Source organism: Arsenicibacter rosenii (assembly GCF_001870735.1).
GTDB lineage: Bacteria > Bacteroidota > Bacteroidia > Cytophagales > Spirosomataceae > Arsenicibacter > Arsenicibacter rosenii.
Genome location: NZ_MORL01000009.1, coordinates 173015 through 230685 on the forward strand (window position 1 = coordinate 173015; position 57671 = coordinate 230685).

At 52.3% G+C, this 57671-nt stretch carries 50 protein-coding genes, 1 pseudogene and 1 riboswitch (2 of these 52 running past the window's edge); of the genes and pseudogenes, 32 read left to right on the forward strand and 19 right to left on the reverse strand.

The window, feature by feature from the left end:
• Together BLX24_RS17650 and BLX24_RS17655 are read left to right on the forward strand one after the other, a co-directional pair.
• Positions 1–969: the 3' end of a 3-hydroxyacyl-CoA dehydrogenase NAD-binding domain-containing protein gene (locus BLX24_RS17650; RefSeq protein ID WP_071504501.1), read on the forward strand. It extends 1170 nt beyond the left edge of the window; the window shows 969 of its 2139 coding nt (coding positions 1171–2139); the start codon falls outside the window, past its left edge; the stop codon is at positions 967–969.
• A gap of 103 nt (positions 970–1072) precedes the next feature.
• Positions 1073–1318: a hypothetical protein gene (locus BLX24_RS17655; RefSeq protein ID WP_071504502.1), complete on the forward strand. Its 246-nt coding sequence runs from the start codon at positions 1073–1075 to the stop codon at positions 1316–1318.
• A gap of 104 nt (positions 1319–1422) precedes the next feature.
• Here BLX24_RS17655 and BLX24_RS17660 read toward each other — a convergent pair whose 3' ends face one another.
• Positions 1423–2022 carry an outer membrane beta-barrel protein gene (locus BLX24_RS17660; RefSeq protein WP_071504503.1) on the reverse strand — a complete coding sequence of 200 codons (600 nt, stop codon included), beginning with the start codon at positions 2020–2022 and terminating at the stop codon, positions 1423–1425.
• A gap of 210 nt (positions 2023–2232) precedes the next feature.
• Between BLX24_RS17660 and pseF the strand changes: the two genes are divergently transcribed.
• The 10 genes from pseF to pfkA all read left to right on the forward strand — a co-directional run bounded on the left by pseF (position 2233) and on the right by pfkA (position 12784).
• Entirely contained in the window at positions 2233–2937 is a 705-nt protein-coding gene (pseF, locus tag BLX24_RS17665; RefSeq protein ID WP_071504504.1) for a pseudaminic acid cytidylyltransferase, read from the forward strand.
• Complete coding sequence (gene pseG / locus BLX24_RS17670; protein WP_071504505.1) at positions 2934–3923, forward strand: UDP-2,4-diacetamido-2,4,6-trideoxy-beta-L-altropyranose hydrolase; 990 nt, start codon at positions 2934–2936, stop codon at positions 3921–3923. The genes pseF and pseG overlap by 4 nt, the downstream gene beginning before the upstream one ends.
• A gap of 6 nt (positions 3924–3929) precedes the next feature.
• Positions 3930–4472, forward strand: a complete 543-nt coding sequence (pseH, locus tag BLX24_RS17675; RefSeq protein WP_071504506.1) for a UDP-4-amino-4,6-dideoxy-N-acetyl-beta-L-altrosamine N-acetyltransferase — start codon at positions 3930–3932, stop codon at positions 4470–4472.
• Positions 4473–4603: 131 nt separating this feature from the next.
• Positions 4604–5659 (forward strand): pseudaminic acid synthase, encoded by a 1056-nt coding sequence (gene pseI, locus BLX24_RS17680; RefSeq protein WP_071504507.1) that lies wholly within the window; start codon positions 4604–4606, stop codon positions 5657–5659.
• Positions 5660–5734: 75 nt separating this feature from the next.
• On the forward strand, positions 5735–7234 hold the full coding sequence (locus BLX24_RS17685) for a lipopolysaccharide biosynthesis protein (RefSeq protein WP_071504508.1): 1500 nt from the start codon (positions 5735–5737) through the stop codon (positions 7232–7234).
• A gap of 36 nt (positions 7235–7270) precedes the next feature.
• Positions 7271–8089 (forward strand): FkbM family methyltransferase, encoded by an 819-nt coding sequence (locus BLX24_RS17690; RefSeq protein WP_071504509.1) that lies wholly within the window; start codon positions 7271–7273, stop codon positions 8087–8089.
• Positions 8086–9042, forward strand: coding sequence for a class I SAM-dependent methyltransferase (locus BLX24_RS17695; RefSeq protein ID WP_071504510.1), 957 nt, complete (start codon positions 8086–8088; stop codon positions 9040–9042). The genes BLX24_RS17690 and BLX24_RS17695 overlap by 4 nt, the downstream gene beginning before the upstream one ends.
• A 14-nt stretch (positions 9043–9056) precedes the next feature.
• Positions 9057–10325 (forward strand): glycosyltransferase, encoded by a 1269-nt coding sequence (locus tag BLX24_RS17700; RefSeq protein WP_071504511.1) that lies wholly within the window; start codon positions 9057–9059, stop codon positions 10323–10325.
• 132 nt (positions 10326–10457) lie between these two features.
• Positions 10458–11615 (forward strand): glycosyltransferase family protein, encoded by a 1158-nt coding sequence (locus tag BLX24_RS17705; protein ID WP_071504512.1) that lies wholly within the window; start codon positions 10458–10460, stop codon positions 11613–11615.
• Between the two features lie 194 nt (positions 11616–11809).
• Positions 11810–12784, forward strand: a complete 975-nt coding sequence (gene pfkA, locus BLX24_RS17710) for a 6-phosphofructokinase (RefSeq protein WP_071504513.1) — start codon at positions 11810–11812, stop codon at positions 12782–12784.
• Between the two features lie 49 nt (positions 12785–12833).
• Here the strand turns inward: pfkA and BLX24_RS17715 are convergent, their stop codons facing one another.
• The gene (locus tag BLX24_RS17715; RefSeq protein WP_071504514.1) at positions 12834–13613 is read right to left on the reverse strand and encodes a YdcF family protein; all 780 of its coding nucleotides are present in this window, start codon (positions 13611–13613) and stop codon (positions 12834–12836) included.
• Positions 13614–13799: 186 nt separating this feature from the next.
• Here BLX24_RS17715 and BLX24_RS17720 point away from each other — a divergent pair, with 186 nt between their 5' ends.
• Positions 13800–15272, forward strand: coding sequence for a thioredoxin-like domain-containing protein (locus tag BLX24_RS17720; protein WP_071504515.1), 1473 nt, complete (start codon positions 13800–13802; stop codon positions 15270–15272).
• Between the two features lie 108 nt (positions 15273–15380).
• Here BLX24_RS17720 and BLX24_RS17725 read toward each other — a convergent pair whose 3' ends face one another.
• Complete coding sequence (locus tag BLX24_RS17725; protein ID WP_071504516.1) at positions 15381–16292, reverse strand: DUF58 domain-containing protein; 912 nt, start codon at positions 16290–16292, stop codon at positions 15381–15383.
• Between the two features lie 243 nt (positions 16293–16535).
• Between BLX24_RS17725 and BLX24_RS17730 the strand changes: the two genes are divergently transcribed.
• The 4 genes from BLX24_RS17730 to BLX24_RS17745 all read left to right on the forward strand — a co-directional run bounded on the left by BLX24_RS17730 (position 16536) and on the right by BLX24_RS17745 (position 23250).
• Positions 16536–17126 carry a gluconate 2-dehydrogenase subunit 3 family protein gene (locus tag BLX24_RS17730; RefSeq protein WP_229201840.1) on the forward strand — a complete coding sequence of 197 codons (591 nt, stop codon included), beginning with the start codon at positions 16536–16538 and terminating at the stop codon, positions 17124–17126.
• A gap of 75 nt (positions 17127–17201) precedes the next feature.
• Positions 17202–18920, forward strand: coding sequence for a GMC oxidoreductase (locus BLX24_RS17735; RefSeq protein WP_071504518.1), 1719 nt, complete (start codon positions 17202–17204; stop codon positions 18918–18920).
• Between the two features lie 88 nt (positions 18921–19008).
• Positions 19009–21198: a tetratricopeptide repeat protein gene (locus BLX24_RS17740; protein WP_071504519.1), complete on the forward strand. Its 2190-nt coding sequence runs from the start codon at positions 19009–19011 to the stop codon at positions 21196–21198.
• 33 nt (positions 21199–21231) lie between these two features.
• The gene (locus tag BLX24_RS17745) at positions 21232–23250 is read left to right on the forward strand and encodes a response regulator (RefSeq protein WP_071504520.1); all 2019 of its coding nucleotides are present in this window, start codon (positions 21232–21234) and stop codon (positions 23248–23250) included.
• A gap of 290 nt (positions 23251–23540) precedes the next feature.
• Here BLX24_RS17745 and BLX24_RS17750 read toward each other — a convergent pair whose 3' ends face one another.
• Positions 23541–24515 (reverse strand): NADPH:quinone oxidoreductase family protein, encoded by a 975-nt coding sequence (locus BLX24_RS17750; RefSeq protein ID WP_071504521.1) that lies wholly within the window; start codon positions 24513–24515, stop codon positions 23541–23543.
• Between the two features lie 139 nt (positions 24516–24654).
• Here BLX24_RS17750 and BLX24_RS17755 point away from each other — a divergent pair, with 139 nt between their 5' ends.
• From BLX24_RS17755 to BLX24_RS17770, 4 genes are all read left to right on the forward strand, one after another.
• Positions 24655–26466: an acyl-CoA dehydrogenase FadE gene (locus tag BLX24_RS17755; RefSeq protein WP_071504522.1), complete on the forward strand. Its 1812-nt coding sequence runs from the start codon at positions 24655–24657 to the stop codon at positions 26464–26466.
• Positions 26467–26617: 151 nt separating this feature from the next.
• Entirely contained in the window at positions 26618–27106 is a 489-nt protein-coding gene (locus BLX24_RS17760) for a GyrI-like domain-containing protein (protein WP_071504523.1), read from the forward strand.
• A 122-nt stretch (positions 27107–27228) separates the two neighbouring features.
• On the forward strand, positions 27229–28386 hold the full coding sequence (locus BLX24_RS17765; RefSeq protein WP_071504524.1) for a Gfo/Idh/MocA family protein: 1158 nt from the start codon (positions 27229–27231) through the stop codon (positions 28384–28386).
• A 120-nt stretch (positions 28387–28506) separates the two neighbouring features.
• Positions 28507–29724, forward strand: coding sequence for a pyridoxal phosphate-dependent aminotransferase (locus BLX24_RS17770; protein WP_071504525.1), 1218 nt, complete (start codon positions 28507–28509; stop codon positions 29722–29724).
• Positions 29725–29812: 88 nt separating this feature from the next.
• Here BLX24_RS17770 and BLX24_RS17775 read toward each other — a convergent pair whose 3' ends face one another.
• Positions 29813–30781 (reverse strand): sugar phosphate isomerase/epimerase family protein, encoded by a 969-nt coding sequence (locus tag BLX24_RS17775; RefSeq protein ID WP_071504526.1) that lies wholly within the window; start codon positions 30779–30781, stop codon positions 29813–29815.
• 177 nt (positions 30782–30958) lie between these two features.
• Here BLX24_RS17775 and nfi point away from each other — a divergent pair, with 177 nt between their 5' ends.
• Positions 30959–31651, forward strand: a complete 693-nt coding sequence (gene nfi / locus BLX24_RS17780) for a deoxyribonuclease V (protein ID WP_071504527.1) — start codon at positions 30959–30961, stop codon at positions 31649–31651.
• Here the strand turns inward: nfi and BLX24_RS17785 are convergent.
• Positions 31632–32705, reverse strand: a pseudogene (locus BLX24_RS17785) (Gfo/Idh/MocA family protein); the annotation flags it as partial. The gene nfi and the pseudogene BLX24_RS17785 sit on opposite strands and share 20 nt — an antisense overlap.
• A gap of 168 nt (positions 32706–32873) precedes the next feature.
• Here BLX24_RS17785 and nadC point away from each other — a divergent pair.
• The 3 genes from nadC to nadB all read left to right on the forward strand — a co-directional run bounded on the left by nadC (position 32874) and on the right by nadB (position 36479).
• The gene (gene nadC / locus BLX24_RS17790) at positions 32874–33707 is read left to right on the forward strand and encodes a carboxylating nicotinate-nucleotide diphosphorylase (RefSeq protein WP_071504529.1); all 834 of its coding nucleotides are present in this window, start codon (positions 32874–32876) and stop codon (positions 33705–33707) included.
• Between the two features lie 132 nt (positions 33708–33839).
• Positions 33840–34841: a quinolinate synthase NadA gene (gene nadA, locus BLX24_RS17795; protein WP_071504530.1), complete on the forward strand. Its 1002-nt coding sequence runs from the start codon at positions 33840–33842 to the stop codon at positions 34839–34841.
• 45 nt (positions 34842–34886) lie between these two features.
• Positions 34887–36479, forward strand: a complete 1593-nt coding sequence (nadB, locus tag BLX24_RS17800; RefSeq protein ID WP_071504531.1) for an L-aspartate oxidase — start codon at positions 34887–34889, stop codon at positions 36477–36479.
• Positions 36480–36553: 74 nt separating this feature from the next.
• Here the strand turns inward: nadB and BLX24_RS17805 are convergent, their stop codons facing one another.
• From BLX24_RS17805 to BLX24_RS17815, 3 genes are all read right to left on the reverse strand, one after another.
• Complete coding sequence (locus tag BLX24_RS17805) at positions 36554–37570, reverse strand: RNA ligase (ATP) (protein WP_071504532.1); 1017 nt, start codon at positions 37568–37570, stop codon at positions 36554–36556.
• Between the two features lie 108 nt (positions 37571–37678).
• On the reverse strand, positions 37679–38521 hold the full coding sequence (locus BLX24_RS17810; protein WP_071504533.1) for a CPBP family intramembrane glutamic endopeptidase: 843 nt from the start codon (positions 38519–38521) through the stop codon (positions 37679–37681).
• Between the two features lie 215 nt (positions 38522–38736).
• Complete coding sequence (locus tag BLX24_RS17815; RefSeq protein WP_071504534.1) at positions 38737–38937, reverse strand: hypothetical protein; 201 nt, start codon at positions 38935–38937, stop codon at positions 38737–38739.
• 139 nt (positions 38938–39076) lie between these two features.
• Here BLX24_RS17815 and BLX24_RS17820 point away from each other — a divergent pair, with 139 nt between their 5' ends.
• The gene (locus BLX24_RS17820; RefSeq protein ID WP_071504535.1) at positions 39077–40480 is read left to right on the forward strand and encodes a high affinity choline transporter 1; all 1404 of its coding nucleotides are present in this window, start codon (positions 39077–39079) and stop codon (positions 40478–40480) included.
• On the opposite strand, the gene BLX24_RS17825 is transcribed toward BLX24_RS17820, so the two are convergent.
• The 3 genes from BLX24_RS17825 to BLX24_RS17835 all read right to left on the reverse strand — a co-directional run bounded on the left by BLX24_RS17825 (position 40477) and on the right by BLX24_RS17835 (position 43539).
• Complete coding sequence (locus tag BLX24_RS17825) at positions 40477–40929, reverse strand: NUDIX domain-containing protein (protein WP_071504536.1); 453 nt, start codon at positions 40927–40929, stop codon at positions 40477–40479. The two genes, BLX24_RS17820 and BLX24_RS17825, sit on opposite strands and share 4 nt — an antisense overlap.
• A 200-nt stretch (positions 40930–41129) precedes the next feature.
• Positions 41130–42326, reverse strand: coding sequence for an L-2-hydroxyglutarate dehydrogenase (lhgD, locus tag BLX24_RS17830; RefSeq protein ID WP_071504537.1), 1197 nt, complete (start codon positions 42324–42326; stop codon positions 41130–41132).
• Between the two features lie 4 nt (positions 42327–42330).
• Positions 42331–43539 (reverse strand): anhydro-N-acetylmuramic acid kinase, encoded by a 1209-nt coding sequence (locus tag BLX24_RS17835; RefSeq protein WP_071504538.1) that lies wholly within the window; start codon positions 43537–43539, stop codon positions 42331–42333.
• Positions 43540–43598: 59 nt separating this feature from the next.
• Between BLX24_RS17835 and BLX24_RS17840 the strand changes: the two genes are divergently transcribed.
• The gene (locus BLX24_RS17840; protein ID WP_071504539.1) at positions 43599–44480 is read left to right on the forward strand and encodes a fructosamine kinase family protein; all 882 of its coding nucleotides are present in this window, start codon (positions 43599–43601) and stop codon (positions 44478–44480) included.
• Positions 44481–44527: 47 nt separating this feature from the next.
• Positions 44528–45286, forward strand: a complete 759-nt coding sequence (locus BLX24_RS17845) for an SDR family NAD(P)-dependent oxidoreductase (protein ID WP_071504540.1) — start codon at positions 44528–44530, stop codon at positions 45284–45286.
• A 48-nt stretch (positions 45287–45334) separates the two neighbouring features.
• On the opposite strand, the gene BLX24_RS17850 is transcribed toward BLX24_RS17845, so the two are convergent.
• Positions 45335–46699: a M20/M25/M40 family metallo-hydrolase gene (locus tag BLX24_RS17850; RefSeq protein WP_071504541.1), complete on the reverse strand. Its 1365-nt coding sequence runs from the start codon at positions 46697–46699 to the stop codon at positions 45335–45337.
• Positions 46700–46872: 173 nt separating this feature from the next.
• Between BLX24_RS17850 and BLX24_RS17855 the strand changes: the two genes are divergently transcribed.
• The gene (locus tag BLX24_RS17855) at positions 46873–47727 is read left to right on the forward strand and encodes an SdiA-regulated domain-containing protein (protein ID WP_071504542.1); all 855 of its coding nucleotides are present in this window, start codon (positions 46873–46875) and stop codon (positions 47725–47727) included.
• A 36-nt stretch (positions 47728–47763) separates the two neighbouring features.
• Here BLX24_RS17855 and BLX24_RS17860 read toward each other — a convergent pair whose 3' ends face one another.
• The 5 genes from BLX24_RS17860 to BLX24_RS17880 form a co-directional block, all read right to left on the reverse strand.
• Positions 47764–48045: a hypothetical protein gene (locus tag BLX24_RS17860; RefSeq protein ID WP_071504543.1), complete on the reverse strand. Its 282-nt coding sequence runs from the start codon at positions 48043–48045 to the stop codon at positions 47764–47766.
• 33 nt (positions 48046–48078) lie between these two features.
• Positions 48079–48609 (reverse strand): hypothetical protein, encoded by a 531-nt coding sequence (locus tag BLX24_RS17865; protein WP_071504544.1) that lies wholly within the window; start codon positions 48607–48609, stop codon positions 48079–48081.
• Positions 48610–48705: 96 nt separating this feature from the next.
• Positions 48706–49047, reverse strand: coding sequence for a tRNA-binding protein (locus BLX24_RS17870; RefSeq protein WP_071504545.1), 342 nt, complete (start codon positions 49045–49047; stop codon positions 48706–48708).
• A 129-nt stretch (positions 49048–49176) separates the two neighbouring features.
• Positions 49177–50262, reverse strand: coding sequence for a DUF5074 domain-containing protein (locus BLX24_RS17875; RefSeq protein WP_071504546.1), 1086 nt, complete (start codon positions 50260–50262; stop codon positions 49177–49179).
• Positions 50249–52180 (reverse strand): TonB-dependent receptor plug domain-containing protein, encoded by a 1932-nt coding sequence (locus BLX24_RS17880; RefSeq protein ID WP_310590790.1) that lies wholly within the window; start codon positions 52178–52180, stop codon positions 50249–50251. The genes BLX24_RS17875 and BLX24_RS17880 overlap by 14 nt, the downstream gene beginning before the upstream one ends.
• A 49-nt stretch (positions 52181–52229) precedes the next feature.
• A riboswitch (cobalamin riboswitch) is annotated at positions 52230–52450 on the reverse strand.
• Between the two features lie 114 nt (positions 52451–52564).
• On the opposite strand from BLX24_RS17880, the gene BLX24_RS17885 reads away from it, so the two are divergent.
• Positions 52565–53335 carry an SDR family oxidoreductase gene (locus BLX24_RS17885; RefSeq protein ID WP_071504547.1) on the forward strand — a complete coding sequence of 257 codons (771 nt, stop codon included), beginning with the start codon at positions 52565–52567 and terminating at the stop codon, positions 53333–53335.
• A 111-nt stretch (positions 53336–53446) separates the two neighbouring features.
• On the opposite strand, the gene BLX24_RS17890 is transcribed toward BLX24_RS17885, so the two are convergent.
• Positions 53447–54676 carry an NAD(P)/FAD-dependent oxidoreductase gene (locus tag BLX24_RS17890; RefSeq protein WP_071504548.1) on the reverse strand — a complete coding sequence of 410 codons (1230 nt, stop codon included), beginning with the start codon at positions 54674–54676 and terminating at the stop codon, positions 53447–53449.
• Positions 54677–54944: 268 nt separating this feature from the next.
• Here BLX24_RS17890 and BLX24_RS17895 point away from each other — a divergent pair, with 268 nt between their 5' ends.
• Together BLX24_RS17895 and BLX24_RS17900 are read left to right on the forward strand one after the other, a co-directional pair.
• A complete protein-coding gene (locus BLX24_RS17895; protein ID WP_083422039.1) occupies positions 54945–57317 on the forward strand; it encodes a glycosyltransferase family 4 protein in 2373 nt (790 codons plus the stop codon).
• 153 nt (positions 57318–57470) lie between these two features.
• Positions 57471–57671, forward strand: partial view of a glycoside hydrolase family 130 protein gene (locus BLX24_RS17900; RefSeq protein WP_071504549.1) — the start only. Its footprint extends 1263 nt past the window's final position; 201 of the gene's 1464 nt are visible here — the first part of the coding sequence; it begins with the start codon at positions 57471–57473; its stop codon lies off the right edge, out of view.

The window sequence follows — 57671 nt, forward strand, 5'->3', positions numbered from 1 at the left end:
ACGCCAACCAGTCAGGCGACCGACTTGCAAGGCTGTGACCTGATCATTGAAGCCGTTTTTGAAAACCGTGACCTGAAAGCCCGCGTAACCGCTGAAGCCGAACCCATGCTGGCCCCTGACGGCCTCCGTGTTTTCGGCTCCAACACCTCTACCCTGCCCATTTCCGGACTGGCCCGCGCGGTGGCCCGTCCGGAAAACTTTATCGGCATTCACTTTTTTTCGCCAGTCGACAAAATGATGCTGGTCGAACTGATTGTCGGGCAGCAAACGTCGGACTATGCGCTGGCGGTAGCAATGGACTTCGCCCGCAAAATCCGTAAAACGCCGGTTGTCGTCAACGACGCCCGCGGGTTCTATACTTCGCGTTGCTTCGGCACCTATGCTTCCGAGGGTATGGAATTACTCAAAGACGGTGTCTCGCCGGTATTGATCGAACATGCCGGTACGGATGCCGGTATGCCGGTCGGCCCGCTGGCGGTTACAGACGAAGTAGCGATTGATCTGGTGTATAAAATTGCCGCGCAGGGCATTCAGGACGGGGCACTCGACGCGTCGGACACCAGCTATCAGGTCGGCAAACAATTTGTTGACCTTGGCCGGCTGGGCAAAAAGGCCAAAGCCGGTTTTTACGACTATCCTGCCGATGCCCCGAAAACGCTTTGGCCGGGGCTGAGCGACCTCTTTCCGGTAGCAGAACAGCAACCGGCCGTTGAGGAGGTCAAAAAGCGCCTGCTCTACCGGCAAGCGATCGAAGCCGTCCGCTGTCACGAAGAAGGTGTTATCCGCACCCGGCTCGATGCCGACCTTGGCTCGGTTCTGGGCTGGGGCTTTCCGGCCTACACCGGCGGCGCGCTGTCGTTTGTGGCGTTTGTGGGGCTGAAAACGTTTGTCGACGAATGCGACCGGCTGGCCGATGCGTATGGCGAGCGGTTCAGGCCAACGCAGGGGCTACGAAATCAACTAACCTGATCATTTGCGGGTTGCCTATAAAAAACGGGCAACCCGCTTTTTATTACCGATCAGCTTAAGTAACTTTATTGTGCACAAGTAAGCGTTTAACCAATAGCATTTTATGAAAGAAGACTCGCTGAGTAAACTGAGCTTAGACGAACTGAAAGCCCGCGAGAAAACACTGCGCTTCACTTCCGGTCTTTTTATCGGCTGTCTGATAATGATGGCGCTGGCCGGTGCTTTTTTAACCGTTCAGCAAGGCTTCAATACGTTTACGGTATTACCGGTCGCGTTTCTTCCGCTGATGCTGGTGAATGTGTATAACCTGAAAAAGGTAAGAACCGAAATTGCCGGCCGTACAGCCTGACGCCCTTTACTACTTCACGTATAATCTTTCCGGAGAAACCGGTAATAAAATCAAAAGCGCGGACAAACCCGCGCTTTTGATTTTATGTATGAAGCCATCGCGGCTTATAAACGACCACCACCGATGTCGAAGCCCAGTTTCACACCAACGTATGAATTGGAACTCTTAATGGTCTGTGCAGTCATGAGGCTGATTTTCGTAGACGGCACATAGTTATATTCAACACCCATATTGAAGTGCCCGGCCTTGAAACCAACACGGCCCATTAAACCCAGCTTACGGGACGCCTCAACAGCCACATCGGATGTATTGGTCGATTGATTGCCGTCGTCGTAGGTAAAGCTGGTTCCGGCAACGGTATACAGACCCGCACCAACGCCGACATAAGGCCGGAAGTTGGTCGTTGTCAATAAATACGTACCTGTCAGCACGTATGAACCTGCGCCTTTCAGTTCACCGGATGTCTGCTGTCCGTTGATGGTTACAGCTTTGGCCATCAGGGCAAATTCGGCGCGCAGGCCAATGTCAATCTGGTCGTTTAACCCGTACTTTGGTTCTGTTGACACCAGCAGGCCGCCACCGGCACCGGCACCCGTCGGACGGGCATACCCCAGGGAAAGGTTCCACTTGAATGGTTGGAAATCCTGTGCAGATGCGGATGAAATGGCAGCACAAGTCAGTAATAAAGCGAATAGCTTTTTCATGGTAATGTATCTTTTGTGTGTAGTTCAGGGCGCAAGTTACATGAACCCTTGCACATAAAATACCCCTACCCTGGTGGTATTTTGTCTACTTTTCCTTAAATTTCATGTAACTATATCCCGTTTTTTACGCTTTGTCACTTATATCATTCCTTCTAAGAAGGAGACTTCATTTATTCTGCACCGGTAAAATAATTTATCTTTGCCGGCATCATGGGTAGCATTGCCATTATTCCTGCCCGCGGCGGCAGCAAGCGTATTCCGCGCAAAAACATCCGGCCTTTTCTGGGCAAACCAATCATTACCTACGTTATTGACGCCGCCATTCAATCCGGTCTGTTTGACGAAGTAATGGTATCAACCGACGATGCTGAAATCGCGGCCGTTGCTGAGCAATACGGCGCGATGGTGCCGTTTTTCCGGTCGGCAAAAAACGCGGACGATCATGCCTCAACCATAGATGTACTGCTCGAAGTCCTGGATAACTATGCGGCTCAGAACCGCCGGTTCGACCATCTGTGCTGCCTTTACCCGACAGCGCCTTTCGTAACCGGCGATTTACTGAAACGCGCCTTTCAGGCGCTGACCGACAAACAGGCCGACATTATCTATCCGTTGCAGCGATTTGATTTCCCGATTCAGCGTGCTTTTTTTCTCCGCGATGGCCTGATTCAATGGGCCGATCCGGACAACTACCTGAAACGCTCCCAGGACCTTGAGCCTGCCTACCACGATGCCGGACAGTTTTACTGGTTCGGGGCGCAGGCACTGACGACACACCGCAACCTGCAAAAACTCAGGGCGGGCGGCATTGAGATAAACCAGATGCAGGCCCACGATATTGATACGGAAGAAGACTGGCAAATGGCGGAGCTTAAGTACCAGCTGCTCTACAAACACCCTGGACGTACATTATGAGTGGATCTGCATCAAAAACGATTTTCTTCCGTATGGACGGCGGCCCGCAGATCGGCCTCGGACACGTCATGCGGTGTCTGGCCCTGGCCGACATGCTGATGCCCGCGTTTAGCTGTACCTTCTGTATCTGCCAGCCTGCCGGACAGATTACGCAGCTTCTGACTCAAAAAGGGATTTCGGTGCAACCGCTTGCCTCGCAGGACGTCTCCGGTTTACTGGACCTGTTGCCGGTCAACAGCCTGATTGTTCTCGACGGTTACCATTTCGACGAAACCTATCAACGCCATATCAAAGCGGCGGGCCATACGCTGGTGTTTATCGATGATCTGATGACCGGCCACCAGGTTGCTGACGTGGTTATCAATCATACCCCCGGCATCACCGCCGACCGTTATCTGGCAGAACCTTATACCCGGTTCTGCTTCGGGACGGCCTATGCGCTGGTTAATCCGGTTTTTCAGCCCGCACCGCTACAACCGGAGAGCCCTTATGTATTGGTTAATCTGGGCGGCGCCGACCCGCAGAATATGTCCCGGCAGCTGGTTGAATGGCTGCTGGAGTGCCCCGATCCGCTGGTAATCCGCGTCGTCCTTGGCGGTGCAAACGTACACGTCCCTACGTTTGCCAACCTCCCCGCCGACAGAGTTGTTATGTTACGAAACCTGTCCGTTCCGGAGATGGCCCGTGAAATGGAGCAGTGCCGGTACGCCATTCTTTCGTGCAGCACCGTTTCGTATGAGCTGGCAACCATCGGCCGGCCCTTTATCGGTATCCAGACGGCCGGTAACCAGCAATACCTGGCTGATTTTTTTGAGAAAGAGAAACTGGCGGTCCATATCTTTACATGGCCACCGGATGCGGATCGTTTCCGGGAGATGATTCATGCCATCCGGCCGGATCAGGGGGTGGCGGCCCAGCGCCGCTTTCTCGATGGCCGGTCGGCCGAACGATTCAGGGCATTATTTGATCACTTAACGACAAATTAGCAATTCATGGACATAAAGCTGCTTCCCCTCCAACACGAAGATATTGAACTGGTACGTTCCTGGCGAAACTCACCGGACGTTAGTCAATATATGTATACGGAGGCTGAAATTACCGCTGAACAGCAGGAAAACTGGTTTCAGAAAGTGAAAGATGATCCCTCGGGAAAATACTGGATCATTGAGTACAACGAGCAGAAAATCGGTCTGGCATCGCTGACGGGCATCAGTCATACGTTCAGCAGTTGTTACTGGGCCTTCTACCTCGGCGACACATCTGTCCGCGGCGGCGGCATCGGCTCAAAAATCGAATACAACGTCCTGGAGTATGTTTTCCAGGAGCTCAAACTGAATAAGCTGCGGTGTGAGGTGTTTGTGTTTAATGATAAGGTGATCTCGCTGCACGAAAAATTCGGATTCCGCCGTGAAGCCTACTATCGACAGCATGTCAAAAAACAAGGCCGCTGGCAGGATGTCGTGGGACTGGCTATGCTCCGCGACGAATGGGCAATTTACCGGGAGGCGATGCGGAAGAAGATTTACGGGGATTAGGTAAGGCCCCGGCTCCGACAGCAAACTAGTACATCTTCGCCAAACTTCGTAATTTTGCAGGCCGGACGGAACCCGGCCTTATGCTTTTTTGATTCTGAAAGGCACACGGTGCCTTTTTAGTTTTTTACGCTATGAATCAACCCATTCAGGTTGCCAATTGTACCATCAGCCCGGCTGACCGGCCGTTTGTGATCGCCGAGATGTCGGGCAATCACAACCAGTCGCTGGAACGCGCGCTGGCTATCGTCGATGCTGCCGCCGACGCGGGGGCACATGCCATCAAGCTCCAGACGTACACCCCCGACACCATTACGTTCAACGGAGAGTCGGAAGAGTTTTATATCAGGGACAATCAATCGCTGTGGGCCGATAAGAACCTGTACAAACTGTATCAGAAAGCCTATACACGCTGGGAGTGGCACGCCCCGATTTTTGAGCACGCCAAAAAGCGTGGTCTGATCGCTTTCAGCTCGCCGTTTGATACTACGGCTGTTGATTTTCTGGAATCGCTGGATGTACCGCTGTACAAAATCGCGTCGTTCGAAAATACGGACCATCTGTTGCTCAAAAAAGTAGCACAGACCGGCAAACCGGTGATCATGAGTACCGGCGTAGCCACGCTGGCAGACCTTTACGAATCGGTTAAGGTGTTGCGCGACAACGGCTGCAAAGACCTGATTCTGCTCAAGTGTACGAGCACCTATCCGGCCACGCCCGAAAGCACCAACCTGCTGACGATTCCGCACATGCGCGACCTGTTCAGCGTCTACACCGGTCTGTCGGACCATACGATGGGCATTGGCGCTGCGGTAGCAGCCGTGGCCCTGGGTGCGGTCGTCATCGAAAAACATTTTACACTCAGCCGTGCCGATGGCGGGGTCGACTCTGCGTTCTCGCTCGAACCCCACGAACTGCAAAGCCTGGTCACCGAAACCGAACGGGCGTTCCTGGCCATGGGGCAGATTAACTATACCCCGACGCCGAAAGAGCAGAAAAGTCTTCAGTTCAAACGGTCGCTGTATGTCGTTCAGGACATCAAGGCAGGAGAACCGTTTACGGCCGAAAACGTCCGGAGCATCCGGCCGGCCAACGGGCTGCATACACGCTACTACGATCAGGTTCTTAACTCCGTCGCCACACAGGATATCCCCGCCGGCACCGCCCTGCGGTGGGACCTGCTTAATTAGTGATTGGGTGAATGAGTGATTGAGTGAATTTGGGACGTTCACTCAATCACTCATTCACTCATTCACCCACTTTCCATGGGTATTATCATTCGTCAGACTATCTGGAGTTCGGCCTTTGCGTATGCAGGGATTGCGGTCGGTTTTGTAACGACCGGCATTATTATTCCTCAGGTACTGGAAACCGACCAGGTAGGTCTTCTGGGCTTACTGCCGTCCATTGCCGTCGTATTGGCGCAGTTTGTAAACCTTGGCCTCAACGGGGCGGGTACGCGGTATTTCCCGTATTTCCGCGATGCCGGGCGGCAGCACAACGGCTATCTGCTCATTGTCTGCCTCTCGACGCTGATCGGTTTTGCGCTCTGTGCCCTCGGCCTTTTTCTGGCCCGCGACCTGGTCATTGAGCGCTACAGCAAGGAGTCGAAGCTCTTTGTAGACTATTATTATCTGCTGATTCCGCTGACGCTGCTAACGGTCTTTTTCAACATTTTCGACAACTACGCGCGGCTGCTGTACGACTCCGTTTCCGGTACATTTCTACAGCAGTTTTTCCAGCGGCTGCTGGTACTGGGCGCTGTCGGGCTATACTACTACGGGTTTGTCGATTTCGTCGGCTTCATGTGGGCCTGGCTGGGTGCGTATATTATTCAGACCATGCTGATGATCACCCGTGTGGTGCAGCATCACGGGCTGACGCTCAATCCGGCCTATGTATCGGTTAACCCCGCCATGCGCAGGGAACTGATCTGGTATGCGGGCCTGACCTTGATGACCGGACTCTCATCAAGCATTATTCAGTCTATTGACAAGATGATGGTCAACGACGGCGAGGGGCTTTCCGATACCGGTATCTACACTACAATGTCCTATTTCGGAGTAGCTATTGGGTTGCCTGCCACCGCCCTGTCGAAGGTTGCCTATACGATCATTGCCGAAGCCTGGAAACGCAACGACCTCGACCACATTGCCGATGTCTACAAGCGCAGCTGCCTTAACCAGCTGATTATCGGGTGTCTGTTCTACATGGGTGTGGTTGCCAACATGCCGAATCTGGTCCAGTTTATGAAACCGGGCTACGAAGCAGGCTTTTACGTGGTGGTCTGGGTTGGGCTGGGGAAACTGGTCGATATGGCAACGGGCGTCAACGGCATCATCACCGCCACCTCCCGCTATTATGCCATTGATACGGTTTTGTTTGTGCTGCTGGCTGGCCTAACCGTTGGCCTGAATCTGATCCTGATGCCGTTGTATGGCATCAACGGTGTCGCCATCGGTGCTGCCGTTGCCACCACACTCTGGAATCTGGCACGAACTATTTTTGTATGGGCGAAATTCGGCATGCAACCGTTTACCTGGCATAACCTGGCGGTGCTGGTTGTGGCCGGCGGGGTTTTTGCTCTGGCGGTGTGGTATCCGTACGGCACCGGCAAATCCCATGTTATTGCCGACATCATCATTCGCTCATCATTCATCACCATCCTGTTTGGCGGCCTTGTCTACGGGCTGCGGCTGTCGCCCGATGTCAATCAGATGGTACACGGGCTCCTGAAAAAGCTTAACTTTGGCCGGTCCCGCTGAGCCTGCTCTGCGGCTTTCTGCCTTACCAGATACATTATGTGGCTGATCCGATTTTTGTTTAAAGACTTATACCGCTCGCTGATTCATCCCGACGGACGCCGGTTTATGTGGCTGCTGTTCCGGTACGGGAGCTATCCGCGCAACCGCCCGACCACGATCTCCTTCCGGAATTACCGCTTCAGCGTACCCGATGCCTTTTCCTTTGTGTGGCAGATCAAGGAAATCTTTGCCGACGAGTTTTATTGCTTTAACGCATCGACTGCTCAGCCGGTCATTCTGGATTGCGGAGCGAATGTCGGTACAAGCATTGCCTACTTTAAACAGGTATACCCCGACGCCCGGATTATTGCGTTTGAAGCCGATGCTCACATCGGGCAGGTACTGGCCCAAAACCTGCGGCAGAATAATATCCGCGGCGTTGAGATTGTCAATAAAGCGGTCTGGACGCATAACGACGGGGTTTCGTTTGGCAGCGGCGATGCCGACGCAGCATCCATTTTCTCCGAGAGCGACAAAACCCTTGTACCGTCCGTACGGCTGCGCGACTACCTGCTGCGGGAGCCGCGGATTGATATGCTGAAAATGGACATTGAAGGAGCCGAAACCGATGTCATTGCCGATTGTCAGGATGCGCTGGGCAATGTCCATAACGTCTTTATTGAGTATCACTCGTACATAGGGCATCCGCAGGGGCTGGCGTCTATTATCAATACTCTGGAAAAGAACGGGTTCCGGTACTACATCGATTCCAGCCAGAGCCGGACACGCCCGCTGGTGAACCATCATTATTCATCAGGCAACAATATGGATTTACAACTGAATATATTTGGCTTTAATCCTAAACATACGTCATGATTGAGAAGGTTTTACAACATAGCGAGCTAATCAACCACCCTCCTGTTCTGATCGATATTGGTGCATCCGGAAAACTTCACAGCCGCTGGCGGTCACTGGCAAAGTTTTCTACCTGCATCGCTTTTGACGCCGACGACCGGGATTTTGGCTATGTTGAGCAGGAGTCGAAAACGTTTAAAAAGCTCTATACTTTCAACAACATCGTTACGGATACGGAGATAACCGAGGCCGACTTTTACCTGACCGCGTCGCCGCACTGCTCCAGCCTCCTGCGCCCGCGCCCGGACCTGATCACCGAGCACGCCTTTGCCCCGAAATTTGAGATTGAAAAAGTCGTTAAGCTGAAAACACGCAGCCTTAAATCAGTCCTGAACGAACTGTCTGTCAATCAGGTCGACTGGATTAAAATCGACTCACAGGGTACCGACTGGCGGTTGTTCAACAACCTTGGCCCCGATATTCAGCCGAATGTACTAGCTGCCGAATTTGAGCCGGGCATTACATCGGTGTATGATGGCGAAGACAAACTCTACACCCTCATGCACGAGATGGAAAAATGCGGCTGCTTCTGGCTGGCCGAACTACTGCCTAAAGGCTCTCCCCGCATTACGCCGGCGCTCATGGACAGCTTTTCCACCCATCCGTTCCTGAAAAAATTTGTACTGTTCTCACTGAAAGACAACGCGATGTGGGCCGAGATGACCTACCTTAACACGTTCCAGTCGGCAACGACCCGGAGCAAACGCAACCTGCTGCTGGGCTGGGTAATTGCTACCATTCTGAAACAACACGGGTTTGCCCTGATTCTGGCCGAAAAAGGAAAAACCGCCTATAACGATCCGGTTTTCGGGGAAATGATCAGCCATTCACGGCGGCAAATCTGGAAACGGGTGATTACCATCCGGTTCTGGCCCGAAATCGTCAAAAAAGTAAATCTGCTTTTTGGGGCCTAAGTCCCTGATTTTCTATGCGTGTCACCTTACTCAATACGTTTCACCGTAGTGGCGGAGCAGCCGTAGCGGCAAACCGGCTTCATCAGGCTTTTTTGCAGCACGGCCTCGACAGCACGCTGCTGACGGGTGCACCAACGCAGCAGGAAAAGCGGCTCGAAGCCCCCTCCGTTGTCTCCCTGGCCGATTCGTTTTGGGGCGATCAGCTGGCTTTTGCCCGGTTTGTGGGCGAACGGCTTTATTTTCTGCCGTATGAGAAGAACAAAGCCGTCCGGTTTCATTTTTCACCGGCTAAGTTCGGGGCCGATCTGGCCAGCCATCCGGCCGTTCAACAGGCGGATGTGCTGCACCTGCACTGGATCAATTTCGGTTTTTTGTCGCTGAATGGGCTCGACGATCTGCTCCGGCTGGGCAAACCGGTTGTCTGGACCCTGCATGACACGTGGCCGTTTACCGGTGGATGCCATTACCCGCGCGGCTGTGAGCAGTTCAAAACCCATTGTCATCAATGCCCTTACCTGCGCAAACCAGGCCAACATGACCTGGCATACCGCATTTTCCGGCGCAAAACAGAGCTATTGAAGGGCGCACGGATCCATTTTACTCCGCCAAGCCGCTGGATGCAGCAAGAAGCACAATCGGGGACCCTGCTACGCGATTTTCCCTTTACAGTAATTCCGAACCCGGTTGATCAGACGGTTTTTGCCCCGCAACCACCGGACGCGGCGGCCAAACTGCCGGAGTTGTCAGCAGACCGCCCACGGTTACTGTTCGGAAGCGCCAATACCACCGATCCGCGCAAAGGATTTGCTTTTTTTGTTGAGGCGTTACGGATTTTAAAGCAACACTATCAGGGTAAAGAGCCGGAAATCATACTATTTGGTAAAAGCAACGCCGCATATCTGGCAGATGTGCCCTATCCGGTCCGTTCGTTAGGGGTACTTCGCACGGAAGAGGCGGTGGCAGCCGCGTATAATGCAGCTGATGCACTGGTCGTTCCGTCGCTGGAAGATAACCTGCCCAATACCATTGCCGAAGCACTTTCATGCGGCACACCGGTCGTTGGGTTTAACACCGGCGGTATTCCTGAAATGATTGACCACCAGCAAAACGGGTATCTGGCTTCAGCGGGGTCAGCCGCCTCGCTGGCCCAGGGACTAGCCTGGCTGCTCAACCACGCCGATCCTGCCAGACTGCGTCAGCAAGCCCGGCTATCGGCCGAACGCCGCTACTCGGGCGCTGTCATTACCCGACAGTTTAATGAGCTATATCATTCATTTTTATAACCATGTACGGGCGACCCCACGTGGTCGCCCATTTCAGACCCCACGTAGTCGCCCATTTCAGACCCCACGTAGTCGCCCATTTCAGACCCACGTGGTCGCCCATTTCAGACCCACGTGGTCGCCCATTTCAGTATGAAACCAACGCTGACGATCGTAAACCGCCATTATCCACCAAATCCCGGCATTACCGGAGAAACGGCATGGGATCTGGCCAAATACCTGATCGAACAGCACGACATAGCAGTTCAGATCGTTCACATCGACCGCACCTACGACGGTGGCGGCGCGATCCGGCAGCCGGTTGGCGATACCTTTGCCGTTCAGCCCATCTACAAGGGCAACAACGGCTTGCTGAAGCTGATAACCGGTCTCATCGACGGGTGGCTGCTGATCCGGAAAGCCATTAAGGTACGGCGAGGCCCGTTGCTGATTATGACCAGCCCGCCGCTGCTCCCTTTCTGGGCCTCGCGCCTGCTAACCCGCCGCCGTATTCCGTACTGGCTCTGGTCGATGGATCTGTTTCCGGAAGGGTTTGCCGCAGAAGGCAAAATCAGTGACCGGAATCCGGTCTACCGGTGGGTCATGCGCCAAACCTACCGACATGCTCCCCAACTGCTGGTTGCTCTCGGGCCGGGACAGGCAGAACACCTGCGTCACCAATATCAACAGCCCGACCTGAATACCATCATCCTGCCGTGCGGGGTTCTGATGCATCAGGACCGGGATATGACTCCGCCAGCCTGGCGACAAAACGATGGTAAGCTCTACATCGGGTATGCCGGCAACGTAGCCCAGCCCCATTCGGCTGACTTTCTAAAAAGTATCATGCAGCATATCGATCCGGAGCGACAGCATCTGGTGCTGGCGCTCTATGGCCGGAAAGCACCGGAACTGCTTCAACTGGCCTCCGGGCGGGCGGGCATCACGTTGTTACCAAATATCCCAAGAAATCAACTTCATTTTCTTGACCTTCAATTGGTTACACTACTGCCGCAGTGGACACACATTGCCGTCCCCTCAAAGGCCGTAAGCGGCGTTTGTTCGGGGTCGCCGGTTTTGTTTTGCGGACGTGCCGACAGCGATAGCTACAGGCTATTGAAAGAAGCGGCCTTTTTTATAGAAGATACGAGCGGCCTTGACCAGCGGGTAGCACAATTTTTGCACGATCTGCGGCCGCAACAGCTCGTTGCGCGAAAAAATAATGCCAGTCAGGTAGCTGACAGCCTGCAGGCGATGGTAAAGACGGCCTACGACGCCATTGCCCGTGAAGTTCGTGTTTTCAAATCATGAAGTTTAGCGGGTCAACGGTACTTTTTTTTCGTTTTTTATAAGATAACCATTATCTCATTGTTAAAACAGCATGAATTAGAGGGGATAATTTCGACTTTTTTACATTTTGTAATATAATGCCGGTAAATTTGTCCGCCTATTCCTAAATCTTGTTGGTTGATTGTTCTTTTTCCGTTAAAAAATAGACTTGACCTATGAAACGAATCGCTGTTTTTACGTCCGGTGGAGATGCTCCTGGTATGAATGCTTGTATCCGGGCGGTTGTCCGGGGAGCTGTTTACCACGGCATCGAAGTGTTCGGGATCCGTCGGGGGTATAGCGGTATGATAAACGGGGATATTTTTCAGATGACCTCCCACTCGGTCAGCAATATCGTACAGCGTGGGGGTACCGTCCTGAAATCTGCCCGTAGCAAGGAGTTCATGACTCCGGAAGGCCGAAAAAAGGCATATGACCAACTCCAGAAGTTCGGCATCGAAGGCCTGGTTGCCATCGGCGGTAACGGTACATTTACCGGTGCAACAATCTTTTACGACGAATATGGTATTCCTACCGTAGGCGCTCCGGGTACGATTGATAATGACCTGTATGGCACTGACTATACCATTGGCTACGACACTGCGGTAAACACCGCCCTCGAAGCCATCGACAAAATCCGGGACACGGCAGATTCGCACGACCGGGTATTTTTTATTGAAGTAATGGGCCGTGACTCCGGCTATATTGCCATTCAGTCGGGGATTGCCGGCGGTGCCGAAGTCGTCATGGTACCCGAGGTGCTGACCCCCATTTCAGAAGTTGTTGAAGTATTGAAGCAAGGCTGGCACCGTCAGAAATCCTCGTCAATCATCGTGGTTGCCGAAGGAGATGAAGAGGGAAATGCCGCCGAAGTTGCCGAAAAAATCAAGGAACAGATCGATATCAACCTTGACATCCGGGTAACAACGCTTGGGCATATTCAGCGGGGTGGTATTCCTACTGCCTATGACCGTATTCTGGCCAGCCGCCTGGGCCTTGGTGCCCTTGAAGGGTTGATGGACGGACAGAAAAACGTTATGGCTGGTGTGATTAACAACGAGTTAGTATATACTCCATTCAAAGATACGATCCGCCTGCCGAAGCCAATCAACGAGGATTTGCTGCGCATGGTTAAAATTCTGTCAATCTAGTTTTTCTTCATCGCCCCGGGCAGTCCGGGGCGATGAAGAAAAAACCAGGTTACAAATAGCCGACAACCCAATACGTCAGGTACCCGACCACTTCGCGGAGTACCCAGAACGCATCATTAAACGACTTTTCGTTGGGAAGCAGGTAGTTTCCGGGCGAATGTGCTGTTTTTTCGGCCAGAAAACCGGTCGGAAACGGAGTGACGGCCACGCCTTCTTTCGCAAAGCAAGCCATCGCACGGCGCATATGCCAGGCCGATGTTATCAATACGCAGCGGTTGGTCTTAAACTGTCGGGCCAGCATCGTCTTTGAGAACGTGGCATTCTCCCGCGTATTTTTTGAGTTCTGTTCAAGGGCAATATCACCGGCCGGTACGCCCGCCGTTTGCAGGAAGGCCGCGACCATTTGCCCTTCATCATTGACGGCCGGCGTCTGAAACAGGAGATTACCCTGCCCGCCGCTGATCAGAATCTTCTGAATATAGCCATTTTTATACAACCACAGGGCCTGCCCGATACGATCAGCCTCATGCCCGAGTACCGGCCTGACAGGCCTTACGTCAACCAGTCCGTTGATCATGCCGCCGGTCAGCACAACCCCGACCTGTAACCCTGTTTTTTCCGGCACGGGTTGCGGACCGATCTCCCAGCCTTTCAGCAATGCATTGGTCAGGAAGCCATTACCGGTCAGCCAGAACAGGATAAGCGAAATCCCGGTAAACCGGCGCCGAAGACGGGCATCCTTGAGCAAGTAAGCGACTAACAGTGTGCAGAATAGCCAGCCAGCCGGCGTCAGAAAGTAGTAGAGTGTTTTCGAGAAGAAATAAAACATAGTGTATGCACCAAATACAGCAGGTGTGCGTTAGTATCAAAACTATTGTTGAGCCATTTTTGCCGGATAACGGTAAATCGGACAAAGCGGTACGCTATCCGGCGACGATCCACCTTTTCCACAGTAAAATTCCGCTAAACTCGTAAATTTGTAGAAACTGTACTGAATCAGATACGCACGATCTGTATGAAAAAAATCGTTTGCACTATTTTTTTAGCGCTTGCCGTAACTGCATCGCTGTTGGCCCAAACCACGCCTAAGCCCGCTGAGCGGTTCCGCATTTCGGGGCAGATTAAAGGCCTGAAAGACTCTACCTGCGTGTTGGCCCACTGGTATGGTCCGACGCAATACATTCCTAAAGATACAGCGAAAGTAGACCCGCAGGGCCGGATGGTGTTCGAAGGCGACAAACTCCCGCAAGGTCTTTACCTGGTATTGACGCCTAAGCAGCGCTATTTTGAGCTGATTATCACCGACGAACAGTCGTTTTCGTTTGAGACAGATACGACCAACTTCGTTAGCAACATGAAAACAAAAGGCTCCAAAGAAAATGACGCCTTTTATGGCTATCAGCAGCAGATGGGCAAATTCTATGAAGAATCCCAGGCCATTGATGCCCAGCGCAAGCTTCGTAACGATGCCGTATCGAACGCCATGTTCAACAAAAAGAAAGAAGAACTGGCAAAACAGGCGCAGGATTATCGTACTACATTCTTAAAAGATAAAGCAGGTTTATTTACCGTAAAACTACTTTCGGCGTCAGCCGAGCCGGAGGTACCCAATCCGCCTAAAGCCGCTAATGGCCGGCCGGATTCTCTGTGGCAGTTCAACTATTATAAGCAACATTACTGGGATGGTATCGACCTGACCGACGAGCGTTTCCTGCGGACACCAATTTTCCAGCGCAAACTGGAGCGATATGTTAAAGAACTGACTGTACAGACAGCCGATTCGCTGATTAAAGAAGGTGAGTCGCTGATTGCTAAATCAAAATCGAATAAAGATGTAATGCTTTACATCATTTATTATTTCACCAGCCAGTATGAGCAGCCAAAAATTCTGGGTACCGACGAAGTTTTCCTGCACATGGCCGAAAAATATTATCTGACTGGTATTATGCCGTTATCGGATGAGTCGGCACGTGACAAGGTTCGGGAACGGGTAAACATCCTGAAACCACTGATGAATGGCCGTGTTTTACCGGCTCCGACTGTCAGCGATACCCTGAAGCGGCCAATCGATTTTATGAATATCAAGTCGGAGTACCTTGTTGTATTCCTCTATGATCCCGAGTGTGGTCACTGCCGCGAAGCCACGCCGAAGCTGAAGAAATTCTCGGAAGCGCATAAGAAAGATACCAGAATTCTGGCGATTGCCGTTGATAAATCTCCGGAAGACTGGAAAAAATACATCAGGGAGTTTGGCGTTGGCGAATGGCTGAATGGCTATGACTTCACCTTCCGGACCAACTACCGGCAACAATATGATGTCTACTCGACCCCGGTTGTGTATGTCCTCGATAAAGACAAACGGATTCTGGCACGCCGGATGCCGGTTGAACAGCTTGACGATTACTTCCAGTTCTTAGCCCGCCAGAAACAGGACCTGGCCAAAAAAGATCCGGCAGCCGTTAAAACAGCCGCCCCGAAAGGCAAGTAAGGGTGCTGAACCATAGATTTTACTATAAAAAAGAGGTGGCGCGAACGAAATTCGCGCCACCTCTTTTTTATAAATCAGCAACGACCCGCGTCAGCCGGACTAAACGGGTTATTTCATTTTTCCCCGTTTAACGAGGTACGAGGTCAGAATCTGGTCGAATCCGCGGGCGATGTCTGCCTCGATAAAGTCGATTTTGTACTGACCGCACCGCATCTTCAGTTCCTGAAAGTACGACCGCACCGCTTGCTGATATTCACCCCGGATCTGCCCTGGCTGCAGCTTCACGCGGTCGCCGGTTTCGAGGTCAATAAACTCGTATGGCCGCTCGTCAAACGCAAAATCTTCTTCGGTTTTCTTGTCGGTTACGTGAAACAGTAAAACTTCATGCAGGTTATGGCGCAGGTGTTGCAAAGCCGAAAACAAGGCATCTGACTTCTCCACATTTTCGAACATATCGCTGAAAATGACCACCAGTGACCGTTTATTGATCTTTTCGGCCACCTGGTGAATAACATCGGCGGCAGATGTTTTCCGCTGGGGCGGCGCCTGGTGCAGCAACTGTTCCAGATGGTTAAATACCTTATGTACATGCGACGGGGTCGACTTCACCTGCGTCTGTAAATCAATTGTATCGGCAAACGTTGTCAGGCTGACGGCATCTTTCTGACGCTGCAACAGATATGCCAGACAAGCGGCGGCCATGATACTGAACGTGATTTTGCCATTGTCTTTTTCCGGGTAATACATCGACGACGATGTATCGACCAGCAAGTGGCAGCGCAGGTTTGTTTCCTCCTCGTATCGTTTCACAAACAAGCGCTCTGATTTGGCAAACACCTTCCAGTCAATATGGCGGGTGGTTTCACCGGTATTGTAGAGGCGGTGTTCGGCAAACTCAACCGAAAAGCCATGAAACGGCGATTTATGTAATCCTGTAATAAACCCTTCGACCAACTGACGCGCCAGGAATTCGACATTTCCGTATTCCCTGACTTGCGACAGACTAAGTTGCTTTTTCATAATCCGTTCTTCTCTTTCAGTGTAACACCCCTTCGCTGAGGAGGCAAACAGGCCTGCTTTGTTGATGCTGTATCTCCTAGTTACAACATTAACGGCTAAATAATGTATTTAGGATGGAATATTTTACGAGTGCTCCTTTTTTATTCCATAAGCATCTGCTAATCCTACAAAACGACCGCATTTTTTATACATTTGTTTCTCCTTTGTACGTTTTTACGATAGTTTTTTTAAAACCTACTTATGATGAATAGACGAGACGCCCTCATGCGAGTGGCCGCGTTTATGGGAGCGACCATGTCGTTCCCGGCGCTGGCGGACACGCTCGAAGCCTCAGTCGCCAGCCGCGCAGCTACCGGTGCTCCGGTATTTCTGACGGCCGACCAGGATGTGATGGTAGCAGAATTGGCCGAGGTCATTATCCCGACCACCAATACGCCTGGTGCAAAGGCGGCAAAAGTAAACGAAATCATTGATGTGGTCCTGAAAGACTGTTATAAACCGGCCGATCAGCAACGGTTTAAGGAAGGTCTGGATCGTACAAATCAGATTGCCAAAGGCAGTTTCAATAAGTCATTTGTTGAGTGCGACAACAACCAGCGGATCGAGGTGGTGAAGATGCTGGAGCAGGAAGCCAAAAAACAGCGCAAGGACATGGCAGGCGCACCGGCCAGCCAACGTTACACGCCGTTTTTCGCCATGCTGAAAGACCTGACCCTGATGGGGTATTTCACCTCGGAGATCGGTTGTACACAGGCGCTGGAGTACGTGGCCGTTCCGGGGCGTTACGATGGCTGTATTACGCTCAAACCAGGGCAGAAAGCCTGGGCAATCTAATTTTAATGACCATGACCGCTGAAACTGCCGGAGCCCTTACTCCCGTTTTCACGGTTCATTATCCATTGACTGATCATGTACCTAAACATTGATGCCATAAAAGATATTACCTACGACGCAATTGTGGTAGGTTCAGGGATTTCGGGTGGCTGGGCAGCCAAAGAGCTGACACAGAAAGGCCTGAAAGTATTAATGCTGGAGCGTGGCCGTGATATCAAGCACATCGAAGGCTACACAACCGCGACCAACAACCCGTGGGATTTCCCGCACCGTGGCCGGATTACAACCCAGGCAGCCGAAGAGTATTGGGCCAACATGCGTACGGGCTATACCGCCAACGAAGAATGGCGCCACCACTTCGAGAACGACAAGGAAAACCCGTATCAGGAAACCCGCCCGTTTGACTGGATCCGTGGGTATCACGTGGGTGGCCGCTCACTGATGTGGGGCCGTCAGAGCTACCGCTGGAACGAAGAAGACTTCATGGCCAACCTGAAAGACGGTATTTCGGTTGACTGGCCGGTTCGTTACAAAGACATTGCTCCGTGGTATGATTACGTAGAGCGGTTTATCGGTGTCAGCGGCAGCAAAGACGGTTTATCGGTATTACCGGACGGTCAGTTCCTGCCTGCCATGGACATGAACTGCGTAGAACGCGAAGTGAAGGCGCGGATTGAAAAACAGTTCGCTGGCCGGAAAGTGACCATGGGCCGTACCGCACACTTAACCCAGCCACAACCACAGCACTATGCACTGGGACGTGCTGCCTGTCAGTTCCGGAACCAGTGTATGCGCGGTTGCCCGTACGGCGGTTATTTCAGTACGCAGTCATCGACCTTACCGGCAGCCGTAAAAACCGGCCGTCTGACACTGCGCCCTGACTCAATTGTCTCTGAAGTACTTTACGACGAAAAACTGGGCAAAGCGAAAGGTGTCCGGGTCATTGACCAGAATACAAAAGAAGTCCGGGAATATTATGCCCGCATTATCTTCATGAATGCATCGGCCATCGCCAGTGCGTCGATCATGATGAACTCAAAATCAAGCCGCTTCCCGAATGGTCTGGGTAATGACTCTGATCAGCTGGGCCGTAACATCATGGATCACCACCTGGCCGTTGGTGCGTCGGGTATCTATGAAGGCTTCGACGATAAATACTACTATGGCCGCCGCGCCAATGGGGTTTACGTACCTCGTTACCGCAACTGGAACGGCGACAAGCGTGATTACCTGCGTGGATTCGGCTACCAGGGCGGTGCCGGTCGTGAAGGCTGGGGCCGTGGCAATGGCATGGAAGGCTTCGGTGCCGAGTTCAAGGAAAAACTAACACAGCCCGGCGTCTGGACCATGGGTCTGGGTGGTTTCGGTGAAGTGTTGCCAAACGAGAAAAACCGCTTTACCCTTTCGCCAACCCAGAAAGATAAGTGGGGCTTACCGGTGGTTGTGTTCGATGCGGCTTACGGTGAGAACGAAATCAAGATGCGGAAGGACATGATGAACGACGCCGCCGAAATGCTGGAAGCTGCGGGCGTGAAAAACGTCAATCCCTACAACGACATGTCGAAAAACATGGGTATCGGTATCCACGAAATGGGTACTGCCCGTATGGGTCATGACCCGAAAACGTCTGTCCTGAACAAGTGGAATCAGGTGCATGCCTGCAAAAACGTGTTTATGACCGACGGCGCCTTCATGACATCGGCATCCTGCGTAAACCCGTCACTGACTTACATGGCCTTTACGGCACGGGCGGCTAACTATGCCGTTCAGGAGATGAAAAAGAAAAATCTCTAGTCTTTTTTACCGGTAAAACGGCACAAGGTGGTCATCTTGTGCCGTTTTTATATGATATTCGGTCTATGTCAGAACGGATATACGAACAATGTGGAAAGTATACGGTCTAATCAGCTTCGTTTTTCTACTATCACACACCAGTGTTGGTCAGGCATTTAATCCTGCCATACAAAGCAACGAACAGTCAGGCCTGAGTGCTGCCCAATGTGATCAGTTTATTACCCGGGCGCTCCAAAAGGCCGATCTGCTGTATCAGCGCCAGCAGTACCAAAGCACCTATCAGACATACGTACAGGCGCTGGAAACGGCCAGAAGCTGCCCTGCCCCCCGCCATCAGCTTCCTGTACTGATCAGCTTTGCTAAATTCCTGAAAAGCAGAGGAAATAAAACGGCTGCGCTCGCCTATCTGAAGCAGCACTTACAGATTACGACAGCCCTTAAAAGTCATTCCGATAGCATTGTTAACTATTACCGTCAGGCAGATATTTATACCGCCTTCGGCGATTTTCCACGATCGCTGGAGTTATTGTTAAAAGCGCAGGCATTAGCCGAAAAGCCTCCTGTCTCCTCTTTACTGGTCGAAATCATGTCGGATCTGGGGCTACTCTACAGCCTGGTCGGTGATTACGAAGAAGCCTTCAACTATCAGAAACGGGCGCTGAAGATTCTGAAACCGGGCGAAATCAGCAAAGGGAGCGCGCTCATTCTCGCACGCATCGGGGAAAATTACCTGGTCAACAACCGGTTTCGGGAAGCCATCCCTTATTTTAAGCAAGCACTTCACCAGACACAGCGCCTGAAGTTAGATACATTTGCTGCTACGGTGATGGGAAATCTGGCACGCGCGTATGTAAACCTGGGCGATTATAAACAGACCTTTTATTACGGCATTCCGATCGTAAAAAAGTTTAAACAGGTTAACAACCAGGGCTTTTTAACCTGGACATATGTAACCCTTGCGCGGGCCTATCTGAATACACAACGACCGGACAGTGCTCTGGTCTTAGCCCTGCCTGCCTACCGAAGCGGAGTGTTACTCGGCAGTAAAGAAAACGCACGGGATGCCGCCGGTGTACTGGCCGATATTTATGCCCATCAAAAAGACTATCTCAGAGCCTTTCAGTTTCAGAAAGCCTATACCAGCTATAAGGATAGCCTCAACAACGAACTGACGTCCCGTCGGGTAGCCTATCTGGAGTACAACCAGAAACTTTTACAAAAACAAAGTCAGATTGCGCAGCTCGAAGAAGAGAAAGTGCTCAATAACCGGGTGGTCAGCCAGCAGCGCCTGGTTGTACTGATGCTCCTGATTGGTTTAGGTGCCGGCGCGTTTCTGGTCCGAAGCCTGACGCAGGCAAACCATAAATTAAAGTACAGTAACCAGTTGCTCGCTATTCAGAAAGCAGAAATTGACGAACAGGCCGGTCAGCTCAAAGCGCGTAACGGCGAGATTGATGCCCAACGAAAACAGCTGCAAAATACCGTAACGGAACTGCAAAAAACCCAGAATCAGTTAGTACTGAAAGAGAAAATGGCCTCCCTTGGTGAATTAGCAACCGGAATTGCTCATGAAATTCAAAATCCGCTCAACTTTGTCAACAATTTTGCCATTGTTTCTACTACTTTAGTCTCCGAAATTAAAAATCACCTGAACGAGACAACAGATAGCAAACCAAGGCAGGCGGCGGATTCCCTTACGGTAAACCTTGACCGGATTATTCATCATGGCCAGCGGGCAGAATCGATCATTAAAGGAATGCTCCAACACAGCCATTTGGGTACGGGCGACCGGCAACCTGTGGATATCAACGCATTAGCCAGCGACTATTTACAGCAAAGCTATAAAAGTGTATGTCAAAAAAATAAACAACTCAACAATGTCCGGCTACACCTGGATTTACAACCTGTTCCGGAAAAGGTAGTGGCAGTGCCACAGGACCTCAGCAGGGTCTTTGTTAACCTGTATAATAACGCTTTTTATACGCTGGGCGAGAAACTTTTACAAGCCGCCGATGACTACCAGCCCGGCATTTGGGTGAGTAGTACCTATGTGAATAACCGGGTTATTATACGCGTTAAAGACAACGGCATGGGCATACCGGCAAATATTGTACACAAAATTTTTCAACCCTTTTTTACGACCAAACCAACAGGTCACGGAGCAGGCCTTGGCTTATCTTTAAGCTACGATATTATTACCAAAGGCTACGGAGGACAGTTGATTGTGGATACTCAGTGGGGCAAATTCACCGAGTTTTCAATCAGTATACCTGTCTGATTACCGCACACACCAATAAAGTCAATTTAACCTATGACTGCCAAAATTCTGGTTGTTGACGATGAACCTGATGTTGAATTACTGCTTAAACAGGTATTTCGTCATTATATCGAAGAACAACACTACCATTTTTCTTTTGTAAACAGTGGGCTGGAAGCGCTGGGGCTTCTTAAAGCAGAAAGTACGATCGACATTCTGCTACTGGATATCAATATGCCTGATATTGATGGACTGACCCTGTTAGACTACCTGGCCGATTCCGCCTTTGACGGTATTACCATCATTGTCTCCGCCTACGGAGACATGGATAATATCCGTACGGCCATGAATCGCGGTGCCTTTGACTTTGTGCTGAAGCCGATACAGTTTACAGACTTACAGGCCACCCTCGACAAGGCACTTATTCAGGTGCAGGCCCAGCGTGAATCAAAACGGATCAAGGTTCTGGAAGAACTGAAAACAAGGTTCTTTTCAAACATTACCCATGAGTTCCGGACGCCGCTAACGCTGATCATGACACTGACAAAAGATATGCTGGACCGTCAGGATCTCAGTAAATCTGTTCAGCAAGATCTTTCCTCTATTTTACGGAGCAGTAATCACTTGCTGCGGCTGATTAACCAGTTGCTGGATCTGGCTAAACTCGAAGCCAATAAAATGGGGATCTCGCTCCAGCAAAGCGACTTGCGCCAGTTTCTGGAACAATTGATCAACAGCTTTCGTGCTCAGGCAAAGCAACAAACCATTTTGCTGATTACGGAACTGCAGGTGAAAGGCATCTGGCTTTTCGATGCCGATAAGCTGGAAAAAATCATCTTAAATCTCTTATCGAATGCCTTAAAATTTACGACTGAAGGCGGTACGGTAACCATCTCGGCAACCCCTGCTGCGTCGGATAGTTCACTGGACTCGCTGCCTAGTGTAGGGGTTGGCCCCAGTCAGCGGCAAGGCCTCCGGCTGACGGTTTCAGACACTGGCGTCGGATTAACGCAAGAGCAGATCTCACACCTTTTTGACCGCTTTTATCAGGCGGATTCCTCGATGACACGTGCTTATGAAGGAACCGGCATTGGCCTGGCGCTGGTTAAAGAACTCTGTGATTTATTGGGCGGGCAAATAACGGTCAGCAGCAAGCCGGGAGCCGGAAGTACCTTTTCGGTATGGCTGCCGATGGAACCTCTTGATGAAAGCCCGACGCCCATTCAGGCATCAGACGTTTTATGGCCACTGGCAACCCCTGCGGCTGCCGATGTTAGTCAGCCCGCTATACCAACGCAGGAATTACCCGGCGAAGCAGAAGAGAGCCCGTTGATACTGGTTGTAGAGGATAATCAGGACTTACGCATGTTTCTGGCACGCGCGTTAAGTAAACTCTACCGGGTTCTGACCGCAACCAATGGCCAGGAAGCCTGGGGCATCATTACGGCCGAACTTCCGGATCTGGTTATTTCGGATGTCATGATGCCGTTTATGAACGGCTATGAATTATGTACACGCATCAAGCAAACGCCCGAAACCAGTCATATTGCTGTTATGCTGCTCACGGCCAAAGTCGGACAGGAAAGCCGGATTGATGGCCTGAACGCAGGCGCAAACGATTACCTGCCTAAGCCTTTCCACACGGATGAGCTCCGGCTTCGGGTCCGTAACCTGCTTACCTATCAGCAGCAGCTGCGTACCTTTTATCAGCAGTTGTTCCGGCAACCGGAATCATCGCTCAATCACTCGTTAGGGGCCGATGAATTTATGCAGCAGCTATATGGGGTCATTGATGACAATCTTGATAATGCCGAATTAACCGTTGAAGTGTTGGCAACAGCAGTCTCCGTCAGTCAGCGAACCCTGCACCGGAAACTTCAGGCACTTATCGGAATGAATGCCAGCGACTTAATCAGAACCTACCGGCTAAAACGGGCGGCACAAATGCTACGGGAAGGCCAAAGCATTACCTCAGCAGCCTATGCTACCGGATTTGAAAACCTGGCCTATTTCTCTACCCGTTTTAAGGAACTATACACTATGACGCCAACTGAGTACATGAAAAGCAGGTAAGTTTTGGCCAAAAAACAAAAGCAATTGGCCAAAAAACAAAAGCCGGATCCCTCAAAATATGCGATAATTGTAACAAATTATGAGATGAACTTCAACGTGCATTTAGGGGCGACCGGAGCAGACAGGTGTGTTTAATCAGGTAACATACTGAGCAGAAGAATCTCATGATATAGTCGGGAAAGCTGATATACACCGATGCTTTCTAAAGAATAGCTTTCTAACTATATCCATTCAGCCATAAAAAGTAAAAGAAGTTGTAAAAAGGGCTCCTTAAGAAGCCCTTTTTTTCATTAAGGAACAATCAGAATCTTGCCCATTACTTTACGCGCCTGCATATCCATCAATGCCTGAGCCGCCTGATCCAGCGGGTAGGTGGCCTGAATATGTGGTTTGATTTTTCCCGATTGCCAGAACCCGATAATTTCGGCCAGATTACGGGTGCTTTCTTTGGGTTGCCGCTCGGCGAAAGCCCCCCAGAACACACCAACCACCGAACATCCTTTCAGCAAGGGCAGATTCATGGGCAGGTCCGGTATCTTACCGGCCGCAAACCCTACGACCAGATAACGCCCGTTCCAGTTCATCGACCGCAGAGCCGGATCTGTCAGCGCGCCGCCAACGGGGTCGTATACAACATCTACACCTTTGCCGCCGGTCAGCTCTTTCAATCGGTTCCGCAAATCGTCCTCACTGTAGTTAATCGTTTCGTCGGCGCCATATTCGCGGCAAAGTGCCAGCTTTTCCGCAGTCGATGCGGCGGCAATAACGGTTGCGCCCATCTGTTTGCCAAGAGTTACGGCAGCCAGGCCAACACCACCGGCTGCGCCCAGCACCAGCAGTGTTTCGCCCGGTTGCAGATGCGCCCGGTCTTTCAGCGCATGGTATGAGGTACCATAGGTGTAGAGCATCGAAGCCGCCGTCTGAAAATCCATGCCCGGCGGAATGGGAAAAACACGGCGTGCGTCGACCACCACGCCTTCGGCAAAACCGCCCCAGCCCGTCAGCGCCAGGACAGCATCTCCCGGCTTCAGGTGTGCGACGCCCTCTCCTACAGCCCTGATGACACCCGCCACCTCCCCCCCCGGTGAGAACGGAAACGGTGGCTTAAACTGGTATTTCCCGTCAATAATCAGGGTATCCGGGAAGTTAACGCCACAGGCTTTAACGGTAATCAATACCTCGTTGCGGGCAGGCTCCGGCCAGCCAATCTCGTCGACCTGCAGGGTTTCAGGCCCACCAAAGGACCGGCATAAAACGGCTTTCATACAAAATCGGGTTTAAGGCTTTAGTAAAACAATTTCTTAAATCAACACAAAAATATTTTAATTGTATGCTTGCATACTATTAACGATCTTATTTTATTTGTGACATAATTAGTATGCAAGCATAACAAAACAACAAACCATGATTGCGACGGATAATAAAGCGTCTATCAAAGGCGGAGAATTTCTGATCAAAGAAACCGACGCTGCTCAGGTATTCATCCCGGAAGAGTTTACGGAAGAGCAGCAGATGATTGCGGCTACGTGCCGGGAGTTCCTGGAACGTGAGATCTGGCCGCGTCTGGAAGATATTGATAAAGCAAAGTCACCCGAGCTGATTTCATCGCTGATGGACAAGGCCGGTGAACTGGGCCTGTTAGGTACATCAGTACCGGAAGAGTACGGCGGATTCGGCATGAGCTTTAATACCTCCATGCTGGTAGCCGAAGTAACGGGAGCCGGGCATTCGTTTTCGGTTGCCTTATCGGCACATACCGGTATCGGTACACTGCCGATTGTCTACTACGGCAGCGAAGAGCAGAAAGCAAAATACCTGCCTAAACTGGCATCCGGCGAATGGAAGGCAGCTTACTGCCTGACCGAACCGGATTCAGGTTCAGACGCTAATTCAGGCAAAACAAAAGCGGTACTATCGGCAGACGGCCAGCACTATATCATCAACGGGCAGAAAATGTGGATCACCAACGGCGGTTTCGCTGATGTCTACATCGTATTTGCCAAAATTGAAGAAAACGGTCAGACCGACAAAAACCTGTCGGCCTTCATCGTAGAGCGTTCATTTGAGGGCATTACGATGAACGAGCCTGAACACAAAATGGGTATCAAAGGCTCAGACACCCGGCAGATTTTCTTCAACGACCTGAAAGTACCGGCTGAAAACCTGCTGTCTGACCGCGGCAATGGCTTCAAGATTGCGGTAAACATCCTGAATATCGGCCGGATTAAGCTCGGTATTGCAGCCGTCGGCGGATCGAAGGAAGTAATTAACAACGCCATCCGCTATGCCAATGAGCGGAAACAGTTTAAAACGCCTATTTCTCAGTTTGGCGCCATCAAGCACAAGCTGGCCGAAATGGCCGTAAAAGTATACGCCTCAGAATCGGCATCGTATCGCGCCGGGCAGAATATTGATGACCTGATCGAAGCCCTGAAAGAACAGGGCATGGCCGACGGTCCGGCAAAACTGAAAGCCCTGGAGCAGTTTGCGATTGAGTGTGCAATCATGAAGGTACACGGTTCTGAAGCACTCGATTATGTCGTTGATGAAGGCGTTCAGGTATATGGCGGTATGGGCTACTCGGCCGACGCGCCGATGGACCGCGCCTACCGTGACGCCCGCATCAACCGGATTTTCGAAGGCACCAACGAAATCAACCGCATGCTGGTGGTTGACATGATGCTGAAGCGCGCCATGAAAGGCGAACTCGATCTGATGACACCGGCGATGGCCGTTTCAAAGGAAATCATGTCGATTCCGGATTTCGGTGCCGACGAGGAAGAAGGCCTGTTTATCGCCGAGAAAAAAGTGTTGCGCAATCTGAAAAAAGCGGCATTGATGGTATCCGGCGCGGCTGTGCAGAAATTCATGATGACACTCTCTGACGAACAGGAGATTCTGATGAACGTAGCCGACATGGCGATTGAAATCTACGCGGCGGAGTCAGCGCTCCTGCGCGTGGAAAAAACCATCGCTCTGAAAGGCGAAGAGGCCCTGAGCCTGCAAAAAGACCTGGCCTTGATTTACCTGCACGAAGCCGTTGAAAAGGTAAACAACGCCGGTCGTGCAGCTATCACCTCCTTTGCCGAAGGCGACGAACTGCGCGTGATGCTGATGGGGCTGAAACGATTCACGAAAATCGAACCAATGAACCTGAAGGAGGCCCGTCGCCGGATTGCCGATGCGATGATTGCCGAAAACAAGTATATTTTCTAAGCAAGACAATACATCAACCAACATAACTAAAAGCCTAAAGCCGGTCCGAAATTCGGGCCGGCTTTTTTGTTTTTTGCCAACCCTGCTGACATAGGGCTGTCACTGGCTGAGTTTATTTTTGTTATAGTCATTTATTAAACAACAAATACTAATGACATCTCAGATTTCCATCCCGTCAAACGCGCTCCGGATTCAGGAGAACGCTCCCGTCACTGCCCTCTGCTGCCGGACAATGGCAACCTTACGTACATTGAACGAACACGCGGGCCCGCTTACCGAAAAAATGTATGCAGAAGCCCATCGGCTTAATCTGACAATTGCTGGTCCTGTCAACTGGCTTTATACCGACGCAAGCGGCGACCCTAACCATGAATTTCAGCTTACCATTGCCCTTCCGATTGAGCAGCCAGGCCCTTTATCGGATCAGTTTACGTACGAGACCCTCCGCTCCTTTCGCAGCGCGTCCTATCGCTTCAAGGGGCCGTGGGGGAGCCTTCCGGAGGTATACGATCTATTATTCGGGCAGTTTTATCAGCAGGGCTATACGTATGACGGGCGGGTGCGTGAGATTTACAGTTATGTTGATTTTGAGCATCCTGAGAAGTGTGTCACCGATATTCAGATTGGGATAGCTGACTAACGCCCCGACGCTCCTGTTCCTCATTTTTTTAGAAGCCTTTTTATACGGGGACTACCTGTGTAAAGAGGCTTTTATATTTGTCATGATTCGTACATTTACGGCCACGACAATCCTTTTCCGGCATGACAACTTCTTCTTCCTTTTCCCGGCGTAATTTTCTGGCAGGCCTGGGGGCTTCGGCCTTAGCGCTGCCCGCCACGGGTTTCGCCAATTCCTTTGACAATGATCAGTATCTGGCGCAGCTGGCCGCTCAAAAGCGGGAACTGTTCGGTCAGGACCGTAAGCTGGGCATCGCACTGGTCGGGCTCGGCAGCTATGCTACCAACCAGCTGGCGCCCGGTCTGCAGCAAACGCAGTATTGCCGGCTGGCAGGGATCGTTACCGGTACCCCGGCCAAGGCCGAACAATGGATGCAGAAATACAACATCCCGAAGCAAAACGTTTACGACTATAAAACCTTCGACCGGATTGCCGATAACCGGGACATCGACGTGGTGTATGTGGTGCTGCCCAATTCGATGCACGCCGAATATGTGATCCGGGCGGCACAGGCGGGCAAACATGTGATTTGTGAAAAACCACTGGCAATCATGCCAAAGGAGTGTCAGGACATGATCGACGCCTGCAAAAAGGCAAACCGCCAGCTGGCCGTCGGCTATCGGTTGCATTATGAACCGTTTACGCGGGAAGTCATGCGGCTCGGACAGGAAAAAGTCTTCGGCAAGGTTAAGTTCGTAGAAGCCAGCGACGGTTTCCGCATCGGTGATCCGACCCAATGGCGGCTGAAAAAAGCCATGGCCGGGGGTGGCCCGCTGATGGATGTAGGCATCTACGCAATTCAGGGAGCACGGTACGTGACCGGCCTCGAACCCGTTTCGGTAACGGCACAGTTCGGTCCGAAAACCGACCTCCAGAAGTTTAAAGAAGTTGAAGAGACCTTATTCTGGCAGTTTCAGTTTCCGGGCGGCGTGGTCAGTAACTCAACGACGAGTTATGCGGCCGGTGTAGAACGGTTATATGCCTCCTGCGAAAACGGCTGGTTTGAACTCTCACCGGCCTTCGGCTATGGTCCGCTGAAAGGCCGCACCAGCAAAGGCCCGATCGAGCAGCCGATTGTTCATCACCAGGCCAACCACATGGACAATATCTGTAAGGTGTTGCTGAATAATGAAACCTTACCCGATCACATTACGGGTCAGGAGGGCCTGCGCGACGTCCGGCTGATGCAGGCTATCTATCAGGCAGCCGAAACCGGGCGCCGGATTGATCTGAAAGCCTAACGGAATGATAATCTGGCCAAAAGGGAATTTTTAATTTTCAAAAAATTATACCTTTCGACTAAACAATTAGTATCTTTGCCCCTGATTTGTTATCAATTTAATAATTAAATAATCCGAATCATGTCTGCATTGCTTGAAACCGCCAGTCTGTTGGCCGACCGGATCAACGCGTTAGAAGAATCTTCAACGCTGGCGATGACTAAAAAAGCACGCGAGCTGGCCGCGCAGGGCCACAAAGTAATCAGCCTCAGCGTTGGCGAGCCTGATTTCAAAACACCCGCTCACATCTGTGAAGCAGCTAAGAAGGCCATTGATGATGGCTTTCACGGCTATTCTCCGGTAGCCGGTTACCCTGATCTCCGTAAAGCGATTGCAGACAAGTTTAAACGGGATAACAATATCGACTGGAAACCGGAAAATATCGTTGTATCGACCGGGGCAAAGCACTCCCTGGCCAACGTAATTCAGGTACTGGTCAATCCTGGCGACGAGGTGATCATCTTCTCGCCGTACTGGGTGAGCTACTCGGAAATGGTAAAGCTGGCCGAAGGGAAATCAGTGGTAGTAGACGGCTCTTTCGAGAACGACTTCAAAGTAACGCCGGAGCAATTCGAAGCGGCCATTACTGACCGGACGAAAGTGGTGATGTTTGCCTCACCAAACAACCCGACCGGTTCAGTATATTCAGAAGCGGAACTGCGCGCCATCGGCGAGGTAGTGGCCCGTCATGAAAACGTATTCGTTCTGGCCGACGAAATCTACGAATACATCAACTTTACACCGGAAGGCCATTTCAGTATTGGTTCCATCCCGGCTATTGCCGACCGTGTTATCACCGTAAATGGTGTTGCCAAAGGCTTTGCCATGACCGGCTGGCGGATTGGTTTTATCGGCGCAGCAAAATGGATTGCCGATGGTGTCGAAAAGCTACAGGGTCAGGTAACGTCAGGAACGAACTCAATTGCTCAGAAAGCAACGGTTGCGGCTCTGACGGGCGATATGCAGCCAACCTACGAGATGGGTAAAGCTTACGAGCGTCGCCGTGATCTGGTGGTAAAACTGCTTCAGGATGTGCCGGGCTTTAAGGTAAATGTGCCGCAGGGTGCGTTCTACGCCTTCCCGGACGTAAGCTACTACTATGGCAAATCAGACGGAACGACAACCATCAACGATTCTGACGATTTTGCAGGCTGGTTGTTAAATTCAGTGTATGTATCGACAGTAGCCGGTTCTGGTTTCGGGGCTCCAAACTGCATCCGGATCTCAACGGCCGCTGCCGATGAAGCACTCGCCGAAGCCATCCAGCGCATCAAAGATGCGGTAGCCACGCTGAAATAAGTAAACTTAGTTTGTCATCCCGACGTCAGGAGGGATCTCACCATATTCAATGGCCCGAGATCCCTCCTGACGTCGGGATGACAACTGTTTATACCGCCCCAATCATCTTCTTCATCTTCTCGAAGCTGGTCTTCGCCACTACGGCAGCATCCTGCGCATAGTAGCCCTTGTTAAAGACCTCAAGCGACAGAACAATCGTCTTACCATCGGTTTTAATCTTCCGCAGAATATCCTGAATCGGTGCGACACCATCGCCCGGATAAACCCGGTCGGCATCAACAATAGTTTCCCGCGGCATATTGGCCGGATAATCATTAACGTGGAACACCTCAATAGCCGCCGGACCGACAAGCGGCAGGCTGTCCAGGCTCGAACCGCCCTTGTAAAGGTGATACACATCGAGCAGCACCCGCGCTTTCGGGTGGCCGCTTTCGATAGCAACATACATGACATCGCTCAACCGGTTCAGGTTATGTGAGAAGCCCCATAATTCGAGGTGCGGCACCACGCCTGTCTGGTCGCCCAGCTCCAGAATGGCCCGATAACGTTCAGCCACCTTGCGCAAATCCAGTTTTTCGCCTTTAGGGTCAGTCGCTCCAACTGCCGGGGCAGCCGTCCGCCGGCAACCCACTTCGGCCAGTTGCTCCATTTCCCGTTTCAGCTGATCAAGGCCTTTGGCCCGCGCCGCATCATCGCTGATGATCCATGGCGCAAAACCGATGGCATTTTCTATTTTTATCCCCAGATCACCCAGTATCCGGCGGGCTTCCGCAGCGGTACCGCCGCCTTTCAGGTAATTTTGCAGGGTATCGACCCAGATTTCGACCGACCGGAAACCCGCTTTTGATACGGTTTCCAGTTCTTTAACAAAGCCCAGTTTATGCCCTCGTAACGTACTCATGTTCAGGCAGGGCACAAAGGCAGGGGCGGCTTTCAGGATGGCCGGTTCATGCGAAGCAACTACTGCAGCAGAAGCCATTGAGGGGGTTATCGCCACGCCCGACAAGGCTCCTAACGCCGTCAAGGCCCGGCGCCGATTCATTGAAGATTCAGACATAAAGGTTCAGGTATCTAATGCTGATTATGATTTACGAAGTACGATGTACGATTTCATGTTAGCTTAAACATTGCCTTCGGGGCACACAACCAGCGGTATGTCTCTACCAGGGCCGGATGTTTCCGAAATATAGCAAAACCGGAACAAGTTCCGGGAATCAGGGTTTTAGCACATACCATGGCAAACTATACACATTTGCACGACTGGAATCTGACCCCGTCAGAAGCCGTTGCGTTGCAGCAGACACTGCGGTACAGCATCCGGATCGAACAGCCGGTGGCTCCGTTCAGGACTATTGCAGGCTGCGACATCTCGTTCAATAAGTTTGAAGAGACGGTATATGCCGGCATTGTGGTCCTCCGCCTTGATACCCTCGAAACCATTGAAGAATCGGGTGTCGTCAGCAGGGCCACGTTTCCGTATATTCCGGGCTTGCTGTCGTTCAGGGAGATTCCGGCCCTGCTCGAGGCCTGGGCAAATCTCGAAACAGATCCCGATGTGGTGATGTTTGACGGCCACGGTACTGCCCACCCGCGCCGGATCGGCATTGCCTCCCACGGCGGCTTGTGGCTCAACAAACCTGCTTTTGGCTGCGGCAAATCCGTCCTTGTCGGAAAATTCGACCAACCGGCTCCCGAACAGGGCAACTGGACACCCATGCGCCACTACGGCGATGTAGTCGGGGCAGCATTACGGACGAAGAACAAAGTGACGCCCGTCTATGTATCGCCCGGCCATCTGATTGATTTACAGACCACAATTGCCCTGACCTTACAGTGCGATGGCGGCTACCGGATTCCGGAGCCCACGCGCCGTGCTCATTTGCTGGTCAACAACCTGCGTAAAGCCGCTAAAGATCCGCAAACCTAACGACCCCGCCCATTCGGGTTGATTCGTAAATGGCCTGAAACAAGGCTACGACCCGGCGACCGTCTTCACCTGTAACCAGCGGCGGCCGGTTATCGCGGACAGCCGCGCAGAAGTCGCGGAGCTGCTCGGCAAAAAAGTGCGACATCACGTCGATGGTTTCAAAATGAGCGGCTTCTTCGGCCACCCAGCCCGCCAGCAAATGCTCCTCGCCGGGCACGGTCCATAAATCATTGGCGGGCGGCTCCTGAATAGTCGTCATCCCGGCAACAAACATGGAACCGCCATCGGTCTGCACCCCGATCGATGCCCCGTTCTGCCCGTGGATGTGTACTTTACCATAGATGCCCGGCTTTTGCGAGTTACTGACTACGATATTGCCGATACCGCCGTTTTTAAACTTGACAATAGCGACGGCCGTATCGTCGACCTCGATATACGGGTGGTTTATATTTTTCCAGATGCCAAACAGTTCTTCCGGCTCGCCCATATACCAAAGCAGCAAATCCAGCTGATGGGGTGCCTGATTGACCAGCACGCCACCGCCTTCGCCTGCCCACGACCCGCGCCATGGATCGCTGCGGTAATAAGCTTCATCGCGCCAGCCCAGCAGATTCACCATTCCCAGCGACGGATTACCGATTTTACCGGCATCAATGGCTTCCCGCACACGTTGCGACGAGCGGTAAAAACGCCGCTGGCTGATGGTCCCCAGCCAACGACCGGCCTTCTTCGCCGCATTGATCATCGCATCACAATCGGCTAAGGTTGAGGCCAGTGGCTTTTCGACCAGCACGTTAGCACCTGCTTCGAGCGCGGCAACGGCCGGTTCGCGGTGAGCCGGATGGGGCGTACAGACAATACACACGTCTACTTGCTCCGTAGCAACCATATCGGCAACATTTGTGTAAGGTCGTATGTTATATTGTTGAGCAAAGGCAGCAGCTTTGGTTGCATCACGGCCATAAACAGCCACCAGTGTACCCACTTGCTGAGCCGCTTTTGCATGCAGGTGGCTAACTTTTCCGTAGCCAATTAACGCAATGTTCATATTCGTGTAAGAATCTCTTAACTTTCGCCAGAAATTAGTGAAGAACCGACTAGCGAAGTAAGCAAAGGACGTAAGAAGAAAGACAGTTGCTGAACGACATTACTCATTTACCGTTATTTCTGACCGTGTTTTCTGCTTAACCTCTACCGGTTATCGTTTCTTTACCTTCCAATCATGACATTACAAGATTTCATACAGACTGCCCTGGCCGAAGATGTCGGCGACGGCGATCATACCTCCCTCGCTACCATTCCGGCCGACGCCAAACGACGGGCACGGTTATTAGTCAAAGAAGCCGGGGTGCTCGCCGGCGTAGATGTTGCCCTGGCGATCTTTAACGAAGTAGACCCTGCGTTTGAGATCGATGTATTGATCGAAGATGGGGCAGCCATTAAACCGGGTGATATTGTCCTGACCGTCAGCGGTAATTCGCAGCATATCCTGAAGGCGGAACGACTGGTACTGAACACCATGCAGCGCATGAGCGGCATTGCCACGCATACGCGCGAAATGGTTAAGCTACTGGAGGGCACCAATGCCAAACTGCTCGATACGCGCAAAACGACCCCAAACTTCCGCCTTTGCGAGAAGATGGCGACCCATATCGGCGGTGCCGAAAACCATCGGTTCGGGCTGTATGACATGATTCTGATCAAGGACAATCACATCAGCTATGCGGGTGGTATCGAAGCCGCGATTACTAAAGCAAATGAATACCTGCAACGTACCGGCCGGACGCTCGAAATTGAGGTGGAAGCCCGCACACGGGAGGAAGTGGAAGAAGTAATCCGGGTCGGCAACGTCGATATTATTCTGCTCGACAACTTTACGCCGGATCAGGTCCGGGAAATGGTACAGCTGGTCGACGGCCGGTTTGTGACCGAAGCCTCCGGCGGTATTGACGAAACAAACCTGCGGGCCTACGCCGAAACGGGTGTGAATTATATCTCGTCGGGCGCGCTGACCCATCAGATTAAAAGCCTTGATCTGAGTTTGAAAGCCTATTAATTGGTTGTTATTAACCACTGAGTAACACAAAGTAAAAAGCACAGAGTCCCACTGAGTTGATTCCGTGTAACTCCGTGCCCAACTCAGTGAAACCCCGTGGTTAATCCTTCTGTTATTTTACTTTATTACAGCATGGCAACATTCCCATTAACACTCGAAGAAGAAGTCGCGCAGGTTGGCTATATCAGCCGCTCGACCCCAAAAGATAAACAGGTACTGATCGACGAAATCCGGCGGATGAAAAAAGAGAAAAACGCCGTTATTCTCGCTCACTACTACGTCGACAGCGATATTCAGGACCTGGCCGACTACATCGGCGACAGCCTTGGCCTGAGCCAGCAGGCAGCCGCTACCGAAGCCGACATGATTGTGTTCTGTGGCGTACACTTTATGGGCGAAACGGCCAAAATCCTCTCGCCTGAAAAGAAAGTGGTTATTCCGGATACGAACGCCGGCTGCTCCCTGGCCGACTCGGCGCCTGCCGATCAGTTTGCGGCCTTCAAGGCGCAGTATCCCGATCACATTGTGTTGTCGTACATCAACTGTTCGGCCGACATCAAGGCGCTTTCCGACATCATCGTTACGTCGTCGAACGCGCTGAAGATTGTGCAAAGCCTGCCCGCCGATCAGAAAATCATTTTTGCACCGGACGCCAACCTCGGCCGGTACATCATGAATAAAACCGGCCGGGATATGGTACTCTGGGACGGTGCGTGTATCGTTCACATCGACATTTCGCAGGAAAAACTGAACGCTCTGCGGGTTAAATATCCGGAAGCTAAATTCATTGCCCACCCTGAGTGCCAGGAACATATCCTGACCCAGGCCGACTACATCGGTTCAACGACGGCGCTGCTGAAATACGTGGTCGACAGTCCGGACGAAGTGTTTATCGTGGGTACCGAAGCCGGTATCCTGCACAAAATGAAGCAGGCGGTTCCGAACAAGAAGATCATTCCGGCCCCGGCGAGTGAGAACAATACCTGTGCCTGCTCCGAATGTCCGTACATGAAGATGAATACGCTTGAGAAGCTGTATAACTGTCTGTATTACGAACTTCCTGAGATTCATGTACCGGAAGATGTACGGGTAAAAGCGGAAGCGTCGGTGCTTAGAATGCTGGAATTGAGTTAAGCCTGCTTCAGAAAGGCGACCTGAAACATTGATAGATTGCTGCCAATGCCTAATCAATATGATTTCCTTGTCATCGGCTCCGGAATCGCGGGGCTGAGCTATGCCACTAAGCTGGCTATTCATTTTGAAGAACGTCAGCAACCCGTCCGGATTGCGGTTATTACCAAGGTCTGGGCCGACGAGACCAATACCAAATACGCCCAGGGAGGCATCGCCGCCGTTTGGTCGGAAGACGATTCGTTTGAAAAGCACATCGAAGATACCATGATCGCCGGGGACTACCTGAGTGACCGCAAGATCGTGGAAATTGTCGTGCGCGAAGCGCCCGAGCGGATCCGGGAACTCATCAGCTACGGTACCCGATTCGATAAGGAAGAAGACGGCGATTATGACCTTGCCCGGGAAGGGGGGCACTCCGATCACCGGATTCTGCACTTTAAAGACATCACCGGTGCCGAAATTGAACGGGCGCTCCTCGAGAAAGCCCACTCAATGCCGTCGATTACCATTTTGACCCACTTTTACGCGGTTGACCTCATCACCCGCCACCACCTGGGCGAAACCGTGCATCGCTACGACGCTGATAACAAATGTTTCGGCGCCTATGTGCTCAACACCGAGACGGGCTCGGTAGAGCGGTTTCTGGCCAAAACAACCCTGCTGGCAACGGGCGGCATCGGCAATATTTACCAGAACACGACCAACCCAACCATTGCCACCGGCGACGGCATTGCGATGGCCTACCGTGCCAAAGCGATCTGCAAGGATATGGAATTTATCCAGTTCCACCCGACAGCACTGTATGAACCCGGCAAGAAGCCGAACTTCCTGATTTCGGAGGCTGTCCGCGGTTTTGGCGGCATTCTGCGCAACATGAAAGGCGAAACCTTCATGGAGCATTATGACCCCCGGCTGTCACTCGCCCCGCGCGACATCGTTGCCCGTGCCATCGACTCCGAGATGAAAAAATACGGTGATCCGCACGTGTACCTGGATGTAACGCACTGCAATTACGACGAGTTTATCGAACACTTCCCGAACATCACGGCTTATTGCCGCGATCACCTCGGCATTGATGTACGCAAGGATTTTATTCCGGTTGTACCGGCGCAGCACTACATGTGCGGGGGCATTAAGGTTAATGAGTACGGGCAGACCAACCTTAATTTCCTGTATGCGGCCGGTGAGTGTTCCTGCACAGGCCTGCACGGTGCTAACCGGCTGGCCTCCAATTCCTTGCTGGAAGCGGTTGTTTTCGGCCACAGGGCGTATCTGAAAACTATTGAAGAATACGAACAGGCAGTTCTCCCGGACAATATTCCGGATTGGGACGACCGTGGTACTACGCACCCTGAAGAGCTGGTACTGGTCACGGAGATGCAGCGCGAACTGGAGTCGATTATGTCGAACTATGTCGGGATTGTGCGCTCAAACCGCCGGATGAAACGGGCCATGGACCGGCTTGGCCTCATTTATCTGGAGCACGAGGAGCTATACCGCCAATCCAACGTATCGGCCCGCATCTGCGAGCTCCGGAATATGATCGAAGTGGCGTATCTGGTGATCAAAGCCGCCATGTCGCGCCGCGATAACCGGGGGTTGCATTATAATATTGATCTGGTGAAGCACGAGGCGTAGTTACTGAAACGTTCTGCCAGAATAGAGATCGATAATATCACTACGCTGGCAGAACGATGCCTGTCTTATATCAGCTACTCACCATACTTTAGCAGAAACTCAGGATTAATTGCCTTAAAACTAACCCGGCCGGTGATGACATCCCCATCAGAAACCGGTCCGCCGGTTTGTGTCAGGTAAGGGCGGATAATGATTCCTTCCGCCCATGCTTCTTTACATAGCGTACTTTTCCTGGTAGCCATACCGACAATTGTATCAATGCTGTTTTGTAGTGCATAGTCCACGGCAAGCACAGGTACCATGGGTAAATCCAGACGGGTAAGCAACTCCACAAACTCCTGAAAACTAAAATACCGGGACCGGTCAATGTCAAATGCATTGAAGAAGTAAACGGTCTGACCACGCAGTTTCAGCTTATTCCCCTGAATACCTTCCCCGACAAGTTCTCCCTGCAAGGCTATATTTTTACCTGTAGCCCGCAACTTATTTTCAATGTCCAGCTGACGTGCGACCTTCCAGAAGCTATTTTCCTGATCTTCCAATAGTTCGAGATTACGACTGCAAACACCAAACTCATTATTATTGACGAAATAGGTGGCCGAACTGCCGTCAAGCTTTTCAGTTACGTAACAACGCTCTCCCAGATAGGTATCCAGTACCTCCTGTAGTACCTGTACCCGCGTTTCATCTGTTTTTGGGATAAATGAAGGAAATCTGCCTTTAGCAACGCCATCCAGACAGGCCGGCATCGGTGGTTCATACTTCCGGACGCCCAGCAACTCTGTACAGTCGGCACCTTCTTCCAGAACGGCACCCGCCGGTACGATTGCCAGCGGGAAACAAATGCCCTGCGACACCTGCCCACGAAGTCGCACCGTTCTGATCCGCATACCCCGTGGCTTCAAAAAATCAAACTCGGGCCGGTCGGGCAGCAAACTGTCAATTTCACAGTACACCGCTAAATCTCCTGCCTGAAACTCTCCTTTTTTGACAACTAATTGCCATCCTAATACAGACGCCCTTTCGATTGCATCTGCTCCTTCGATTGGTGTTAACGCATTAATGCGCTGAATGCTTGCTAATTTTCTCACGCTGTTTGTAAACCGCGAAATGGTTTTACTGTGGTTTGGGTATGAAAGCGCGAAAATAAACCTATTCAGCTAAATGGTATTACTTTTCAGAAATACATATGATGACCGTCAAACCGGTAAACGGCTATTATTGCCCTCCGGCAATATCCGGTTCAGATATGCATAACAGCCGTAACAGATAGCCGCGCAGGCAGCCAGCAGACCCATATACAATCCGTCGTTGCCAATCCAGAGGCGGGTTGTGTTTACATCCATCTGCAGGGCATCATCGAAAAACAACGGCAGCGAGCTGAGACTGTTGTTCACAAAGTGCAGAAACATACACAGCCAGAGCGACCGGGTACGATAGTAAAGCCAGCCAAACGCAAGGCCCAGCAAACAGGCGTTGAGTGCCTGCGCCGGAATCATGTGAATAACCCCGAAAATGACCGCTGACCAGATAATCGATTTGGCCGGACTGTATTGTTTCAGAAACCCATCCTCGATGATCCCCCGGAACAGTACCTCTTCCAGAATCGGAGCGGCAATGACTGCCGTAATCACCATATCCTTGTTGAACAGTTCCCGCAGCAGCTCATTCAGTTTTTCGGGCATGGGAATCGTACTCACCAGCGGCTCCGCCAGCAGGCCCAGGGCGATCATACCAATCGCCGCAACCGGATAGACAATGGCCGGCACCGTAGCAAACGACAACGTACGGCTCCCCCGCTTCCCGAACGCATACCAGATCGTTAGTCCGAAAGCCAGTACATACGCCAGCGTCTGACCAATCATATCCAGTACCGGCAGCTCCAGCTTTTCAGCTGCCAATTTCAGCCCGATAGAGGGAATGACCGCCGGTATCTGCATCAGCATCATGACTGCCATCAGCCACCAGGCCTGTTTAATCGTCGGATAATAGGCCGGTCTATACTGCACCTCATTGTTCTCAGGTAATTGACTGGTCATCATGTCATGTATGTGTTTAGGTTGAAGGTCGTTATGGCTCAATGACATCCATGTAATTGGCAAGCACTATTATCAGGCAGCCCGGCAGAAACAGGCCGGCTTCGCGCCAGAAGGTGGGTTTGATCATGGCAGAACGGGATATATGCAAACAGGCTGTCAAAATATGCATTTCCCGGCATAAATCAACAACCTGCTCTATCCAATACCAAAACCCTTTTTCAGGCCTTTGACCGCTGCCGCCGGTAATACTGCACCAACACCATCAAACCACCACCAACAGCCGCACTCCGCATCCCGGCATCTTCGCCGGATTGCCACGCCTGAAAACAAAAACCAAGTAAAACCAGAAAGACCAGCGTTGCCACCACAAACACCAGGCGAGACTCGTAAACCGAGAAGAAACGTTTCAGTAAGTTCATATAGACAAGTACAGGCACACAATAACAACAGGTGTACCTGTTCAAAGATACAGCAAACAAAACAAAGCCTATAGTAAAAATAGAATAAAATTTGGTTTCCTACTTTTTAGTAGCTTTGATAGCGTTACCTCAATCGGATATGCTACTGTTTTTTATCGCGCTGTACTTACTTTCCAATATTGCCGTGGGGGCATGGGCAGCCCGGCGGGTTACCTCAACACAGGACTTTGTACTGGCCGGCCGCAGCTTGCCGCTCGTGCTGGCAGCCTCGGCGACCTTCGCCACCTGGTTTGGCTCCGAAACCATCATGGGTGCACCGGCCACATTTGTCGAGGGCGGGGTGCTGGCCATCATCGAGGAGCCGTTCGGGTCGGCACTTTGCCTCTTCCTGGCCGGCGCTTTTTATGCAAGGCCGCTGTACCGCTTACAGATCACTACGTTCTCCGACTATTTCCGCCTGCGGTTCGGCCGGTCGGCGGAGTTGCTGTCGGCCCTGATCCTGATTCCGTCGTATTTCAGCTGGATTGCGGCGCAGTTTATTGCCATCGGCATTGTGCTGGAAGTGGTAACGGGTGTTCCGCGCGAAATCGGCATTGTGGTCAGCGCTATCATCGTGGCTATTTATACGCTGCTGGGTGGTATGTGGTCCATTTCCGTAACCGATTTTTTTCATAACATCATCATCGTCATCGCCCTGATTATCATTGTCGTAATGCTGTGGGAACCCGTTGGCGGAATCAGTACCGTAGCCGACAGAATGCCCGACGGCTTTTTCCGGTTTCTGCCCCACTGGAACGCGAAAGGCATTATTGAGTACATGGCTGCCTGGATGACCATCGGCCTCGGCTCCATTCCGCAACAGGATGTGTTCCAGCGGGTGATGTCGGCCAAATCCGAACGAACCACGGTACAGGCCTCCTATCTGGCTTCCTTCTTCTACATCACCATTGCCGTTTTACCCCTGTTTATCGGTCTGAGCGCCCGCCTGCTGCATCCCGACCTGCCGCCCGACAACCAGATGCTGATTCCGAACATGGTACTCCGGCATGGCAACCTGTTCCTGCAAATCCTGTTTTTCGGGGCCCTGACCTCGGCCATCCTGAGCGTATCGAGCGGAGCTATTCTGGCCCCGTCGACGGTTTTCGGCGAAAATATTGTGAAGTTTTTCCGGCCCGATTTAAGCGACAAAAAGCTGCTGCTGACTATTCGCGGAGCCGTGGTAGTGATTACGTTTGCGGTCGTGCTGATGTGTATGACGCGCGACACCAGCATTTTCGAGCTGGTTGGTGAGTCGTCGGCGTTTAGTCTGGTCTCCCTGTTTGTGCCGCTGACAGCCGGTATTTACTGGCCACGGGCCAATACAACCGGCTGCCTGAGCGCTATGATGGCGGGGTTGCTGGTCTGGTTCGGCGCGCTTGCCATCGAAACCGAATTTCCGCCGATGCTGTGGGGCTTAGTCATCAGTATACTGGGCATGGTCATCGGCTCTCTGATAACCGATAAGCCTCATTCGCCCCTTGTTACCGACACCGTTGATGCTTAGAAAAATGCCTGATCAATCATGCCGACGTAGCCCAACGGGCTTTGCTTCAGTACCAGATCCTGAATATACTGCCCGACATTGGGGTACATATTCAGGGTATTCAGTTCACGAACAGGTTTCCAGACAATGGCCAGGGCGGTTGTATGCTCCGGATTCAGGGCAGGAAAACCGGCAATGATCTCGGCGGCAAATACCACGTGCAGCACTACTTTATGGGCGAGTGCCGGATCGCTTTCGGGGCGCATTACTTCGCCGGCCAGCAACATCGGTCCGACTTCGACAGTAATACCGAGTTCTTCTTCCAGCTCCCGCCCGGTGACCTGCGGCAGGGTTTCGCCACGGTCGGGATTACCGCCGGGTAAAGCATATACATCAACATCGCCATAGCGATAATGCATCAGCAAGGCGTGGTTATTCTGAATAATCAGTGCACTCGGGCGTACTTTCATTACTATGATTTGTACGATGATTAGTATGATTACAGGATTACTATGATTACAGAATTAGTATGATTGATTAATGGCTGTTCGGGATTTAAAAATCCCGAACAAAATAATGGCGGATTTGAAATCCGCGTTTACATGGTTCGGGATTGCAAATCCCGAACAGCAAATAAAATCCTGTTCATCATTCAATCATACTAATCCTGTCAGAAACGGGCGATTACCTTTTCCGATACCGTTAACCCGATGGACAGTGAAGACGTGGCGGCCGGCGACGGCGCGTTACAGACGTTAATCGCCCGTTCGGTTTCAAAAATGGCAAAATCGTCGAGCAGACCGCCGGTACGGTCGCAGGCCTGTGCCCGTACCCCCGAACCGCCATCCATCAAATCCTCCTCGCGGATGTCCGGAATTAATTCCTGCAAGGCTTTCGTAAATGCCGATTTTGAAAACGACCGGTACATTTCGCCCAGGCCGGTCTCCCAGTATTTGGCCGCCACTTTCTGGAAACCCGGCCACGAAAGTGTCTCAAACAGTTCTTTGGCGTTGATGTCGGATTTGCGGTAGCCTTCACGGGCAAAAGCCAGCACCGCGTTCGGTCCTGCCTCTACCCCACCGTGTACCATCCGCGTATAATGTACGCCAAGGAAGGGGAAGTTCGGGTCGGGAACGGGGTAAATCAGGTGTTTGACCAGGTATTCCTTTTCCGGTCTTAGTTTATAATATTCGCCGCGGAACGGTACAATCCGCAGGTTAATCGGGTTCCGCTGCGTCATCTGAGCAACTTTATCCGAATACAGCCCTGCACAGTTGACAACCAGTTTCGCTTCGTATGTCCCCTTATTCGTTACGACCACGCTGAGGCTGTTGCCGGGCGTCAGCTGCTCCACTTTTTCGCCAAGCCGCACCTCGCCGCCCAGTTCGCGGAACTTCTGCGCATATTTCTCACAGACCTGCTTATAATCAATGATACCGGTTTGCGGCACCCGGATTCCTTCGACACCATTCACATAGGGTTCGATCTCCCGCATCTGCGCCAGTGTCAGCTTTTTCAGGCCTTCGAGCCCGTTCTGCTGCCCGCGCTCATAGAGCATGTTCAGTTGCGGAATCTGTTCCGGCTTTGTTGCCACCACAATTTTACCACAGAGCTCATACGGAATATTTTCCTGCTCGCAGAACTCAATCAGTGACCAGTAGCCACGGATACAGTTTGTTGCTTTCAGGCTGCCGGGCTTGTAATACAAACCCGAGTGAATTACACCGCTGTTATGCCCCGTCTGATGCACGGCCACGTGTGTTTCCTTTTCCAGTACGGTTACCGACAGGTTCGGGCGCTGCTGCTTGATTTGCAGGGCCGTTGCCAGCCCGACAATACCGCCCCCAATGATGATAATGTCTTGCATAGGGTTATCGGGGGAAGGAGATTTTGCCCATCGTGATGGATGGTACTCCCGCCCGCTTTTTATCGTCACGTTCAAACAAAGTCTGTCCGCCGGCCACAGCCTCATTTGCCAGAACGGCAAACAGGACGGCTTCCTTGGCATCTCCCGAAATGCCGATGTCGTCGGTCCGGCCAAAAATACAATTCGGCAACAGGTCACGGATCGCGCCCGTCAGCACGGGGTTGTGCATGCCGCCCCCACTCATGTACACATGGTAGGTCAGCTCAGGCTGAATTACCTGCAACACCGTTTCGGCGATGGTTTCAGCGCTGAAACGGGTCAGCGTCGCCATCAGGTCTTCGGGCGACAGTGAGGTCGTACTGCTCCGTTGCTGAGCCTGCCGGACATAATCCAGGCTAAATAATTCAGGGCCTGTGGTTTTCGGGAACGGCTGGTCGAAAAACGAACTTTTCTTGAGTGCCTTCAGCAATTCGGTATTTACCTTACCGCTGGCTGCCATCCGGCCGTCTTCGTCATACGGCTTATCCGAAAACCGCCGTGCGAAAGCATCCAGCAGGGTATTGCCCGGGCCGGTGTCGGTTGTAAAGACTTCCGTTGCATCCTGCGTAGCGGGCAGGTACGTAAAGTTGGCAATACCGCCCATGTTCAGCAAAATCCGGTTTTCGGCAGGCTCCGAGAACACAAAGTAATCCCCATATACCGCCAGGGGAGCTCCCTCGCCACCCATGGCCGTGTGTTTCTGCCGGAAATCACTGAGCGTAATGATACCGGTTGTTACGGCTACATGGTCGCCATCGCCGATTTGCAGCGTGGCATTCGGAAACTTATCCTGTTGGTGCAGGGCCTTCGGTGCATGAAAAACCGTCTGACCATGACTGGCAATCAGGTCAATCCGGTCGGGCGAAATGTTCCAGCGCTCCAGGCAGTTCAGCACCATCTGTCCATGCAGCCGGCCGATCCACGGGTTCAGCAAACAAAGATGCTGGAAATCGATTTCCTTTTTAGCAAAAACCTTACGGATTTCTGCCTTGATGTCGTCCGTATACGGGATCGTATCAAAATGGGTTACCTCAACCTCCGTTTCAGGACCGCTGCCCTGAATCCGGCACAAGGCAATATCCAGCCCGTCGAGCGATGTGCCCGACATCAGGCCAATGATCCGGCGCTCACTGCGACCGGCTATTTCATATAATCGTTGAACTTGCTTATTCATGCTCCCAGGTGCGTGTAAATGGCAAATTTAGCTAATTTAACCTGGTTAATGACGAAAACATGTTTTGGGGAAACGAACAGTTCGACTTTTTTGAACATATTCTTTTTAAGGCACTCGGCCAGCCGGTCGATGTCATTGACACACAGTTTCTCTCGGGCGGAGACATCAATACGGCGGCCCGGATCTTTTCGTCGGAAGGGATGTTTTTCGTTAAATGGAATCATGCGGAAGAGCCGGATCTTTTCGAGTGCGAGGTACAGGGGCTCGAAGCCCTCCGCCAGACCGGCACCCTGACCATCCCGCGGGTGATCGATGTCGGCCAACACCTGGACAAGTCGTACCTGATTCTGGAATACATCGATTCGGCCCTTGGTAAGCCAACCTACTGGCCGGAGCTTGGCCGGCAACTGGCCCGTATTCATGCGCATACGCAGCCGGTCTTCGGCTTTTTGCAGGATAACTACATCGGTACGCTTATCCAGAACAATACGCCGATGGACAACGGCATTGACTTTTTCTTTGAACGCCGGTTGCTGCCTATGGCTGGTCTGGCCATGTATAACCAGTTGCTGAGCAAGCCGATGTACGACCGTTTTTTCCGGCTGAAAGACCTGCTGCCTGATATACTCCCGGACGAACGGCCGGCACTGATTCACGGTGATTTATGGTCCGGCAATGTTATGATTGATGCCGAAGGCCATCCCGCCCTGATCGATCCGGCCGTTTTTTACGGGCTCAGGGAGGCCGAAATAGCCTTTACAAAACTGTTTGGCGGCTTCGACGAGCGGTTTTATGCCAGCTATCAGGAAATGTTCCCGCTCGCCGGTGGCTTCGATGAACGCGTCCCGGTCTACAATCTGTACCCGTTGCTGGTACATCTGAATCTCTTCGGAACCGGCTACCTGAGCGGCGTCGAAAAAGTACTGAAGCGGTTTACTTGATTTCCGTAGTGCTTTCCGGTATTTTGCCCTTACTAATCCCGAACCTCATGTTTGATTTTACGCATCAGGTAGCGCTCGTCACCGGCTCCGGCTCGGGGATCGGCCGCGCTACCGCACGGGCTTTTGCAGAGGCCGGTGCCCAGGTTATTGTTTCTGACATTAATGAAGAAAGCGGACAGGAAACCTGTCGTCTCATCGCCGGTCAGGGCGGCAAAGCACATTTTATCGCCTGCGATGTCAGCCAGCCCGAAGAGATTACGGCCCTGATTGACCAGACAGTGGCGCACTATGGCCAGCTGGATATCGCCGTAAACAACGCCGGTATCGGCGGAAAGTTTGCCCGGTTAACCGAGCAGTCGGCCGCTGATTGGGACCAGATGATTGCCGTTAACCTCAGCAGTGTGTTTTATTGTCTGCAGGCCGAAATCCGGCAGATGCTGACGCAGGGCTCCGGCAAAATCGTCAACGTGGCCTCGATTGCGGGCGTCCGGGGGCTACCGAAAAGTGCGCCCTATACGGCGACCAAACACGCGGTCATTGGCCTGACCAAAGCCGCCGCCGCTGAGTACGTGCGGCAGAATATCCGCGTCAACGCAATTTGCCCGGTATATACCCGGTCGGCTATGGTCGACGGCTTACTGTCGGTTGCCCCGGGTATGGAGGAGAAACTGTTGCAGTTGATTCCGATGGGGCGGTTCGGGCAACCGGAAGAAATCGCTCAGGCCATTCTCTGGCTTTGCTCCGACGCCAACGCCTTCTGTACCGGACAGGCCATTCAGCTCGATGGGGGCATGACGGCCATGTGATGAAAAACTGTAGAGACAAGGCAGTGCCTTGTCTCTAAAATCATAATCTTACCGCAGGTTCGGTACGGGAATGACCGGCAGGCTTTCGTTGCCGTCTTCGCTCACCGACTGTACGGCGAAATAATAATTGTCTTTCGAGTACTGAAGCGTCATCCCCAGTTTAGTCGTAAAGAATTTCTTCTGCCAGAACGGCCAGTGCGTTTCCCGCATCAGCACATAATAGCCTTTCACCTTACCGGTTTTGGGTGCCTGCCAGTATAAAGCCGTCGAATTGGTCAGATTCCGGACATCGACCGTTACGTTCTGAGGCACCATCGGCGCTTTGGCAAGGTTAGCCAGTGCGGCGGCATTGATCCCGGTATTTTTCCGCAGGTAGTCAAAGTCCATAAATTTGGCATAGTCGCCGTATTCAATGCCGTTTTCCGTACGCAGGTCCTGATGCTGGTGTTCGTAGTTTTCGTTCATTTCGGTGATCCGGACAGCCGCAAAACCACGCTGAACAAACGGCGTATGGTCTCCTCCGCGCAGGTAACGGTCGTTCCGGTATACCATCACGACCTCCAGATTATCCACATACCGCTCTCCGACTTCTTTCAGGTAGCGGGCCAGGGTACGCGCCTTGCCGTCGTTTTCGGTACCATATTGCCGGATGTTGGCGGCTTTGTCGGCGGTCTGATACGCCGGTAATCCTTCGCTGAAGACACGGACGCGGGTATTGTCGATCACCTTATCTTCGCCCGGCGACACACTTTTGTTATTGGAGCCGACAATGTCATTATTCAGCAGGGCTTCGAGGTTCCACTTTTCCTGTACCGCCCGTTCGGCCAGATGTTCGGCACCCAGCAGCCCCTGCTCTTCGCCACTGACGACAGCAAAGACGATGGTTGCCGGAAACGGGTGCTTGCTCATAACCCGGCACAGTTCAATGACCGCCGCCGTTCCCGAGCCATCATCGTTGGCACCGGGTGCGTTGCTTTCGCGGTTCATGACGTTGGTGACCCGGCTGTCGATGTGTCCCTGCACAATAAATACGCGGTCGTCGTTCGGGTCGGTCCCTTTAAGCGTCGCAATAACATTGCCGATTTCGTAGTCTTTATCAACGCGGCGGCCGTCGGCTTTCAGCGTCCAGGCATCGATGGTAGCGGTCATACGGCCACCCGATTGCTTTGCGTACTGATTAAATTTACCCAGCACCCAGCGACGCGAAGCCGGCAGCCCCCGTTTGTTGTCCGTCGATGCACTCAACGTATGACGGGTACCGAAACTCACCAGCCCGTCAATGTGGGCCCGCAGGCTATCCACCGACAGCTCGCTGACGATCTGACTGATTTGCGGATCACGGTTGACGATGGTTTGGGCGGAAAGGCAAAAAGGCGTAGCCAGTAAGCAGGAAAGTAGTAGTCGTTTCTGCATGAATTTGTTGATTGTGCCAACGAAAATAACAAAATGTCTCTTTTCCCCGCCGATTTTAGATGTACTCCCAAATTAAGTAGATAAACTTACCGTTACCATCTATGGAGACATCGTTTGTCAGACCGTTTCCTGCCGTACCTTCGTACCGCAAAGACCAGCGTTAACTACTCCCCATGAAACAACAAATTCTGTATGCCTGCCTGCTTATAGCCGTGTTAGGTGCCTGCCAGTCTAAAAAACAGGAGGACAAAACGGCGCAGGTAATCAATCAGGCGATTCCCTATGATCTCTCAAAACCCGATCAGCGCGACGACCTGCCGCGTGACCTGCGGGAGATTTCCGGCCTCAGCTATTTTAAACCTGGTATGCTGGCGTGTATTCAGGATGAGCTGGCGGTTGTGTTTCTGTATGATCTGAAAAAGAAAAAGGTAGCTGAAGAGGTCGTTTTCGGGTCAAAAGGAGATTACGAAGGCGTTGAATATGTCAATGAGGAGTTATTTGCCTTACGCAGTGACGGGGAGATTTATCATTTTCCGGCCCAGTCGATGGGGTCGAAATACGTGGCCCATATCAAAGTCGGCTTACCCGGCAAAAATGACGTTGAAGGGTTAGGCTACGATCCGAAACTGAACGCCCTGCTGTTGGCGGTAAAAGACGGCAAAGGCAGCGACAAGCCCATTTATTACTACGATCTCAAACACGGTACGCTCTTTCAGGGACCGGTTATCAAGCAGGATGAGTTGAAGGCGTTTGAAAAAGCAACGAATACAGAAGGGGCGAAAGAACACGCCGATCATGAGGTAAAGCCGGCGGGTATTGCCGTTCACCCGAAATCGGGCGATTATTATGTCGTGGCCTCCAACGGCCACCGGTTACTGGTCCTGAACCGGAAAGGAAAGATGCTGTCATCGGTACCGCTGGACCCCGGGCTCTTCAAACAGCCGGAGGGCATTTGTTTCGCACCCGACGGCACATTATACATTGCCAGTGAAGGCGGCTATTTACTGACATTCAATATGATACCGTGACATCAAACCATATCACGGTATCATAAGCGGTTTATCCTATTCGCAATCGGCCATTTTTTCGAGCAGCAGTTTGGCGAATTTTTTCCGGTCTTCCGGATCGGAGTACTTGCCTTCCATATCGGCCTTGATCTTTTTCGCCTCGTCGCGGAGCTTACGTACATCATCGGCTGAGGCTTCTCCCGTAACCAGGCCAACGGCGGCTTTCTGGGCTTTACACGTCAGATCGGCTACGTGCTGAGCATCCCGCTCAACACTGTCACAGGCCGAAAACAATGTGGATAGCGCAATGGCACCAACCCACAATACAGTTTTTTTCATGCTGTTCAGTTTCCTAAATGTTGACTTTTTGTGTTAAAATTTTCCCCGTATCCCAACACCCATAACGGGTTGCGAGGTGCCGGGCAGCTGCTGAAGAGATACCCCTACGCGGGCCTCCCTCAAGACGGTATTATACTGTTTTACCGCTTTGTTTACCTGCGAATTACCGTAGATCGACACCCCTAAGGAAGCCGCAACCGAGCCAATATAAATCGTCCAGTACTCGCGGCTGTTGAAGCGGACACCCGACCGCTGGGTCAGGAAATAAAGGAACGGCGCAATAGCGATCACCCGGCTTACCGTGGTGGCGAGCCGGAAGTTACGATAATGCCGGTTTACGGTTGGATGACTCAGCTCATAGAAAGGGATTTCGAGCGAGTTGGGCGATGACAGCCGCTTACCGCCGTAGTAGTATACGCTTCCGAAGGCCGATGAGCCTGCGGCCCGTTCAATAGGCTGTAAGTGGACCGGAATGGCCTGAGACCGGTAAAAAACGGTGTCGCGCTGTTGTGCATTTACCAGAAAAGGCAGCAGCAAACACCAAAGGAGTATACGTTTTCTCATGAAAGGTCGGGGTAATAGATACAGAGCTGTGTTAAGCCAACGAAGAAAAAAGCGTTTCTGACATACCATGGCCGCTTTCTTTTTTGGCACCTTCAATCAGGCAATCCGCTGACCATTTTCTACGGGGCGTTCCGTTTGCAGCAGCGTTACGGTCCCGTCGGCAGCCACGGCACCCAGCACCAGGCATTCACTGAAGAAGTTAGCAATCTGTTTAGGGGGGAAATTCACAACGGCTACAATCTGCTTGCCGATCAGTTGATCCGGCTGATAAAGCGTTGTGATCTGGGCCGATGACCGGCGAATGCCCCCGGGGCCAAAATCAATCGTCAGCTGGTAGGCCGGTTTGCGGGCTTTAGGAAAGGGCTCTACACCAATAATAGTTCCGGTCAGAATTTCGACCTTTTCAAAATCACTCCAGGAAATGGTTTCGGCAGGCATACGGAAGGTATTAAATGAATAATGGACAATGTACAATGAATAATGCGGCTCCGCAAGCCCCCATTTTCAGTATACATTGCCCATTTCCAGATATCAAGCTTTCAGCATCCAGTATCCATGATCCGGTATCTACTTAAAGAATACGCCCGCCGGTGAAATCTCGGCTTTGACCGAATCAATAAGTGCACCGGTTGACTGGTAACGCAGCACATAACCCGCCTGCCCGAATGATGGCACGGCTGTTCCGTACAGATTACCCGTTTGTGGATCCACGTTCAGGCTGGAGAAATAACGGTTTACAATAGGCTTTGTGGTCGAAATCGTGGCATCACTGATGCCGAAGCTGTACACTTCCCCTTTTGAGTTATAGTTGGCGTCGTAGTACGAACGCACGAAATAGATTGTCCGTTTGTCGGGGCTGATACCGACCGCCGACGGCGTTTTGGTGGCGTCAGAGCCGGCCGCAATCCGGGCTTCGATGGCTTTGGTCTGCGTATTCATCCGGATCATTTCTGAACCTGACGAAATCCAGAGGCGGCTGTTAGCATCGACCGCAAACGGACGGGGATTGGTTCCTACCGTCAGTTTCTGCGTTACTTCGTCCTTGGTTATATCAATGACAGCCAGCAGTTTATCGCCGTTATACCGGCTACCCAGGAAGACTTCATTACCAGCCAGTACCATCCACTCATTGGCACGAATGCCCGGAATCTTTTTCGTGACTTTATTTGACCCCAGATCAACCACCGCAATATAGCCCGGTTCTTTGTAGAAAGTTCCGGCGCTGAAATCGCCCGAAACATCCCAGCAGCTGATATAGGCTTTATTGGCGGCCACGCGGATAACCTGCCGCGGGTTTTCGATATCCGGTGTTTTCAGGGTGGCAATTGACTTAAAGGTGCTGGCATCGACGATCTCCACCTGATCGAGACCGGCCGTACTGTTGTCGACCAGAATCAGCCCTTTTCCATCAACCTCGGTATAGCCGCTGACGCCCCCTTTCAGCGAACGCGTATTTACCTGATTAAAAATGTCATATTTCGCTGCCGTTGAGGTCCGGGATAAATAGGAAATAGTCCCGTTGTTTTGTGAGAAATTCCCCTCGTTCAGAATCAGGATACCCGACTCATACGGGGTAGGCTCCGGATCTTTGGTCTGACACGACGCCAACAGGCCAGCTAATCCGGCCAGTAACAGGAATTTAGAGTTTTGCATTTTTATTGGTATTAACAGTTAAAAACAAACTTAAGGCATAATTACGCCCCGGCATGGCATTGCGCCGGACATTGAGATACAGGACATCGAACACATTATTGATCTGCGCCTGTACCTGCCCCCTGACCGCTTTCCACTGCCACTGCGTATTCAGCAGCAGATTGGTCAGCGTGTAGGCCGGCAATGCCTGGATATTATCGAAGGTAATGTACTGCTTTGTATTCAGGAGTGTTTGTACCGTCAGCCGTGTCTGCCTGCGCTTTATAAAAGCACTCAGGTTGGCTGTATGCAAGGGTACGTAGACGAGCTGCTTCCCGACCACATCCTGCGCATACACATCATAGACCCGCTCCTGCGTCGAACGCGTCCAGGCGTAGGCCGCGCGCAGGCCCGCCTGCCAGTGCCCTTGGGTATACGTGGCGGATCCGTTCCATTCGACGCCCCGCGCCAGTACTTCCTGTAAGTTTTCGACGCGGTAATTGCGGGTCGGGTTCCAGTACGTCCAGTCTTTGACGCGGTTGCGGTACGTGGTCAGTTCGGTAGCCAGCTGCCATGGCTTCGCTGTCGTTGTCCGGGCCGACAGACCGGCTTCGGCATTTAGTCCCTGCTCCGGTTTGAGGTCCGGATTGCCCAGATTGATCCAGTAGCGCTCATTCAGTGTTGGCACCCGGTAACTCCGTCCGACGGAGCCTTTGGCTGTCAGCTGCCAGGTAGTTTGCCGGATCAGCTGATACTCCCCGCCGAGTGAGGGCGTAAACGGAGCCCGGTAACCCGTCGCAAAGCCCTGCCGCAGATTGGCCGACACCAGCCATCGAGGGCCTTGGTAGCGGGTCAGGGCATACAGATCGGCGCGGTTTTCCTGAATCACCTGCCCGCCATAACCATCGACCTGCGTCCGGTAATGCGAGGCTTCGGCACCCGCCCGCAGACTCAGGCCCGGCATTAGCCCGCGTTCGTGCTCGACGCGGGTCATCAGCCGATCCATGAGCGAATGGCTGGGGTGGGTAAAATCCCCTTTGGCATAATCGAGCACATCCCGGAACCAGCCCGCCCTCACCGTAGTATGGTTAGCCTCATAGGTGCCCATCAGCCGGTAGTTCTGCGTCCGTGTCCGTTCGCGGCCAATACTGTCGGCCGGTGCCTGTACCAGATCATTATCGGTCAGCCACGCATTCACCGAGAACTGCCGTCCCTGCCGGTTCCGGACATACAGGTCCTGTAAAAGCCCCCGTTGCCGGGTTTCGGTCGGTTCCAGGTAATAGTATTTACGTTCGGAATAAGGATAACGATTAGTGAGCTGACTGCCGTAGATAACCGTTTTGCCGGAGACCTGCCATTGATTGCCCGGCCGGCCGCTATACCGCGCCCCCGCCTGCGACTGACGGTTCAGGAAGCTGCCCTGCTGGTGACCGGCAAAAAACGTCAGTCCGTTTTGCCGGAAATCGGGCGTTGTTTTCAGAAGAACACTCCCCCCGACGGCATCAGACCCCACCACGCTGGCGGCAGAACCATACTGCACCGAAAGCTGGTCGAAACCGGCCACCGGAATGGTTGAAAAGTCGGTGAGGCCGGTCATCGGCTGGTTGATATTGACACCGTTCCAGAGTACGGCCGTATGGTTGGCCGACGTCCCCCGGAACGAAACGGTAGCCAGCTGGCCGGGGCCGTAATTTTTGAAGAGCATCGGGGTATTCAGGGCCAGCAAATCGGTCAGCGACTGGTAACGAAACTGAGCCAGTGTCGCCGAATCGAGTGGCTGTACTTTCTGGCCTGCCAGAAACCGTTCGGCCGCGTAGCCGCGCACGGTAACGACCGACAGAGACACGGGTTCCTGCCCGCCCTGAGCCAGCGCGCTATACGAAACACCCATCCAGCCAAGGCAGAGCCCGGCCACCATCCAACGCAAAAATGTGTTCAACCGACTACCTGAAAAGTTGTTAGGGCGATGAATTTCCTCCGAATCCGTTACCGCTGATAGATCGTCGGCAGGTCTCCTGGCTTGTCTCGTTGATTCAAGCCTTCCCGCAAACACCGGGTTTGCAGTGGCCATGTGGGCGAATCAATTCTATGCTGAGACGAACAGTTGCGGGGACAGCTCCGGTCTGGCCTCAAAGGCCTCCGGTATTCCCTTTTAAGCCTTGAAAGCCGCCACGAAGCGGCATCAGGCACCGAAAATCGGTTACAAAGGTAGGGGATTGTCGTTAGAATTTACCCTTTAGGGAAATAGAATTTAAAATACTAGTTTGGTGGCCTAATGATTCACTGAGCTTACAGAAAGCTTTTTCTAACCCGTTCTTTCTTCATGACTTCATCACTCTGGTCGCTCGCTAACCGGAAAGCGCTGGTAACGGGCGGCACCAAAGGCATCGGCGAGGCTATCGTCCAACAACTCCTGCAGGCTGGCGCATCGGTATTCATCGTTGCCCGCGACAATGACCGGCTACAGCAACAGCTCGCTCAATACCGGCAGCAGGGCTTTACCGTATCGGGGCTGGCGGCTGACCTCAGCGCACCCGACACCGCCCGGCAAATTATAGATGCCGTAACCGGCGAATGGGGCGCACTCGACATTCTGGTCAATAACACCGGCACTAATATCCGCAAACCAACCGCCGAATACAGCCCGACCGAATACGACTATATCATGACCACCAACCTACGCTCAGCCTTTGAGCTGACCCAGGCAGCGTATCCGTTATTGAAGGCTTCAGAGCAAGGGAGCGTAGTGTTTGTATCGTCGGTATCCGGGCTTACCCATACGAGCAGCGGCTCGATCTACGCCATGAGCAAGGCCGCCCTTAATCAGCTGACACGCAACCTGTGTGTCGAATGGGCAGCCGACGGCATCCGTGTCAACGCCGTAGCGCCGTGGTATATCAATACCCCGCTTGCGGCTCCCGTACTGACCAATCCCGATAAACTCAATGGTATCCTCAACCGAACGCCCATGAAACGAATCGGCGAACCGGTAGAAGTGGCCTCGGTTGTCACGTTTCTGTGTATGCCCGCAGCGGGTTATGTTTCCGGCCAGACCATCTCTGTCGATGGCGGCCTCCTGGCATGGGGGTATTAGGGCTGAGGGCGTAGGGCATAGAGAGGATGCATGGTTGTGTCAACACTACGCCCCTGGCTCTATGCGCTACGCTCTATACCCTCCGCGCTACGCCCTCAGCCCTACACCACCTTACCGGCCAAACCGGAACATGCCTCCGTAGTTACAATCACCGTTCTGGAAAAGATTACGGATAATGTTGGCAGCGGTGATGCTGAACGTGATGCCGTTGCCGCCGAAACCAAGGGCAAAGTAGCTGTGCGGATAGCGCTCATGCTCGCCGATGTACGGCAAGCCGTCCTGTGTCTCGGCAAACGTACCTGCCCAGGTCAGATGCGGTTTGGCTTCTACATCCGGAAACAACTCATTGATTTTTTTCAGCAGTTTTTCCTGCTTCTGCGGAATCATAGCGTCGCGTTCGGCCGCGTCTACTACCCATTCGTCTTCACCACCCAGCATCAGGCGGTTGTCGCGGGCGGTGCGGGCGTAGAAATACGGTTCGTCGGTATCCCAGATCAGCGACCGGCGCAGGGCCTCCGGCATATTCGCCAGTGGTTCTGTGACGAGGGCATAGGTGCTCTTCAGTTTGAGCGCATCGGCATAAGCCGCCTGATCGCGCTGCATCATCTGCTGCGTTTCGTAGCCGGTAGCATACACAATCTTGCGGGCGAAAATCTCCGTATCGTGGTTGGTCCGGATGCGGGCCCGCTTAAAGCCATAGTCTATTTCTTCGGCCGTTGTCTCTTCGAACACCCGCAACCCGCGGTCGATCAGGTACCGGTACAAGGCCTGCGTCAGATCCATGGCATCCAGCTCGGCAGCCTCCTGCGACAAAATACCGCCCGGGGCGTCAAACCCGAACTGCGCCTTGATGGCCTGACGGTCGAGCCACGCAACCTGAAAGCCGTATTTGGCACGCGCTTCATACTCCTCTCGCAGCATATCGATGTCATCGGCTTTAGCGGCGTAGTACAGGCTGTGTTTCTGGTTAAAGCCACAGCGCGTATCCAGCCGGCCGACAATATCACGCAGTTTATAAATAGCCCACAAACAAAGCTTGTAAGCCAGTACCGCATCCTGCTCACCGACCTGTTGAATCAGTTGGTGAAGCGGTACATCTATTTCGTATTGAATCAGGGCCGTGCTGGCAGCGGTACTGCCCCGGCCAAGGGTTCGTTTGTCAATCAGAACGGTATCAATACCGGCGCGGTGCAATTCATAGGCAACCAACGCACCGGTTATACCGCCACCCATAATCAGCACATCACAGCTGGTGTGTGGCTGCAGGATCGGAGTGGTTCGGGCGGCATTCGGAACCGACTGGTTTTCCAGCCAATATGTCTGAGCGGATCGTACATTCATGAGTTCTGTAACGTTGAGAATAGCTACCTGCCGAATGGCACGGCACCGGAGAAAATGTTTTCCTACCGGCTTAGTAGTGATTTATATTTCTGCTATAAACTCTACTAACGCACTAAAGTTTACGGCCATTCAGAAAGATTAGGCCGGATTGCGGCTTTATGCGCTTTATACGGCGATTTATGGGGCTTAAACCTTGAAACAATTCGCCCTTTTTCGGACTTATAGTAGTATCCGAACGCATCAATCCGTTTACAACCGCTCAACGATCATGACTACTTTATCCAACTCAGACCAAATTACCTGGAAAGCACACCCGAAAAACATTGCGTTCATCGGTGACTACTTGCCACGCCAGTGCGGTATTGCTACGTTTACGGCTGACCTTTTTCAGTCGTATCAACAGTTTATTCCTGATGCAAAACCTATTGTTGTATCGGTCAATGATTCTCCCGAAGGCTATAACTACCCGACCGAGGTACGGTACGAATTTTACCAGCACGATCAGGAATCATACCGGAAGGCGGCGGAATTTCTGAACTCAAAAAATACCGAAGTGGTCTGCCTGCAACACGAATACGGCATTTATGGCGGACCGGCCGGCAACTATATTCTTACACTGCTCCGGGCACTGACCATGCCTGTTGTCACGACATTTCATACGATCCTGAAAAACCCCGACGAAGATCAGTTGCTCGTTCTGAAAAGCATTGCCGACATCTCGGCGCGGGTGATCTGTATGTCAGAAAAGGGACGGGATTTCCTGATCCACATCTACGACATACCAGCAGAGAAAATCGACGTCATTCCGCACGGTATTCCGGATATGCCTTTTGTTGACCCGAATTTTTATAAGGATCATTTCGGGCTCGAAGGTCGTCAGACCATTCTGACATTCGGGCTGTTATCACCTAATAAAGGCATCGAAAATGTTATTAATGCCTTGCCAAAGATTGTAGAACGCTATCCGAATGTGGTCTACATGGTGCTTGGGGCGACCCATCCCCACCTGATCCGGCACGAAGGCGAAGCCTACCGCGACAAACTGATTGCACTCGCCGAATCACTCGGCGTCAGCCAGAACGTCCAGTTTTATAACCGGTTTGTCGAACTGGATGACCTCCTTGAGTATCTGGGGGCTGCTGATATTTACATTACGCCTTACCTTAATCCGGCTCAGATTACGTCGGGGACCTTATCGTACGCATTTGGTTGCGGCAAGGCCGTTATTTCGACGCCTTACTGGCATGCCGAAGAACTGCTCGATAATGAGCGGGGTATGCTGGTGCCGTTCGGCGACGCCGACGCGATTGCCGAAAAAATACTGACCCTGCTTACAGATGAGCCGTTACGGCATGCCATGCGTAAGCGCGGCTACATGATGGGGCGTGAAATGATCTGGGCTAAAGCGATTGAGATGTATGCTGATTCGTTTGCTCACGCCCGCGTTGGCCGCATGGACAGCGAGCAGCCTTATGCCCTGCGTGGCGACGGCCATTATCAGCTGCCGAAGCTGCGGCTTGATCACCTGTATCGCCTCACCGATTCGACGGGTATTGTACAGCACGCACGCTATCATTTGCCGTTCTACGAAGAAGGCTACTGCACCGACGACAACGCACGGGCGTTTATCCTGACGCTGATGCTGACGGAAAACGGCATTACTGACCGCAAGCTGCTCAGCCTGATGGACACCTATGCCTCTTTCCTCAACCATGCCCACTCGCCCAGCCACCGGCAGTTCCGGAACTTTATGAGTTATGACCGGCGCTGGCTGGAAGATGTCGGCTCGGACGACAGCACCGGCCGGACCATCTGGGCGCTCGGTACCTGTCTCGGCTGCGTCACCAATAAAAACCTGACGATATGGGCCATGAGCCTGCTCGAAAATGTGCTGCCGAGTATTCCCGAGATGACTTCGCCGAGAGCATGGGCCTTTGCCTTACTCGGTATCCACGAATACCAGAAGCGATTCAGCAACGACCGGCTGGCCAAAACCTTTCAGCAGCAGTTGCAGGATAAACTAATGGCGCTCTTCAGCAATGCTGCAACCGAAGACTGGCCTTGGTTTGAGCATGTGTTATCGTACGATAACGCCAAGCTGGCCCATGCCCTGATTTTGTCTGATCATCCGGAGCAGGTAGAGACAGGCCTGAAAGCCCTCCGCTGGCTGACCGATCTGCAAATGGCCGAGCGTGGTCACTTCCAGCCTATTGGCTCCAATGGTTTTTATATCAAAGGCCAGCCACGTGCTTATTTTGATCAGCAGCCGCTGGAAGCCCAGAGCATGGTTTCGGCCTGTCTGGCTGCTTTCCGTGCCACTCATGATACATTCTGGTACAAAAAAGCGATCCGTATTTTCAAATGGTTTACCGGCCTGAACGATCTTGGGCTTCCGTTATATGATGCCCAGACAGGGGGCTGTTTCGATGGCCTGCATACCGACCGCGTTAACCAGAACCAGGGAGCCGAATCGACCTTATCCTACCTGCTGGCGCTGGCTGAACTCCAGGGCGTACAAGGGCATCTGCCTGCTGCCCCGGATGTGGCCCGGAACCGGCCGGGGACAGAGCACAGCGGTCTGGCGAAACTGTTACAGGTGGCCAGTCAAGCCTCCCCAACGATCAGGATTCCGGAGATATAGTCAGGAACCTTACGTTATATTTTCAATAATTTTGTTTAGTTAAACAGGCATCACGCTAATTTTAACAACAATCCGGTTACACAACCGTTTGAAACAAAACCAGTCAGCGGGCAGGTACGATCCATCGTTTACCTGCCCGCCCGTTTAAGAAATATGAGCGTAAAAGCCACCCGAACGGGCATCGTCTTACGGCCCGACCCTACCCGCGTACTGTTTCGCCCTTTCGAGTTAGGCAGCAATACACGAACGCTGAAAATCATTGCCCGGGTCAGCTCGCTGACCGACGAAGAAGTTGCGGTTAAGCTTCAGGAAGTAATCAATGAATTCGGCAGCCGGCACTATAAGCTGGAACGC

Bases quoted from the DNA above. Each gene is read 5' to 3' on its own strand.
- BLX24_RS17740 (WP_071504519.1), top strand. From the start codon at position 19,009: ATGTGGAAAGTATACGGTCTAATCAGCTTCGTTTTTCTACTATCACAC.
- BLX24_RS17860 (WP_071504543.1), bottom strand. From the start codon at position 48,045: ATGAAAAAAACTGTATTGTGGGTTGGTGCCATTGCGCTATCCACATTG.
- lhgD (WP_071504537.1), bottom strand. From the start codon at position 42,326: ATGCAAGACATTATCATCATTGGGGGCGGTATTGTCGGGCTGGCAACG.
- pseG (WP_071504505.1), top strand. From the start codon at position 2,934: ATGAGTGGATCTGCATCAAAAACGATTTTCTTCCGTATGGACGGCGGC.
- BLX24_RS17660 (WP_071504503.1), bottom strand. From the start codon at position 2,022: ATGAAAAAGCTATTCGCTTTATTACTGACTTGTGCTGCCATTTCATCC.
- BLX24_RS17820 (WP_071504535.1), top strand. From the start codon at position 39,077: ATGCTACTGTTTTTTATCGCGCTGTACTTACTTTCCAATATTGCCGTG.
- nadB (WP_071504531.1), top strand. From the start codon at position 34,887: ATGCCTAATCAATATGATTTCCTTGTCATCGGCTCCGGAATCGCGGGG.
- BLX24_RS17840 (WP_071504539.1), top strand. From the start codon at position 43,599: ATGTTTTGGGGAAACGAACAGTTCGACTTTTTTGAACATATTCTTTTT.
- BLX24_RS17855 (WP_071504542.1), top strand. From the start codon at position 46,873: ATGAAACAACAAATTCTGTATGCCTGCCTGCTTATAGCCGTGTTAGGT.
- BLX24_RS17895 (WP_083422039.1), top strand. From the start codon at position 54,945: ATGACTACTTTATCCAACTCAGACCAAATTACCTGGAAAGCACACCCG.
- BLX24_RS17730 (WP_229201840.1), top strand. From the start codon at position 16,536: ATGAATAGACGAGACGCCCTCATGCGAGTGGCCGCGTTTATGGGAGCG.
- nfi (WP_071504527.1), top strand. From the start codon at position 30,959: ATGGCAAACTATACACATTTGCACGACTGGAATCTGACCCCGTCAGAA.
- BLX24_RS17720 (WP_071504515.1), top strand. From the start codon at position 13,800: ATGAAAAAAATCGTTTGCACTATTTTTTTAGCGCTTGCCGTAACTGCA.
- pseF (WP_071504504.1), top strand. From the start codon at position 2,233: ATGGGTAGCATTGCCATTATTCCTGCCCGCGGCGGCAGCAAGCGTATT.
- BLX24_RS17690 (WP_071504509.1), top strand. From the start codon at position 7,271: ATGTGGCTGATCCGATTTTTGTTTAAAGACTTATACCGCTCGCTGATT.
- BLX24_RS17870 (WP_071504545.1), bottom strand. From the start codon at position 49,047: ATGCCTGCCGAAACCATTTCCTGGAGTGATTTTGAAAAGGTCGAAATT.
- pseI (WP_071504507.1), top strand. From the start codon at position 4,604: ATGAATCAACCCATTCAGGTTGCCAATTGTACCATCAGCCCGGCTGAC.
- BLX24_RS17655 (WP_071504502.1), top strand. From the start codon at position 1,073: ATGAAAGAAGACTCGCTGAGTAAACTGAGCTTAGACGAACTGAAAGCC.
- BLX24_RS17700 (WP_071504511.1), top strand. From the start codon at position 9,057: ATGCGTGTCACCTTACTCAATACGTTTCACCGTAGTGGCGGAGCAGCC.
- BLX24_RS17865 (WP_071504544.1), bottom strand. From the start codon at position 48,609: ATGAGAAAACGTATACTCCTTTGGTGTTTGCTGCTGCCTTTTCTGGTA.
- pseH (WP_071504506.1), top strand. From the start codon at position 3,930: ATGGACATAAAGCTGCTTCCCCTCCAACACGAAGATATTGAACTGGTA.
- BLX24_RS17765 (WP_071504524.1), top strand. From the start codon at position 27,229: ATGACAACTTCTTCTTCCTTTTCCCGGCGTAATTTTCTGGCAGGCCTG.
- BLX24_RS17890 (WP_071504548.1), bottom strand. From the start codon at position 54,676: ATGAATGTACGATCCGCTCAGACATATTGGCTGGAAAACCAGTCGGTT.
- BLX24_RS17745 (WP_071504520.1), top strand. From the start codon at position 21,232: ATGACTGCCAAAATTCTGGTTGTTGACGATGAACCTGATGTTGAATTA.
- BLX24_RS17685 (WP_071504508.1), top strand. From the start codon at position 5,735: ATGGGTATTATCATTCGTCAGACTATCTGGAGTTCGGCCTTTGCGTAT.
- BLX24_RS17760 (WP_071504523.1), top strand. From the start codon at position 26,618: ATGACATCTCAGATTTCCATCCCGTCAAACGCGCTCCGGATTCAGGAG.
- BLX24_RS17775 (WP_071504526.1), bottom strand. From the start codon at position 30,781: ATGTCTGAATCTTCAATGAATCGGCGCCGGGCCTTGACGGCGTTAGGA.
- BLX24_RS17815 (WP_071504534.1), bottom strand. From the start codon at position 38,937: ATGAACTTACTGAAACGTTTCTTCTCGGTTTACGAGTCTCGCCTGGTG.
- BLX24_RS17695 (WP_071504510.1), top strand. From the start codon at position 8,086: ATGATTGAGAAGGTTTTACAACATAGCGAGCTAATCAACCACCCTCCT.
- nadC (WP_071504529.1), top strand. From the start codon at position 32,874: ATGACATTACAAGATTTCATACAGACTGCCCTGGCCGAAGATGTCGGC.
- nadA (WP_071504530.1), top strand. From the start codon at position 33,840: ATGGCAACATTCCCATTAACACTCGAAGAAGAAGTCGCGCAGGTTGGC.
- BLX24_RS17835 (WP_071504538.1), bottom strand. From the start codon at position 43,539: ATGAATAAGCAAGTTCAACGATTATATGAAATAGCCGGTCGCAGTGAG.
- BLX24_RS17770 (WP_071504525.1), top strand. From the start codon at position 28,507: ATGTCTGCATTGCTTGAAACCGCCAGTCTGTTGGCCGACCGGATCAAC.
- BLX24_RS17875 (WP_071504546.1), bottom strand. From the start codon at position 50,262: ATGCAAAACTCTAAATTCCTGTTACTGGCCGGATTAGCTGGCCTGTTG.
- BLX24_RS17705 (WP_071504512.1), top strand. From the start codon at position 10,458: ATGAAACCAACGCTGACGATCGTAAACCGCCATTATCCACCAAATCCC.
- BLX24_RS17750 (WP_071504521.1), bottom strand. From the start codon at position 24,515: ATGAAAGCCGTTTTATGCCGGTCCTTTGGTGGGCCTGAAACCCTGCAG.
- BLX24_RS17735 (WP_071504518.1), top strand. From the start codon at position 17,202: ATGTACCTAAACATTGATGCCATAAAAGATATTACCTACGACGCAATT.
- BLX24_RS17885 (WP_071504547.1), top strand. From the start codon at position 52,565: ATGACTTCATCACTCTGGTCGCTCGCTAACCGGAAAGCGCTGGTAACG.
- BLX24_RS17825 (WP_071504536.1), bottom strand. From the start codon at position 40,929: ATGAAAGTACGCCCGAGTGCACTGATTATTCAGAATAACCACGCCTTG.
- BLX24_RS17755 (WP_071504522.1), top strand. From the start codon at position 24,655: ATGATTGCGACGGATAATAAAGCGTCTATCAAAGGCGGAGAATTTCTG.
- BLX24_RS17850 (WP_071504541.1), bottom strand. From the start codon at position 46,699: ATGCAGAAACGACTACTACTTTCCTGCTTACTGGCTACGCCTTTTTGC.
- BLX24_RS17845 (WP_071504540.1), top strand. From the start codon at position 44,528: ATGTTTGATTTTACGCATCAGGTAGCGCTCGTCACCGGCTCCGGCTCG.
- BLX24_RS17810 (WP_071504533.1), bottom strand. From the start codon at position 38,521: ATGATGACCAGTCAATTACCTGAGAACAATGAGGTGCAGTATAGACCG.
- pfkA (WP_071504513.1), top strand. From the start codon at position 11,810: ATGAAACGAATCGCTGTTTTTACGTCCGGTGGAGATGCTCCTGGTATG.
- BLX24_RS17725 (WP_071504516.1), bottom strand. From the start codon at position 16,292: ATGAAAAAGCAACTTAGTCTGTCGCAAGTCAGGGAATACGGAAATGTC.
- BLX24_RS17715 (WP_071504514.1), bottom strand. From the start codon at position 13,613: ATGTTTTATTTCTTCTCGAAAACACTCTACTACTTTCTGACGCCGGCT.